The following is a 55,319-nucleotide window of genomic DNA, read 5'->3' as shown; positions in this document are numbered from 1 at the left end:
TTTTCCTGGCCGTACAGGGCCGGGTCGATGTTGCTGCCAGCACCGGTCAGGTACACGCCGTCGGCCATGTCCAGATAGGTCTCGAGGTCTTCGATGCCACAGCAGGTGGGCACGAGGACCGGGACGCAATCGGCGAAGTCGACCAGCGGGGTGATGTATTTGTGGGTCATGACCTGATAGTCATGGCCTTTGCGCTCTTGGCTGCCCATGGTCATCAGGACGACGGGTTTGCGCAGGGAGGGTTGCTTGTTGCCAATGTTGCTGTTGGACATATGTCACCTTATGACAGGGCTCTGCCTGTCGTTGTTGTGCAGGTGCACGGCCCGTGGCCTTGATGTGCTACCTGAAGTCCCGAGCACTGCCGGCTCATCACTGGACGATTCCGGTCGGGGCTTGTAGATAGCTTGCCAGAGCCGTTCGATATGTCAAACGAGCAAAAAGCGGTTAAGGCGCCGAAATACGGGGTCTGAACCCTTGCGAGCCTGAGCCGGCAAGGGTTTGGCAGGGGGTAAGGTCAATTATATTTAACGACGCAGTTGGATCATTGCAGCGCTGCAATGATCGACGGCTCAGTGCAGTATCTGCGCCAGGAACGCCTTGGCCCGTGCAGTGCGCGGCTGGTTGAAGAACACCTGGGGCGGGCTGTCTTCGATGATCTGCCCGCCTTCGAGGAACAGCACCCGCTCTGCCACCTGCCGGGCAAAGCCCATTTCATGGGTGACGCAGAGCATGGTCATGCCAGTGCCGGCCAATTGCACCAGCACGTCCAGCACCTCGGCGACCATCTCCGGGTCGAGCGCCGAGGTCGGCTCGTCGAACAGCATGATGCGCGGCTTCATGCACAGCGCTCGGGCGATTGCCACGCGCTGTTGCTGGCCGCCGGACAACTGGCTGGGGTACTTGTGCGCCTGGCTCTCGATACCCACCTTGCTCAGGTACATGCGCGCCCGTTCCTCGGCGTCCTTGCGCGACAGGCCGCGCACGCTGGTGGGGGCGAGCAGGCAGTTGTCGAGCACGCTCATGTGCGGGAACAGGTTGAAGTGCTGGAACACCATGCCGATCTCGCTGCGCACCTGGGCCGCCTGGCGGGTGTTGGCGGCCAAGTCGGTGCCGGCAACCTGGATGCTGCCCTGCTGGGCGATTTCCAGGCGATTGATGCAGCGGATCAGCGTCGATTTGCCTGAGCCGGACGGGCCACACAGGACAATGCGTTCGCCTTCGCGCACCTGCAGGTCAATATCACGCAGCACATGGAAGGCGCCATAGTGCTTGTTCAGGCCCTCGATGCGGATCAGCTCCGGGCGTGGGTCAGGTTCGGGGGCAAGGCTGGCAACGCTCATGGGGGCGGTCATTTTGTTGTTCTCCCGCTGGGTGTCAGTCGAAACGAGCCGCGCTGTAAGGCGCAGGGTCGGTGAAGGGGCGCTCGCCGGTGAGCAGTTCGGCCACCAGGCGGCCGCTGACCGGGCCGAGGGTGAGGCCGTGGTGGGCGTGGCCGAAGTTGAACCACAGGCCTTTGTGCCGAGGCGCCGGGCCAATCACCGGGCGCATGTCGGGCAGGCACGGCCGGCGGCCGAGCCAGGGTTTGTCATCGAGACGCTCACCCAGGGCCGGGAACAGCTTGCGGGCCAGGGCTTCGCAGCGCTTGAGCTGGATTTCGTTGCCCGGCGCGTCACTGGCGGCGAACTCGATGCCGGTGGTCAGGCGCACGCCACGGGCCATGGGCGCCAGGACATAGCCGCCCTGAGTGTCGCAGACTGAGTGCTGCAGCTGCGCGCCGTCACGGGTGCCGTAATGCATGTGGTAGCCACGCTTGATGCCCAGCGGAATGCGGTAGCCCAAGCGCTCGAACAGGTCGCCCGACTGCGGCCCCAGGCAGGCCACCACCTCGTCGGCGGTAATCGGCCCCCGTTGGCTGTCGACCTGCCATTGGCCGTCGACCTGGCGCAGGCTGCGCGCATCACCATGCAGGAACTGCCCACCACGCTGCACGAACAGCGCCGCGTAGCCACGGGTGAGGGCGCCGGGGTTGTTGACGGTCTTCGGGTCGAGCCAGTGGATGCCACCGACCACGGTGCTGTCGAGCTGGTGTTCGCGCGCCTGTAACTGGTTGCGTTCGAGGATTTCGTACTGCAGGCCGTAACGGGCCAGGCCCTTGAGTTCGGCCTTGGCTTGCTCGAACAGCGCCGGTTCGCGATAGACCTCGATCCAGCCTTTGGCCTGGATCAGCCCTTCCAGGCCGGCGGCGTGGATCAGCGCATCGTGTTCCTCGACACTGCGCTGCACCAGCGGCAGCATGTCGGCCGCCGCACCGGCCAGGCGACCGGGCGCCGACTGTTGCCAGTAGCGCAGCAGCCAGGGCGCCGCCTTGGGCAGGTGCAGCAGGCTGTAGCGCACATCGGGCTGGCGATTCAGGCCGTAGCGCAGCAAGGCGCCGAATTGCCGGGGGAAGGCATAGGGGATCACGCTGGAGCGCTCGATCAGCCCGGCGTTGCCATGGCTGGTGCCGCTGCCGGGGTCGTCGCGGTCAATCAGGATCACCTGGCGACCGCGGGCCTGCAGGTGCAGTGCGGTGCTGACGCCGACGATGCCGGCGCCGAGAACAAGGGTCTGGCAATGCATGGATGTATCCTTCGGTCAGTTCAGGTGGCGGCCCAGGCGAGCTTCCAGGTGTTTGAGCAAGCGCCGGACCAGCTCGACGATCACCAGGTAGAGCACTGCGGCCCAGAGGTAGATCTGGAAATCGAAACTGCGCGAGAACGCCAGTTTGGTCACGCCCATCAGATCGTAGATGGTCACCAGCGAGGCGATGGCGCTGGCCTTGATCATCAGGATCAGCTCGTTGCCCAGCGGCCCGATGGCCACCAGCAACGATTGCGGCAGGATGACCTTGAAGAAGGTGGTCGAGCGTTTCAGGTTCAGCGCCCGTGCCGCTTCGTACTGGCCCGGAGCCACGGCCATCAGGCTGCCGCGGAAGATCTCGGCTTGGTAGGCGGCGGTGTTCAGGGTGAATGCCAGCAGCGTGCAGAACCAGGCTTCACGGAAGAACCACCAGAGCCCGACGTCCTGCCAGAAGCCTTTGAGCGAGCCTAGGCCGTAATACAGCAGGAACAGCTGTGCCAGCAGCGGCGAGCCGCGGAAGAAGTAGATGTAGCCGGCCGCCATGCGCTGCAGCAGTCGTTGGCGCGACATGCGCGCCAGGGCCAGCAGCAGGCCGAGCACGGCGCCCAGGCTGAAGGAGATAGCCACCAGCTTGGCGGTTACCAGCAGGCCCTCGACGAAGCGCGGGCCGTAGCGTTCCAGCAGGTCCGGGTCCAGCACCAGGCCCAGTAGTTGTTCGGCACTCATGCGCGTGCTCCTTGCAGGTGGCGGTTGCTGCGCCGCTCGATATAGGCGAACACCCGTCCCGAGGCGGCCGAGAACAGCAGGTAACCCAGGCAGGCGACGCCATAGAAGAACATCGGCTCCTTGGTCACGCTGACTGCCAGGTTGGTCTGGCGCATCAGATCGACCAACGAGATGGTCGACACCAGTGAGGTGTCCTTGAGCAGCGACAGCCAGTTGTTCGACAGGCCCGGCAGGGCGATGCGGGTCAGTTGCGGCAGCACCACTTTGAAGAACCCGGTGCGCTTGCTCAGGCCCAGCGCCGAGCAGGCCTCCAGTTGCCCTTTGGGCAGGGTCTTGAACGCCGCCAGCCAGATCTCGCTGGAGAACGCTGCGAATACCAGGCTGAAGGCGATCATCGCGGCCAGGAAGGTGTTGATCAGGAATTCGCCTTCATAACCCATGGCCGCCAGCAGCTTTTGCGCGGCAATCTGGCAGCCGTAATAGATGATCAGCAAGGTCAGCAGCTCGGGCAGGCCGCGGAATACCGTGGAAAAGGTGGTGGCCCAGGCGCGTGGCAGGCGCTTGCGCGAACGCGCCGCCAGGGCCACAGCCAGGCCCAGCGGCAGGCCGATGGGCAGGCAGGCGAGGGCCAGGGAAACGGTGACCAGGGCGCCGGCCAGCAGCGCCTGGCCCCAGCCACCACTGGCGAAGGACAGCAAGGACAATTGATCGAGCATGACGAACCCCTTGGATGGGTCATGCGCTCCCCTACGGAAAGCGCATGCCCCCTACAGATCAGTTGTAGATATCGAAGGCAAAGTACTTGCTGGCGATCTTCTGGTAGGTGCCGTTGGCGACGATCTCGGCCAGTGCGGTGTTCAGCCGCTGGCGCAGGGCATCGTCGTCCTTGCGCACGGCAATCGCGGCGTCGGCCTTGGTGTTGGCAACATCGCCAAGGATCTTGCAGCAGTCGGCGCCGTTCTTGTTCATCCACTCGTGCAGCGGGAACTTGTCGGCGATCACCCCGTCCAGGCGGCCAGCGGCGAGGTCGGCGTTGGCCTCGTCCATGGTCGGGTACAGCTTCACATCGGCGCCGGCCTTGGCGTACACGTCTTCGGCATAGATGGCCTGGGTCGAGGACGACTGGGCACCGACCGTGTAGCCGTCAAACTTGGTCTGGGCGTCGCCGATCTTGCTGTCCTTGGCCACGGCGACGGTCAGCGGGGTGCGGTAGTAGTGGTCGGTGAAGGCGATTTTCTTGCGCCGTTCCTCGGTGTCGATCATCGACGCCACCACGGCATCGTACTTGCGCGCCATCAAGGCCGGGATGATGCCTTCCCAGTCCTGGGCGACCAGGGTGCATTTGACCTTCATCTGTTCGCACAGGGCGTGGGTGATGTCGATGTCGAAGCCGTGCAGCTGGTTATCGGCATCGACATAGTTGAAGGGCGGGTAGGCGCCTTCGGTGGCGAAGCGCAGGGTCTCGGCGCTGGCGTTACCCGCCAGCAGCAGGGCACACGCACCCAGCATAGCCATGGTCTTGTTCATCTCGCACCTCTTGCACTCTTGCTATTGTTGTTTGCCCGCCGGCCACGAGGTGTAGCCGACGAACTCGTTATGTAGAGCGGCAGTCGCTTCCAAGCGTTTTTCAACATCAGGCCCGAGCTTCTTGCAGACCTCGTTGACCATCAGGTGTACCCACGACAGCATGGTCGCGGTGGACTCCCAGAACAGGTTGAATTCGGTGGGGATGCGGAACACTTCGTCGGCATGGGCATCGGCCCAGTCGCAGAAGGTGTCGGTCACCAGGGTGACCGGGATGCCGGCGGCGCGTGCCTTCTGGCACAGCTGCTGGGCATGGCGTGAATAGCGGCGGGCCTCGAACACCACCAGCGCGGTGTCCTCGCTGCGGCCGAGCAGCACGTCGCCGAAGTGCCCGGCGCTGCCATCGACCAGCAGCACGCCGTCGCGCAGGTATTGCAGCAAGTGGCTCATGCACATGGCGATGCCGCGCTCGGTCTGGAAGCCGGCGATGCACACCCGTGGCTTTACCGCCAGGCGCTGTGCCACGGTGTGCCAGGCATCGCTCTGGCGGTATTCGTGAACACGCACCAGGGCCGCGATTTCCCGCTCCAGGCTACCGGCGTTATCGCTGACGTCCTGGTTCTGGCGATATTCTTGCAGGCGATCACCCATCAGCCATGGCCCGTCGCCGAGGTCACTCTGCAAGTCTTGCTTGAGCGCCTTGAGATGGGCATAACCGAGGGAGCGGCAGAAACGGCCGACGCTGGATTCGCTGACACCCAGCTTCTCGGCAATGCTGGCCGAGGTCTGGAACGGCAGTTCGTGCAGGTTGGCGAGCATGTAGCTGGCGATCTTGCGGCCTGAGGCAGCGGCCCCTTGCAGGCTGTTTTCCAGGCGTTGCTTGATCGGTTGGCTCATGCTGCTGCTCCAGGTAAGGCGTGGAATAGAAAATGGCTGTTTTCTGTCATGTCGTCAACATTTGACAGATAGCTGTCACTTATCGGAAAGTTTTTGTCGTTGCATACGCTGTTGCCATTCCAATTCCAAAAAAGGAGCTACAGATGTCCGCACCTTCCACCAGCCCGCTCGTGCGCGTGCCCTTCACTGCACTGCAGGGGCTGTTGCAAGCGATCTTCCAGCGTCACGGCTGCAGCGAAGCGGTGGCCACCGTGCTGGCCCACAACTGCACCAGTGCCCAGCGCGATGGCGCTCACAGCCATGGCGTGTTTCGTATTCCCGGTTACGTTTCGACCCTGGCCAGTGGCTGGGTCGACGGTCGTGCCACACCACAAGTGACCGATCTGGCGCCAGGCTATGTGCGCGTGGATGCTGCCGGTGGCTTCGCCCAGCCTGCATTGGCAGCGGCCCGGGAGTTGCTGGTGGAAAAGGCCCGCAGCGCTGGCATCGCCGTGCTGGCGATCCACAATTCGCACCATTTCGCCGCGCTGTGGCCCGATGTCGAACCCTTTGCCGATGAGGGGCTGGTGGCACTGAGCGTGGTCAACAGCATGACCTGCGTGGTGCCGCACGGTGCACGCAAACCGCTGTTCGGCACCAACCCGATTGCCTTTGCTGCGCCGTGTGCCGGGCATGACCCGATCGTCTTCGACATGGCCACCAGTGCCATGGCCCATGGCGACGTACAGATCGCCGCGCGTGCCGGCCAGGCACTGCCCGAGGGAATGGGCGTGGATGCCCAGGGCCTGCCGACCACCGACCCCAAGGCCATTCTCGAAGGCGGCGCACTGTTGCCGTTTGGCGGGCACAAGGGGTCGGCGCTGTCGATGATGGTCGAATTGCTGGCGGCGGCGCTGACTGGCGGGCATTTTTCCTGGGAATTCGACTGGTCGCGGCACCCGGGCGCGAAAACACCCTGGACCGGGCAGCTGATCATCGTCATCGATCCGAGCAAGGCCGAGGGTGGCCGGTTTGCCCAGCGCAGCCGCGAACTGGTCGAGCACATGCAGGCTGCAGGGTTGTCGCGCATGCCGGGCGAGCGCCGCTACCGCGAGCGGGAAGTGGCCGAGCGCGAAGGGGTGGCACTGACCGAACAGGAGCTGCAGGGCCTGAAGGCGCTACTCGGCTGAGCCGTTGTGCAAAGTTGCATAGACAACCTTGCACTTATGTGATGTTCCTTGGGCCCGACTCCGGGTATCCTCAGGGCAGTCTTTCCGAACTGTCCTGATCCAAGGAGCTGCACGCTGTGTTCAAACATGTCGATGCCTATGCCGGCGACCCGATCCTCTCGTTGATGGAAACCTTCAAGGCCGACCCGCGCGCCGACAAGGTCAACCTGAGTATCGGCCTGTATTACGATGAGGCCGGTGTGGTGCCGCAGCTGGCAGCGGTGGATGCGGTGGAAAAGCGCATTGCCGGCCAAGCCCATGAAGCCTCGCTGTACCTGCCGATGGAAGGCCTGGCCAGCTACCGCCAGGCGATCCAGGCGCTGCTGTTCGGTGCCGACCACCCGGCCGTGACCGGCAAGCGCGTGGCCACCGTGCAGACCGTTGGCGGCTCCGGCGCGTTGAAAGTCGGTGCCGACTTCCTCAAGCGCTATTTCCCGCAGTCGGAAGTCTGGGTCAGTAACCCGACCTGGGACAACCACCGCGCCATCTTCGAAGGTGCCGGGTTCAAGGTGCACACCTACCCATACTTCGACCAGGCCAGCCGTGGCGTCGACTTCGACGGCATGCTGCAGACCCTGCAGGGCCTGCCGGCCAACAGCATCGTGCTGCTGCACCCGTGCTGCCACAACCCGACCGGTGCCGACCTCGAGCCGGCGCAGTGGCAACAGGTGGTGGAAGTGGTCAAGGCGCGCCAGCTGATCCCGTTCCTCGACATCGCCTACCAGGGCTTCGGCGAAGGCCTGGTCGAAGACGCCTACGCCATCCGCGAAATGGCCCGTGCCGGTGTACCGTGCCTGGTCAGCAACTCGTTCTCCAAGATCTTCTCGCTGTACGGCGAGCGGGTAGGGGGCCTGTCGGTGGTCTGCGACGACGAAGCCACCACCCAGAGCGTGCTCGGCCAGCTCAAGGCCACCGTGCGCCGCAACTACTCCAGCCCACCCAACTTCGGTGCCCAGCTGGTGGCTGGCGTGCTCAACGATGAAGTACTCAACGCCCAGTGGGCCGCAGAAGTGGAAGTGATGCGCAAGCGTATCCTCGACATGCGCCAGGCGCTGGTCGATGCCTTGGCGGTGCTGCTGCCAGGCCAGGACTTCCAGTTCTTCCTGCGCCAGCGCGGCATGTTCAGCTACACCGGCTTCAGCGTCGAGCAGGTGCGTCGCCTGCGTGACGAGTTCGGTGTGTACCTGATCGACAGCGGCCGGGTGTGCATGTCCGGCCTGCGCCCGGCCAACCTGCAACGGGTTGCCGAAGCGTTCGCTGCCGTACAGAAGTAACTGCGCAACGGGCTGTTACCGCTCGCTGCTCGCGACAAAAGGCCGCTCTTACAGGCTAGTGAGAGCGGCCTTTTGCATTGAACGCGGCGTGAAGTAGCACCCTCGGCACAACCTGCTTGTAAAGACAAGTGCAACCGTCCCTCGGACGGGGCTTCGCAAGTGCAACCTTTCCGTGCACAATCGCGCCCCTCTTCCCCGGTTGAGTTGGGCGAATCGTCTAGTTCGCCATTCTCAGCCTGTTGCAGTCTTGCGAGTGGAGCTTCACCCGGAATGAATGAGCAGGCCCCAAGCGTTGAACAACGCTTTGTAGAATCGACCCCCGCCACCCTCGGCGCCTGGTCGCGTAACGACACCACCTGGATGCTGGGCCTGTTCGGCACAGCCATCGGCGCGGGGACCTTGTTCCTGCCAATCAACGCCGGCCTCGGCGGCTTCTGGCCGCTGCTGATTCTGGCCGCGCTGGCCTTCCCGATGACCTATTTCTCCCACCGTGGCCTGACCCGCTTCGTGCTGTCCGGGCGTAACGGGGGCGACATCACCGAAGTGGTCGAAGAGCATTTCGGCATCAAGGCCGGTGCGTTGATCACTGTGCTGTACTTCTTCGCGATCTTCCCGATCCTGCTCATCTATAGCGTGGCACTGACCAACACCGTCAGCAGCTTCATGGAGCACCAGCTGCACATGGCGCCGCCACCGCGGGTCATCCTGTCATTCGTGCTGATCCTCGGCCTGCTGGCCATCGTGCGCTGCGGCGAGCAGGCCACTGTCAAGGTCATGAGCCTGCTGGTGTATCCGTTCATCGTGGCCCTGGGGCTGCTCGGCCTGTACCTGATCCCGCACTGGACCGGTGGCATCCTCGACAGCGCCGCCCAGGTGCCGTCGGGCTCGGCCTTCCTGCATACGCTGTGGCTGGCCATTCCGGTGATGGTGTTCTCGTTCAACCATTCGCCGATCATCTCGGCCTTCGCCGTTGACCAGAAGCGTAGCTATGGCGAGCACGCCGACGAGCGCAGCGGCCAGATCCTGCGCCGTGCCCACCTGCTGATGGTGGTGATGGTGCTGTTCTTCGTGTTCAGCTGCGTGCTCACCCTGAGCAGCGCCCAACTGGCCGAAGCCAAGGCGCAGAACCTGTCGATCCTGTCGTACCTGGCCAACCACTTCAGCAACCCGACCATTGCCTTTGCCGCGCCGCTGATCGCCTTTGTCGCGATTGCCAAGTCGTTCCTGGGTCACTACATCGGTGCCAGTGAGGGCCTCAAGGGCATCATCGCCAAGACCGGCGCTCGCCCGGGTGCCAAGACCCTGGACCGTGTGGTCGCCGCGCTGATGCTGGTGGTCTGCTGGATCGTCGCCACCCTCAATCCGAGCATCCTCGGCATGATCGAATCGCTGGGCGGCCCGATCCTCGCCGTGCTGCTGTTCCTGATGCCGATGTACGCCATCCGTCGCGTGCCGTCGATGCGTAAGTCCAGCGGTGTGCTGTCGAACGTGTTTGTGGTGGTGATCGGCGTGGTTGCACTGACCTCGGTAGTGTACGGCCTGATCGGCTGATTCGCTGCCTGCAATAAGAAAAGTCCGGAGCGTTTGTCGCCATCCGGGCTTTTTTTTGTCCACAGGAATTGTCTGGAAATAGAACAATTTCAATGTGCCCATAGGCACCCGGCCGCCTTCATGATTAACTCAGTGTCCTTTTCAAACCCCGCATAAGGATTTCGTCATGGCTCAAGTGACCCTCAAAGGCAACCCGGTTCAGGTCAAAGGCAACCTGCCACAGGCCGGCGCCCAGGCTCCGGCTTTCTCCCTGGTGGGTGAAGGCCTGGCCGACAAGTCGCTGAAGGACTACGCCGGCAAGCGCAAGGTGCTGAACATTTTCCCGAGCGTCGACACCCCGACCTGCGCCACTTCCGTGCGCAAGTTCAACGCCCAGGCCAACGACGTGGCCAATACCGTGGTGCTGTGCATTTCGGCCGACCTGCCGTTCGCCCAGGCGCGCTTCTGCGGTGCCGAAGGCCTGGAGAACGTGAAGAACCTGTCGACCCTGCGTGGCCGCGAGTTCCTCGAGAACTACGGCGTTGCCATCGCCGACGGCCCGCTGGCCGGCCTGGCTGCCCGTGCCGTGGTGGTGCTGGACGAGAACGACAAGGTGCTGCACAGCGAGCTGGTTGGCGAAATCGCCGACGAGCCGAACTACGACGCAGCCCTGGCTGTGCTGAAGTAAGGATTGCCTGGGGGAGGGTAAAGGAACTCTTCTGCCTGGCCCCTCTCCAAGCAACACCCTGTAACGGCCCGGAACGCTTTCCGGGCCGTTTTCATTTAAAGTTCAACCTTTTGGCAACGTCAGGCAAAGGTAAACCTCTGGTAAAGAGCCTTTGCTATAACGATGCCAGTGCTTATCGTTCATCCTCGCAAGCCACCATTTCCGAACAAGGTTCGTTCAACCCATGCAAGTGTCCAATTCCCGATCCCCTCGTCGCTGGCTCGTCGGCCTGCTGATCCTGCTGCTGGTGGCCTTGCTGGCCTGGTGGCTGTGGCCTGCGGCAACGCCTGACCACAAAGCGGCCGGAGGCGGACGCGGCGGCAAAGGCATGGGGATGGGCATGGGCAGGCCGGGCTTCGGCGGCTCCACCGACCCGGTGCCGGTGCGCGTCGAACCGGTGCGGGTGGGCGACTTCCCGCTCTACTACAAGGCCCTGGGCACGGTCACGGCGACCAACACGGTGAATGTGCGCAGCCGAGTGGCCGGCGAGCTGGTCAAGATCCATTTCAAGGAGGGCCAGCAGGTCAAGGCCGGCGACCTGCTCGCTGAAATCGACCCGCGCCCCTACCGCATCGCCCTGCAGCAGGCCGAAGGCACCCTGGCACAGAACCAGGCACAGCTGAAGAACGCCCAAGTCGACCTGGCGCGTTACAAAGGCCTCTACGCCCAGGACAGCATCGCCAAGCAGACCCTCGACACCGCCGAAGCCCAGGTCGCGCAGTTCCTGGGGCTGGTCAAGACCAACCAGGCTCAGGTCAACGATGCCCGCCTGAACCTCGATTTCACCCAGATCCGCGCCCCCATCAACGGCCGCGTGGGCCTGCGCCAGCTCGACCTGGGCAACCTGGTGGCGGCCAACGACACCACCGCCCTGGTGGTGATCACTCAGACCGAGCCGATCAGTGTCGCCTTCACCCTGCCCGAAACCGAGCTGAACACCGTGCTCGACCGTTACCGCAGGGGCGCCAGCCTGCCGGTCGAGGCCTGGGATCGCACCGACAGCAAACTGCAGGCGACCGGCGTGCTGGGCAGCATCGACAACCAGATCGACACCACCACCGGTACCCTGAAGTTCAAGGGCCGCTTCGAGAACAAGGACCTGGCCCTGTTCCCCAACCAGTTCGTCAACGTGCGCCTGCTGGCCGACACCCTCAAGCAGGTGGTGTTGGCGCCGGCAGCGGCCGTGCAGTTCGGCAACGACGGCACCTTCGCCTATGTGGTCAATGACCAGAGTACGGTCAATATCCGCAAGCTCAAGGTCGGCGCCAGCGATGGCCAGAACAGCGTCATCCTTGATGGCCTCAAGGCCGGCGAACGCCTTGTGCTGGAAGGCACCGACCGCCTGCGTGAAGGCACCAAGGTCGAAGTGGTCGAAGATAGCTCGCAAGTGCCGACCACCCCGGGCCAGCACCTGCAGGGCCAGGACGCCAAGGGTTCGGCGCAGGCCGATGAAGCACCTTCCGGCAAAGCGGCAGGCAAGGCGGGCGCATGAACCTGTCACGCCTGTTCATCCTTCGTCCGGTCGCCACCACGCTGACCATGCTGGCCATCGTCCTGGCTGGCCTGATCGCCTACAAGCTGCTGCCGGTGTCGGCCTTGCCCCAGGTCGACTACCCGACCATCCGGGTCATGACCCTTTACCCGGGCGCCAGCCCGCAGGTCATGACCAGTGCAGTCACCGCCCCGCTGGAACGCCAGTTCGGCCAGATGCCGGGCCTTGAGCAGATGGCGTCGACCAGTTCCGGTGGTGCCTCGGTGCTGACCCTGCGCTTCAGCCTGGACATGAACATGGATGTCGCCGAGCAACAGGTGCAGGCCGCGATCAACGCCGCCAGCAACCTGCTACCCACTGACCTGCCGGCGCCGCCGGTGTACAACAAGGTCAACCCGGCCGACACCCCGGTGCTGACCCTGGCCATCACCAGCAAGACCATGCCGCTGCCCAAACTCAACGACCTGGTCGATACCCGGGTGGCGCAGAAGCTCGCCCAGATCAGTGGCGTGGGCATGGTCAGCATCGCTGGCGGCCAGCGCCAGGCGGTGCGGATCAAGGTCAACGTCGATGCGCTGGCGGCCAACGGCCTCAACCTCGACGACGTGCGCACCCTGATCGGCGCGTCCAACGTCAACCAGCCCAAGGGCAACTTCGACGGCCCGACTCGGGTGTCGATGCTCGACGCCAACGACCAGCTGCGCTCGCCCGAGGAATACGCTAACCTCATCCTTGCCTACAACAATGGCGCGCCGCTGCGCCTGAAGGATGTCGCCGAAATCGTCGACGGCGCCGAGAACGAACGCCTGGCCGCATGGGCCAACCAGAACCAGGCCGTGCTGCTGAACATCCAGCGCCAGCCGGGTGCCAACGTCATCGAGGTGGTCGACCGCATCAAGGAACTGCTGCCATCGATCACCGACAATCTGCCGGCCGGCCTCGATGTCTCGGTGCTCACCGACCGCACCCAGACCATCCGCGCTGCGGTCAAGGACGTGCAGCATGAGCTGCTGATCGCCATCGTGCTGGTGGTGATGGTCACCTTTGTGTTCCTGCGCCGCTTCAGCGCCACGATCATTCCCTCGATCGCCGTACCGCTGTCGCTGATTGGCACCTTTGGCGTGATGTACCTGGCCGGCTTCTCGGTCAACAACCTGACGCTGATGGCCCTGACCATCGCCACCGGTTTCGTGGTCGACGATGCCATCGTCATGCTCGAAAACATCTCGCGCCACATCGAGGAAGGCGAAACGCCGCTGCAGGCAGCGCTGAAGGGCGCCAGGCAGATCGGCTTCACCCTGATCTCGCTGACATTCTCGCTGATCGCCGTGCTGATCCCGCTGCTGTTCATGGCCGACGTGGTCGGCCGCCTGTTCCGCGAATTCGCCATCACCCTGGCGGTGGCCATCCTGATTTCGTTGGTGGTGTCGCTGACCCTGACCCCGATGATGTGCGCGCGCCTGCTCAAGCGCGAGCCCAAGGAGGAAGAGCAGGGCCGCTTCTACCGCGCCAGCGGTGCCTGGATCGACTGGATGATCGAACACTACGGCCGCGGCCTGCAGTGGGTGCTCAAGCACCAGCCGCTGACCCTGCTGGTGGCGGTGGCGACCCTGGCGCTGACCGTGCTGCTGTACATGGTTGTGCCCAAGGGCTTCTTCCCCCAGCAGGATACCGGGGTGATCCAGGGCATTTCCGAAGCGCCGCAGTCGACTTCGTTCGCCGCCATGAGCGAGCGCCAGCAGGCCCTGAGCAAGGTAATCCTGCAGGACCCGGCGGTGCAGAGCCTGTCGTCCTACATCGGTGTCGACGGCGACAACGCCACGCTCAACAGCGGCCGCCTGCTGATCAACCTCAAACCCCACGGCGAGCGTGACGTCACCGCCGGTGAAGTGATCAGCCGGCTGCAGCCGCAACTCGACAAGCTGGTCGGTATCCGCCTGTTCATGCAGCCGGTGCAAGACTTGAGCATCGAGGACCGGGTCAGCCGTACCCAGTACCAGTTCAGCCTGTCGTCGCCCGACGCCGAGCTGCTGGCGCAGTGGAGCGGCAAACTGGTGCAGGCCCTGCAGGAACGCCCGGAGCTGCAGGACGTGGCCAGTGACCTGCAGGACAAGGGCCTGCAGGTGTACCTGGTGATCGACCGTGACATGGCCAGCCGCCTGGGCATCACCGTATCGCAGATCACCAACGCGCTGTACGACGCCTTCGGCCAGCGGCAGATTTCCACCATCTACACCCAGGCCAGCCAGTACCGCGTGGTGTTGCAGGCGCAGGACGCGGCGGTCATCGGCCCGCAGGCGCTGGAGTCGATCCACGTCAAGGCCACCGATGGCGGCCAGGTGCGGCTGTCGGCGCTGGCGCGTATCGAGCAGCGCCAGGCGCAGCTGGCCATTTCGCATATCGGCCAGTTCCCGGCGGTGACGCTGTCGTTCAACCTGGCCCATGGCGCGTCGCTGGGCGAAGCGGTCAAGGCGATCGAACAGGTGCAGCAGGACATCGGCATGCCGCTCGGCGTGCAGACCCGCTTCCAGGGTGCCGCAGAAGCCTTCCAGGCCTCGCTGTCGAGCACCTTGCTGCTGATTCTGGCGGCCGTGGTGACCATGTACATAGTGCTGGGCGTGCTCTATGAGAGCTACATCCACCCGGTGACCATCCTTTCGACCTTGCCATCGGCGGCAGTCGGCGCCTTGCTGGCGTTGATCCTCAGCGGCAATGACCTGGGCATGATCGCCATCATCGGCATCATCCTGCTGATCGGCATCGTCAAGAAAAACGCGATCATGATGATCGACTTTGCCCTGGAGGCCGAGCGCAACCAGGGCATGAGCCCGCGCGATGCAATCTACCAGGCGGCGCTGCTGCGCTTCCGGCCAATCCTGATGACCACCCTGGCCGCGCTGTTTGGCGCCGTACCGCTGATGCTGGCCACCGGTTCCGGTGCCGAGCTGCGGCAGCCGCTGGGCCTGGTGATGGTCGGTGGCCTGCTGGTCAGCCAGGTGCTGACGCTGTTCACCACACCCGTCATCTACCTGTACTTTGACCGCCTGGCCCGCCGCTGGCGCCCGGCCGCTGACGCGCAGCAGGCCGAGGCATGAACCTGTCCGGACCGTTCATCCGCCGGCCAGTGGCGACCATGCTGCTGAGCCTGGCGATCATGCTGCTCGGCGGTGTCAGCTTCGGCCTGCTGCCGGTGGCGCCGTTGCCGCAAATGGACTTCCCGGTGATCGTGGTGTCGGCCAACCTGTCCGGGGCCAGCCCCGAGGTCATGGCCGCCACCGTGGCCACGCCGCTGGAGCGCAAGCTCGGCAGCATCGCCGGCGTCACCACCCTGACCAGCAGCTCGAACCAGGGCTCGACCCGGGTGATCATCGGCTTCGAGATGGGCCGCGACATCGACGGTGCCGCCCGTGAGGTGCAGGCGGCGATCAATGCCACGCGCAACCTGCTGCCCAGCGGCATGCGCAGCATGCCCACCTACAAGAAGATCAACCCGTCGCAGGCGCCGATCATGGTGCTCTCGCTGACCTCCAGTGTGTTGCAGAAGGGCCAGCTGTACGACCTGGCCGACACCATCCTGTCGCAGAGCCTGGCCCAGGTCAGCGGGGTAGGGGAAGTGCAGATCGGCGGCAGCTCGCTGCCGGCGGTGCGCATTGCCGTGGAACCGCAGTTGCTCAACCAGTACAGCCTGTCTCTGGACGAGGTGCGCACGGCGGTGTCGAACGCCAACCAGCGCCGGCCCATGGGCTTTGTCGAGGATGCCGAGCGCAACTGGCAGGTGCGTGCCAACGATCAGCTGGAAACCGCCAAGGACTACGAGCCGATCGTGATCCGCCAGTCGAACGGCACGATCTTGCGCCTGTCTGACGTGGCCACCGTCACCGATGGCGTCGAGAACCGCTACAACAGCGGCTTCTTCAACGACCAGAGCGCCGTGCTACTGGTGGTCAACCGCCAGACCGGCGCCAACATCATCGAAACCGTCGACCAGATCAAGGCACAGCTGCCGGCCCTGCAGTCATTGCTGCCGGCCAGCGTCCAGCTGAACGTGGCCATGGACCGCTCACCGGTGATCAAGGCCACTCTCAAGGAGGCCGAGCACACCCTGCTGATCGCCGTGGTACTGGTGATCCTGGTGGTCTACGTGTTCCTCGGCAGCCTGCGCGCTTCGCTGATTCCCAGCCTCGCGGTACCGGTGTCGCTGGTGGGCACCTTCGCGGTGATGTATCTGTGCGGTTTCTCGTTGAACAACCTGTCGCTGATGGCGCTGATCCTGGCCACCGGCCTGGTGGTGGACGATGCCATCGTGGTGCTGGAGAACATCTCCCGGCACATCGAGGATGGCCAGCCGCCGATGCGCGCGGCGTTCCTCGGCGCCAAGGAAGTCGGCTTCACCTTGCTCTCGATGAACGTCTCGCTGGTGGCCGTGTTCGTCTCGATCCTGTTCATGGGCGGCATCGTGCGCAACCTGTTCCAGGAGTTCTCGATCACCCTGGCGGCGGCGATCATCGTCTCGCTGGTGGTGTCGCTGACCCTCACGCCGATGCTCTGTGCCCGTTGGCTCAAGCCTCACCGCGCCGAACCGACACGCCTGCAACGCTGGAGCGACAAGGCTCACCAGCGCATGGTCGATGTCTACGACCGCAGCCTCGGCTGGGCCCTGCGCCACAAGCGGCTGACCCTGATCAGCCTGCTGGCGACCATCGGCCTGAACATCGCCCTGTACGTGGTGGTGCCCAAGACCCTGATGCCGCAACAGGACACCGGTCAGCTGATGGGCTTTATCCGCGGCGACGACGGCCTGTCGTTCAGCGTGATGCAGCCGAAGATGGAGATCTACCGCCGTGCCTTGCTCGCCGACCCGGCGGTGGAAAGCGTGGCCGGCTTCATCGGTGGCAACAGCGGCACCAACAACGCCATGGTGCTGGTGCGGCTGAAGCCGATCAACGAGCGCAAGCTCGATGCGCAGAAGGTCATCGAACGCCTGCGCAAGGAAATGCCCAAGGTACCGGGTGGGCGGCTGTTCCTGATGGCCGACCAGGATCTGCAGCTGGGCGGCGGTGGCCGTGACCAGACCTCTTCGCAGTATCTGTATACCTTGCAGAGCGGCGACCTGGCGGCCCTGCGCCAGTGGTTCCCCAAGGTGGTCGCGGCCCTGCGCGCATTGCCCGAACTGACTGCCATCGACGCCCGCGACGGCTCCGGTACGCAGCAGGTGACCCTGGTGGTCGACCGTGACCAGGCCAAGCGCCTGGGCATCGACATGGACATGGTCACTGCGGTGCTGAACAACGCCTACAGCCAGCGGCAGATCTCGACCATCTACGACAGCCTGAACCAGTACCAGGTGGTCCTGGAGATCAATCCGAAATACGCCTGGGACCCGAGCACCCTGGAACAGGTGCAGGTGATCACCAGCGACGGTGCGCGGGTGCCGCTGTCGACCATTGCCCACTATGAGAACAGCCTGGCCAATGACCGGGTCAGCCACGAAGGCCAGTTCGCCTCCGAAGACATCGCCTTCGACGTTGCCGAAGGCTACAGCCCCGACCAGGCCATGGCCGCGGTGGAGCGGGAAGTGGCAAAGCTTGGCCTGCCCGAGGAGGTCATCGCCAAGCTCGGCGGCACGGCCAGCGCCTTCGCCAAGACCCAGGAAGGGCAGCCGTTCATGATCCTCGGTGCGCTGGTGCTGGTGTATCTGGTGCTGGGCATTCTCTACGAAAGCTACATCCACCCGCTGACCATTCTGTCGACCTTGCCCTCGGCCGGTGTCGGTGCCTTGCTCGCGCTGTACGCCACGGGCGGCGAGTTCAGCCTGATCTCGCTGCTGGGCCTGTTCCTGCTGATCGGCGTGGTGAAGAAGAACGCCATCCTGATGATCGACTTGGCGCTGCAACTTGAGCGCCACCAGGGCCTGAGCCCGGAAGAGTCGATCCGCCGCGCCTGCCTGCTGCGCTTGCGGCCGATCCTGATGACCACCCTGGCGGCCATCCTCGGCGCCTTGCCGCTGCTGATCAGCCGCGCCGAAGGTGCGGAAATGCGCCAGCCGCTGGGCCTGACCATCATCGGCGGCCTGGTCGTCAGCCAGCTGCTGACCCTTTACACGACGCCGGTGGTGTACCTGTACCTGGACCGCCTGCGTCACCGATTCAACCATTGGCGCGGTATCCGCACCGACGCCGCCCTGGACACACCGCTATGAACTTCGCCCAGACCCGACTTCACCGTGCCTTGCAGCTGCTGACCCGTGGGCGGGGCTCACGCCTGGCCGGTGCCGGGCTGTGCGTGGCCATGCTCAGTGCCTGTACCCTGAGCCCGGACTACCACCGCCCGGAACTGAGCACGCCGGCACAATACAAGCAGGCCGAAGGCTGGACCCAGGCCAACCCGTCCGATGCCATCGCCCGTGGCGCCTGGTGGGAGATCTACGGTGATGCCGGGCTGAACGCGCTGGTCGAGGAGCTCAACCGCAGCAACCAGACCGTCGCGCAATCGGAAGCCCAGTACCGCCAGGCCCAGGCCTTGGTGCGCAGCAGCCGGGCGTCGCTGTTCCCCAGCCTGGACCTGACAGCAACCAAGAACCGCTCGGCACAAGGCACCGGCAGCTCCAGTTCGAGCCTGTCCAACAACAGCAGCGGTATCCGCAACACCTACAACGCGCAGCTCGGTGTCAGCTGGGAAATCGACCTGTGGGGCAAGCTGCGCGAAACCATGAATGCCAACGAAGCCAGTGCCGAAGCCAGCTTCGCCGACCTGGCCGCGATCCGCCTCAGTCAGCAGTCGGAGCTTGTGCAGAACTACCTCCAGCTGCGGGTGATCGACGAGCAGAAGCGCTTGCTCGAAGCGACTGTCGCGACCTACGAGCGGTCACTGCGGATGAACGAGAACCAGTACCGTGCCGGCGTCGCCGGCCCGGACGCAGTGGCCCAGGCGCGTACCCAGCTGAAGTCCACACAGGCTGACCTGATCGACCTGATCTGGCAGCGCGCGCAGTTCGAGAACGCCATCGCCGTACTGCTGGGCAAGGCCCCGGCGGAGTTCTCCCTGGCCGACAGCAAAAGCATTCCGGCACTGCCGCAGATTCCGGTGGCGCTGCCGTCGCAACTGCTCGAACGCCGCCCGGACATCGCCTCTGCCGAGCGCAACGTGATGGCCGCCAACGCCAATATCGGCGTGGCCCGCGCCGCCTACTTCCCGGACTTGAGCCTGAGCATGAGCGGCGGCTATTCCAGCAGCAGCTTCAGCAACTGGATCGAGCTGCCCAACCGCTACTGGTCGGTGGGGCCGCAATTGGCGATGACCTTGTTCGACGCCGGCAAGCGTAGCGCCGAGGTTGATCGCACCAGGGCGGTGTATGACCAGACCGTGGCGCAATACCGTCAGACCGTGCTCGACGGCTTCAAGGAGGTGGAGAACTTCCTGGTGCAGTTGAAGGTGTACGCCGATGAAGCCGTGGTACGCCAGGAAGCGCTGGAAGCGGCACGCGAATCGTTGCGCCTGACCGAGAACCAGTACCGGGCGGGCCTGATCGGTTACCTCGATGTGGTCAACGTGCAGACCACCGCGTTGAGTAACGAACGTAGTGTGTTGACCCTGCTGCAAGGGCGGTTGGTGGCCAGCGTGCAGCTGATTGCCGCGCTGGGTGGCGGCTGGGATGGCGAACAAGCATTTGCCCAACAGGACTAAGCCACATTCATTCTAGGAGCGGCCTTGCCGGGGCGCTCCTACAAAATGCGGGTCAATCGACAAATGGCAATGTGCCTTCATTCAGTAATGAAAGCGCTCTAACTCAAGCATTCCGAAATCTCTTGTCATTCGTTGGATCCATTCCCATTCGCACAAACTCCGTGCGTTTCGCCAAAGCTTGAGTACAATCGCCAGTTTTTCCGGGCCCCCTGTCCCGAGCTGGATTTTCCGATGCTGACCGGTAGTTATTCCTCCGCGCTGGTGCTGATTTCACTTTGCGTAGCCATCCTTGCTTCTTACACCGCCCTTGACCTGACTGGCCGCATCGCCACGGCCAAGGGCCGTGCCATGTATTTGTGGATGGGCGGGGGGGCGCTTGCCATGGGCATCGGCGTGTGGTCGATGCACTTCATAGGCATGCTCGCTTTCAGCTTACCTATCTCCCTGGGCTACGACATCGGCCTGACCGCGCTCTCGCTGGTGATCGCAGTATTGTCTTCCGGCTTCGCCCTGTGGCTGGTAAGCCAGCCAAGCCTGCCCCGGCTGCAGCTGGCCTTTGGCGCCCTGATCATGGGCACTGGTATCGCCTGTATGCATTACACCGGCATGGCAGCACTGCGCATGCTGCCCGGGATCGATTATGACCCGACCTTGTTCGGTGCCTCGCTGGCCATAGCGGTAGGCGCTTCGGCGGCCGCATTGTGGATCGCCTTCCGCCTGCGTCAGCACACCCCCTACGTGCGCCAGATCCGCGGCCTGGCGGCCATGGTGATGGGTGTTGCCATCGTCGGCATGCACTACACCGGCATGGCCGCGGCGAATTTCCCCGAGGGCAGCTACTGTGGCGCGCTGGTGAGCGGCCTGCAGGGCGATGGCCTGGTCTATCTGGTGTTGATCACCACCTTGGCAGTGCTGGCCGTGGCGTTGCTCACGTCGGTGCTGGATGCGCGCCTGGAAGCACGCACGGCAGCACTGGCCCACTCGTTGACCCTGGCCAACCAGGAACTGACCCAGCTGGCTTTGCACGACACCTTGACTGGGCTGCCCAACCGCACGCTGTTGTCCGACCGCATCGAGCAGGCGATTGGCAAGGTGGCGGAGCAGGGTGGCTGCTTTGCGCTGATGTTCATTGACCTGGATGGTTTCAAGCCGGTAAACGACGCCTTTGGCCATCATGTTGGCGACCTGCTGCTCAAGGCCGTGGCGGCTCGCCTGCGCGGCCACCTGCACAGCCAGGACACCTTGGCGCGCATCGGCGGTGACGAGTTCGTGCTGCTGGTGGAACTGCAGGAGCCGGAAGATGCCATGGATGTCGCGGTCAAGCAGGTCAACCTGGTGTCGCGTGCCTTCCGCGTCGCCGAGCATGACCTGCAACTCACAGCCAGCCTGGGCATCGTGATGTACCCCGGCAACGGCCAGGACCAGCTCGAACTGCTGCGCAACGCCGACGCGGCCATGTACCACGCCAAGAGCGCCGGCAAGAACGGTTACAGCTTCTTCGACGTGTCGATGAACAGCAACGCCCGGCAACAGTTGCAACTGCTGCAGGACCTGCGGGCGGCCCTCGAACAGGGTCAGTTCCGCCTGCACTACCAGCCCAAGTTCGACGCCCAGGCTTGCAGGCCGATCGGTGCCGAAGCCTTGCTGCGCTGGGAGCACCCACAGCACGGGCTGATGCTGCCTGACCGTTTCATTGGCCTGGCGGAAAAGACCGGCCTGATCATCCCGATTGGCGAATGGGTGCTGGATGAAGCCTGCGGGCAGATGCGCCAGTGGCTCGAGCAAGGGCACAGCGATTGGCGCATGGCAGTCAACCTGTCGGCCATCCAGTTCTGCCATGCCGGCCTGGTCGACAGTGTTGCCCGCGCCCTGCAGGAGAACGGCCTGCCGGCCAACTGCCTGACCCTGGAGATCACCGAAACTACCGCCATGCACGACGCCGATGCCAGCCTGACCGTGCTGCAGCGGCTTTCCGACATGGGTGTGGACCTGTCTATCGACGACTTCGGCACCGGTTATTCGAGCCTGATGTACCTCAAGCGCCTGCCCGCCAACGAGCTGAAGATCGACCGTGGGTTCGTACGTGACCTGGAACAGGACAGCGATGATGCCGCGATCGTCTCGGCAATCGTCGCCTTGGGCCAGGCACTGGGCCTGCGCATCGTTGCCGAAGGGGTGGAAACCAACCGCCAGCAGGACTTCCTGACCCGCCTGGGCTGTGATTCGCTGCAAGGCTATCTGCTCGGCCAGCCGGTGCCGGCCGAGCAGTTCATGGGCAGGTTGCAGGCGTTGCGCGAAGAAACCGAAGCGGTTGTCTAGCCCGCATCCAGCAGAGTGAAGGGTGGGGCAAAGGCTTCCATCTCGGCCTCCACGGCCTCGATGATGCGTTCGACATCTGCTGCGGCCATGATCGCCGTGCAGGGGATGCCGGCAATGGCCAGCAGGGTCTCGCCCGTGGCCCGGTCGAACAGCCGTGCAACCATGCTGCGCGGTGCATCCATGCTGGCTTCGAAGCCCAGCGGATGGAAGTGCCAGCGCATCACCTGGCAGGCGTTGGGGAACGTCATCTTGTTCAAGCCAGCCTCCTTGTCCTTGCCTGGACGCGGTGATCGACCGCCGTTCGCTCGGCGGCCGGGAACCTAACCATAGCACCTGCCACAACCGCATGTTCGGCCCACGACAAGACAAATGTATGAATGCATGACAGCGTTCACACACCTGCCGTGCACGCCGTCTGGCGGCAAATGGCCGAGCAAACGTTTTCCCTGCACGATGCCCGCATGGTTGCCGATTTGCTCTGCTATTTTTATCCACATTCGGCGCACAGCGTTTTCGGACGAGCGGTGCGAGCTGGGCAGACAGGGAGACAGTCATGCGCTATTCCACGCTCACCCAACGCATCGCCGGCGAAGCCGTTGCGGCGTGGGATATTCATTACCAGGCTCAGGCACTGCGCCGCGAGGGGCGCGAAATCTTCCTGTTGTCGATGGGTGATCCGGACTTCGACACGCCAGCGCCGGTGGTCGATGCGGCGATCGCCAGCCTGCAGCGTGGCGAAACCCATTACAGCGACGTGCACGGCAGCTTGGCGCTGCGTCAGGCGATTGCCCGGCGCACAGGTACGCAGGTTTCGGCTGATCAGGTGATGGTCCTCGCCGGTGCCCAGTGCGCGCTGTACGCGGTTTGCCAATGCCTGTTCGAACGCGGCGACGAGGTGATCGTCGCCGAGCCCATGTATGTGACCTATCAGGGCGTGCTTGGCGCCTGCGAGGCACAGCCCGTGCAGGTACCTGTCAGCCCGGAGCACGGCTTTCGCCTTGACCCGATGGCAGTGGCCCGGGCGATCACCCCGCGTACCCGTGGCCTGCTGCTCAACACCCCGCATAACCCGACCGGAGCCGCCATTTCGCCGCAGGATATGGCGCTGCTGGCTCAACTGTGCCGCGAACATGACCTGTGGCTGGTGTGCGATCAGGTGTATAGCGGTTTGCTGTTCGACGGCGAACCGGCAGACCCACTTAGCCTGCCGGGCATGGCCGAGCGCTGCGTGCTGATCGACAGCGTGTCCAAGTCCCACGCCATGAGCGGATGGCGGGTGGGCTGGGTGGTGGGCCCGCAACCGTTGATTGCGCACCTGGCTACCTTGGCCATGGCGATGCTGTTCGGCCTGCCGGAGTTTGTCATGGCCGCTGTCTGCGTGGCGCTGGAGCAGGACCTGCCGGCCGTGCACGCGATGCGCGAGGCCTATCGGCAGCGTCGCGACCAAGTTTGTGCAGCCCTGGCGGATTGCCCAGGAGTGCTCGCCCATCGACCGGCGGGCGGCATGTTCGTCATGCTCGATATCCGTGCCACCGGGCTCAGCGCCCAGGCCTTCGCCCAGCGCCTGCTGTTGGAGGAGGGCGTATCGCTTTTGCCCGGTGATGCCTTCGGCCCTAGTGCATCGGGGCATGTGCGCATGGGACTGGTGGTCGATGCCGAGCGCCTTGAACATGCCTGCAAGCGCATCGCCGCCTGCGCCAGGCGGGTACTAGCCGAGCAGGCCTGCCGCAATATTGATGGTGAAGCCCAGAATCGCCGTGTTGAACACAAAACCTACCAGTGAATGCGCCAGCACCACCCGGCGCATGCCACGCCCGCCGACGCCGACGTCGGAGGTCTGCACGGCAACGCTGATGGTGAACGAGAAGTAGTGGAAGTCCCAGTAATCCGGGTTGCACTCACCGTCGGGGAAGCGCAGCGCCGGTGCATTGCGCTCGCCGGTGTAGAACAGGCGGGCGTAGTGCAGGCTGAAGATGCAGCCGATCAGCAGCCACGAGCCGGCCACTGTCAGCCCGGTGTACAGGTAGTGCAGGGCCAGCGCACTGCCTTGCAAACCGCGGCTGGAGACCAGTTGCAGGGTCACGGCGGCCAGACTTGCGATGGCGGCGATGCAGACGGTGAACAGGACCAGGCCGGCGTTCTCGTCCTCGATACGGGCGACTTTGCGTACCTTGTCGGGGGTGGCCCTACAGGTCAGCCACAGCACCAACAGCAGATACAGCCAGACGCCCAGGTTCCAGCCGGCGAGGATGCGCTGGACCGTATCGTCGGCAGGGATCAGCCAGGCGCCGAGGAGGCCGACCAGTGCGGCGATGCTAAGGCGCGGGTGAGTACGGGTCAGGCGATGGAAAACCATAGGAGCTCGCTGGCGTTGGCTTGGTCTGAACTCTAGACCACAGATCGCTCCGGACGCCTTGCGTTCGATCAATCGGCGCGGTTTACGGTACCATTGCGCGCCGTTGCTTCGATTCGCTTCAGGATTCACGTTTTGTCCGACCTCTCGCAAAATCCACTGCTGCAATACCTGGCCCGGCTGGCACCTTCCAGCCAGCAGACCATGCGTTACATTCTCCAGGATGCCGCCGACCGGCTCGGCTTCGTCGACTGCAACCTCGTCGACGTGCCGTGGCACCGGCTCGAACCTGGCCATGTGATTGCGCTGGTGGCGGCATTGCGCGCCGATGGCTACGCGCCGAACAGCTCCTCGCTGTATGTCAACGCGGTGCGCGGAGTGATGAACGAGGCGTGGCGCCAAGGCCTGATCGACCATGAGCAGCTGTTGCGTATCCGCGAGGTCAAACCGGCGTCCGGCAGCCGGCTGCCGCCCGGGCGCAACCTGCGGCGCAGCCTGATCCGCGAACTGATGGACGTGTGCGAGGCCGACCCTCGGCCACAGGGCGTGCGCGATGCGGCCATTATCGCCTTGCTCTACGGTACCGGGATGCGCAAGTCGGAGTCGGTGGACATCGACCTCAGCCAGGTCGACTTCGAGGCGCGCAGCCTGCAGGTCACGGGCAAGGGCAACCGTCAGCTGATCAAGTACGCCCCGGCCTGGGCGTTCGAGAAGCTGCAGGTCTGGCTGGACTTGCGGCGGGAGGCGTTGCCTGAAGGGGCGTCCGACGACCCGTTCCTGTTCAACCGCATCCGCCGGGGCAACCACATCACCCGTGCCCGCATCACCAAGCATGCGATCTACTACATCGCCCGCCAGCGCGGTGCCCAGGTGGGGGTGAAGATCATGCCCCACGATTTTCGCCGGGCGTTCATCACCCGGGTGATCGAAGAGCATGACCTGTCGATCGCGCAGAAGCTGGCACATCATGCCAACATCCAGACCACCGCCGGTTATGATCGGCGCGATGACAACGAGCGGCGGCGTGCGGTGGATCGGTTCGACTACTGATTCGTCTTAAGCCTTGTAGCGCCTATGAGATCGAGCGCCGCCCGCGCGGCGCATCGCGAGCTGTGCTCGCTCCTACGTTTGTTTTTGGCCAGTAACGCCTGTGACAGGCGCGCGCGGCCGCCTTGTCTGTACGACGCGATATCGCGCCAGGCGCCAAGGCGTTCACGCGCAAATCCCCCAGGAATAACTGGCCCGAAACAAACGTAGGAGCGAGCGCAGCTCGCGATGCGCCGCGCGGGCGGCGCTCGATCTCCATAGGCGCTGCAAAACCCCCGACGATCAATGAATACTCGAAGCCAGGTCGAAGATCGGCATGTACATCAGGATCACGATGACCCCGATCAGCAGCCCGATGAAGGTCATCAGCAGCGGCTCGAACAGTTTCACGAACCACTCCACCCAGCGGCCGATTTCTTGATCATGGAAATCCGCGCAGCGTTCCAGCATTTCCCCCAGGTTCCCCGATTGTTCCCCCGCCCGCAGCAGCCGCAGCGACACGGGCGTGACCAACTGCCCGGCTTCCAGCGCATCCGATAACGGCAGCCCTTCACCGACACGCCGGCTGGCCTGTTCAAGGCCTTGCGCCGAAGCGCTGCCGAGCAGCCCGTGGGCCATGCCCATGGCGGTGAGAATCGGGATGCCGCCCTGCAGCAGGATACCCAGCGAGCGGTAGAAACGCGCCAGTTCATACATCACCAGGCGCTGATGCAGGGCCGGCAATCGCCGCAGTTGCCGTGATGCACAGCGCCGTACCAACGGGTTGCGGCGCATTACCACCAGCGTACCGATGCCGCCCGCAACGGCCAGTCCCAGCGGCAGTTGCTGGGCATGCAGGAACAGGCCGATGTCCATCAGTACCCGGGACATCCAGGGCAGCTCGCTGCCCATGCCCTCGAACACCAGGCTGAAGCGCGGCACCACATAGCCGAGCAGGAACAGCACCACGCCGCCGCCTACCAGCAACAGCAGCAACGGGTAGACCGAAGCACCCACCAGTTTCTGTCGGACCAGATCCAGGCGCTGGCGATAACCGATGTAGCGGGCCAGGGCATCGCCCAGCGCGCCGGTGCGCTCGCTGGACTGCACCAGCGCTACGTACAGCGGCGGGAAGACCCGTGGCTGCTGCGCCAAAGACTGGGACAGCGAGTGGCCTTCATAGAGCTGGCGCACCAGTTCGGTCAGGACTTTGCGTGAGGCGCCGATGGGGGATTTTTCCGCCAGGCTTTCCAGGGCATCGATCAGCGGCAGGCCGGCGTGCAGCAGGGTGGTCAGTTCCTGGCTGAACAGCACCAGGTCGAATGTCGCCGCGCGGCGCCAGACCAGGCCGCCCAGGGCTTTGCCCTTACCGCGCACGCTGACCACCCGCAGCCCCTGGTTCTCGGCCTGGCGACGCGCGTGCTCGGCATCCTCGGCGTCGATCTGCAGCTGTACGATACCCTGTCTGCCGAGGGCCTTGAGGCTATAGCGCATGTGAGTTCTCCTCATTGCCAGCTGGTGATTTCGGCGTTCTCGCCATCGCCGCCGGGCTGGCCGTCCTTGCCCATCGACAGCAGGTCGTACTCACCGCCGTTTTCACCCGGCTGACGGTAGATGTAAGCGCGGCCCCATGGGTCCTGCGGCACGGCCTTCTGCAGGTAGGGCCCCGACCAGTGAGACTCGCCGCTGGGGGCGGCGACCAGCGCCTGCAGGCCCTGTTCGCTGGTGGGGTAATGGCCCACCTCCAGACGGTACAGGTCCAGGGCCTTGCCCAGGCCTTCGATCTGCGCCTTCGCCACCTTGGCTTCCGAGCGACCGAGCTGGCTGAAGTACTTGGGCGCGACGATACCGGCCAACAAACCGAGCACCACCAGGACCACCAGGAGTTCAAGCAGGGTGAAGCCACGTTGGGGGTTGGATCTGCGCTGCATGGTGAAGCCCTCCGCTGCATGGGGACACGCTTTTTCAAGCCACATGCAACAGCCGTGCACGTCTGCCCCGGGGCCTTGCACCATGCGCCATGGCAAGCGGCACAGTGCTTGCGTCGTAGCAGAAAAGCCCGGGTTTTCCGGGGCATTTCCCCCATATCGGGGGGGCACGGCGGGGAGGCGACCGACATGCGCGTGGTGATCCTGGTAGTGACCTGGCTGGTGGCGGCAAGCGCCCAGGCCGACATGTACATTTCCATCGATGCCAAGGGTGGTTATGTACTGAGCAACGTCCACCGGCCAGGACGCCATTACGAACGGGTGATCAGCGAGCCACTTGCCCAGGCTGGCCCGGCCGGTGCCCAGTTGATCACCGGGCGGCCCTATGCCGAACTGGTGGCGGCGGCGGCCCGCGACTACGATGTGCCGCTGGCGCTGCTGCATGCGCTGATCAAGGCCGAATCAGGCTACAACCCGAAGGCTCGCTCGGCGGCAGGGGCGGTGGGGCTGATGCAACTGATGCCGGACACGGCCAAGGAGATGGGCGTGGAAGACATCCTTGACCCCGAAGACAACGTGCAGGGCGGGGCGCGCTACCTGAAACGCATGCTGACCCTGTTCGACAATGATATCACCCGGGCCGTGGCGGCCTACAACGCGGGCCCCGATGCCGTGCGGCGGCGCGGCGCGGTACCGCCGTTCGCCGAAACCCGTCGCTACGTGCCAAACGTGTTGCGCGAATACCGCAAGCTGCAGGGGTTGGCCGATGACTCGCCCCTCTGAACGGGCCTTGCGTCGCGAAAGTGGCGCAACTCGTCCCCAATCAATGCCATGGTTACCCAACTCTGGGCTATAACCTTTCAACAGGTGCCCTGCAGTGGAGTCCGTCATGGACATCGCCCCCCGTTCCGAAGCACCCGAGGCGCCTGCGGGCAGCGACGCCGCTACCCCGCGCAGGCCGTTCAACCTGCTGCGCTGGTACGCCTGGGTGAGCCTGGCGATCATCCTCTCGGTTGCCGCAGGGCTGGGGCTGATTTCCAGTCGCTTCATCATCGATGAGAGCATCGAGCGCGACGCCTTGCTCACCGCGCAGTTCATCACCTCGATCGCCGACGCCGAAGTACGCCATGTGTCGATCCCCAATGTGCGCACCATGGGCGAACTGCTCGACCCGCGCACCGACCGTGTGGCCATGCCTGACGTCGACCCGCAAGCGCGGCGCACGGCCCGTGGTGAGTTTCTTGACCACATCGCCCACCTGCCGGACATACTGCTGGCCAACATCTATGCCCCGGACCGCACGGTGATCTGGTCGACCAACCCGGCCCTGACGGGCAAGTTGATCAATGCCGATGATGACCTGGAACGGGCCTTCGAACACAAGATGCGGGTGTCGGCAAGCTATCACGATTTCGAACAGGCACGCACCGAACAGAAGTTCGTGACCCCGCCGGAGCAACTGTTCATCGAAAACTACATCCCTTTGTTCGATGCTGACGGCGATAGCGTCACGGCAATGGTGGAAATCTACAAGGAGCCCCACGACCTGATCGTGCGCATCGAGCACGGGCTGATTCTGATCTGGCTGGCCATCACCGTGGGGGCTGCGCTGGTCTACATCGGCCTGTACGGCATCATGCGCCGCGCCGCGCGGGTGATGGCGGTGCAACAGAAACGGCTGATCAACAGCGAGACTTATGTGGCCCTCGGCGAAGTGTCTTCTGCGGTCGCCCACAGCCTGCGCAACCCGCTGGCCAGCATCCGCTCCAGCGCCGAACTGGCCCAGGCCTTCGATGACGGCCCGGCACAACGTAACATCAATGAGATCATCAGCCAGGTCGACCGCATGTCGCAGTGGATTCGCCAGTTGCTGCAATCCTTGCGGCCGCTGAATGACGAAGCGGTACCGGTCGACCTGCCAAAGGTCCTGCAGGAGAGCTTGCAGAGTTTCGCCGTGCCGCTTGCCCGCAGCGGGGTAACCCTGGACCTGCGACCGTTATCGTCGGTGCAGGTGCTCAGCCATCCGGCGCTGCTCGGGCAGATCTTCAACAGCCTGATCGTTAATGCCTTGGAGGCGATGGAGCAGGGCGGGCAGTTGCGTATCGAGGTGGTCAAGCGTGACCGGCGCAGCCTGACCTTACGCCTGGCCGATACCGGCAAAGGCATGAACGAAAAGCAGCAGCGCTTGGCGTTCAGGCCATTTTTCAGCACCAAGCCAGGTGGGCTGGGTGTGGGGCTGGTACTGGTCAAACGCATCATGGAACGCTTTGGCGGTTCAGTCCGGCTGAGCAGCAGCCAAGGCCATGGCACGCGGGTCTCGCTGTGTTTCCGGCTGGTGCGGTCATGACCACTAAAAACACATTACGATATAAGTAGCTGATATATATGAAATTGTTAATTTTTGGGTAAAGAGTACCCAAATGTGGGGAATCAACCTCGAACTGAAACCATGAATAATCTGTAACTAATTGATTTATTTGGATATGACGATTGGTTAACGGGCGTGGCGGAGTTCTTGCAGGTACTCGCAGCAGGTAACGCGCGACAAAGGCGGCAGAAGCTGCCCTGGTGGATTGACATCATTTTGCTACTGTCGGTAGCAATAAGGTGATCACATTCTGAACGGACTCCCTGCAAGGGAACGACGCGATGCAGATGCTGGATGAAGATGTGCCCGTGAAGCCCGCCGCACTGCCCAGCAGCAGCCTTGCCGTGCCGCTTCGCGAGTTCAACCTGCTGCGCTGGTTCTCGGTGATCAGCCTGCTGATCATCACCGCAGTGGCTGGCGGCTTGGGTTACGTGTCGACCCGCTTCGTGGTCCGCGACAGCGTCCAGCGCGATGCCATGCTCACCGCCCAGTTCATCCAGTCCCTGGCCCTTGCCGAAGTGCGTCATTCGCAATTGCCGCCCGGCACCACCATGGGTGAACTGCTCAACCCGCGCCTGGATCAACAGCACCTGCAGGTCAGCCCGGCCCTGGCCGAGTCGACCCGGGTCGAGTTTCTCGATCATGTCGAGCACTTGCCCGATATCTTGCTGGCCAACGCCTATGCCCGTGACCGTACCATCGTCTGGTCCACCAACCCCGAGCTGATCGGCAAGCGCATCGAAGCCGACGGGGACCTGGACCGCGCCTTCCGCTCGCGCAAGGCGGTATCGGCCAGCTACCACAAGGCCGAGGACGATCGGGAAGAGCAGAAATTCCAGCGCGAGCCCAAGTATCTGTTCATCGAGAACTACATCCCCTTGTTCGACAGCCAGGGCGAGCAGGTCATGGCCATGATCGAGATCTACAAGGAGCCGCAGGACCTGGTGCGGCGCATCCAGCGTGGTTACGTGCTGATCTGGGCCTCGACCCTGGTGGGGGGCGCGCTGATCTACTTCGGCCTGTTCTGGATCGTGCGCCGCGCCGCGTACATGCTGCAGCAGCAACAGGACCGGCTGGTGGCCAGCGAAACCTATGTGGCATTGGGCGAGATGTCTTCGGCCGTGGCCCATAGCTTGCGCAACCCGCTGGCCAACATCCGCTCCAGCGCCGAGCTGGCCGAGGAAATCGCCAGCCCGCTGGCGCAGAAGAACATCAATGACATCATCACCCAGGTCGACCGCATGTCGCGTTGGGTGCGTGAGCTGCTGGTGTCGCTGCGCCCGGCCAGCGATACCGCCGAGGCGGTGGACCTGGTGGCGGCCATCGAAGATACCCACCAGGCCTTTGCCCAGCAGATCGAGCGCAACGGCGTACGCTTCAGCTTCGAGGGGCCGCAGGCACAGTGGGTGGCCAGCCAGCCCCTGCAATTGACGCAGATTCTCAACAGCCTGTTTTCCAATGCCCTGGAAGCCATGCCCAAGGGTGGCGTCCTGCATGCGCAGGTGAGCGTGCAGGATGGCCAGCGCGCGCAGCTACTGCTCAGCGACACCGGCAAGGGCATGAGCCAACAGCAGGAAAGAATGGTGTTCAAGCCATTCTTCACGACCAAGCAGGGCGGCCTCGGTGTGGGCCTGGCCCTGGTCAAGCGGATCATGGAACGGTTTGGCGGCTCGGTCAGTCTGAGCAGCCGTGAAGAGGAAGGAACCCGCGTCAGCCTCACTTTCAATATCGCAGCGGGAGGGGACCATGGAGCACAGCATCCTGGTAGTTGAGGATGACGAAATCCTCGGCGACAACATTCGCACCTACCTCAGCCTCAAGGGCTTCGAGGTGACGCTCTGCCACAGTGCCGAGCTGGCGCTGGAACAGATAAAACGGGTCCAGCCCGATGCGGTACTGACCGACAACTCGCTGCCGGGCATGAGCGGGCACGACCTGCTGCGTACCCTGGTGAAGCAGGCGCCGGACTTGAAAGTGATCATGATGACCGGTTACGGCAATGTCGAAGACGCCGTGCAGGCCATGAAGGAGGGCGCGTTCCACTACCTGACCAAACCGGTGGTGCTGGCCGAGCTCAAGCTGACCCTGGAAAAGGCCCTTGCGGCCGAGCGCATGGAGCGCACCCTGTCGTTTTACCAGGAGCGCGAGGCGCAGAAGTCCGGGTTGCAGGCGCTGATCGGCGAATCGCCGGCGATGCTCACCCTCAAGCACACGTTGCATCAGGTGCTCGACGCCGAGCGGCGCATGGCCAGTGACGACCTGCCACCGGTGTTGGTCGAAGGCGAGACCGGCACCGGCAAGGAGCTGGTTGCCCGCGCACTGCATTTCGACGGCTCGCGCAGCAAGGGGCCGTTCATCGAATTCAACTGTGCCTCGATCCCCGCCAATCTGCTGGAGGCCGAGCTGTTCGGTCATGAGAAGGGTGCGTTTACCGACGCCAAGGAGCGTCGTGTGGGCTTGGTGGAGGCGGCCGACGGCGGCACGTTGTTCCTCGACGAGATCGGCGAGATGGACCTGGTATTGCAGGCCAAGCTGCTCAAGTTGCTGGAAGACCGCAGCATCCGCCGCATCGGTGCGGTCAAGGAGCGCAAGGTCGACCTGCGGGTGATCAGCGCCACCAACTGCAACCTCGAGCAGATGGTGCAGCAGGGCAAGTTCCGCCGCGACCTGTTCTTCCGCCTGCGCATCATCGCCCTGAAAGTGCCGCGGCTGTATGCCCGGGGCCAGGATGTGCTGTTGCTGGCCCGGCATTTCCTGGCGCACCACGGGCGCCGCTATGGCAAGCCGAACCTGCGTTTCAGCGCCGAGGCCGAGGCCTTGATGTTGAGCTACAGCTGGCCGGGCAATGTGCGCGAATTGCGTAACATGCTGGAGCAAACCGTTCTGCTCGCGCCCAATGAAGTGGTGCAGGCGCACCAACTGAACCTGTGCACGACCCTGATCGACGAGCCGCTGGTGCCACAGCCGACGGCGACCGTGTATGAGTTGCCTCGGCATGAGCCGGAGCCTGGCACCAGCCTACCGGACATGGAGCGCGACCTGGTGTGCAAGACCCTGGATCGTACCGACTGGAATGTCACCAAGTCGGCGCGGATGCTGGGCCTGTCTCGGGACATGCTGCGTTATCGTATCGAGAAGCTGGGGCTTACCCGGCCCGACAAGCGCCAGTGGTAAGGCCGGGGGCGCATGGCGCCCCTGGGGTTCTATTGTTGGCGACCTCCTGAATTGTTCCCGCCTTCTCGGCCAGTGCCTTCCGAGCCGCTGCCATCCATCCCCGGCAGGTCGCGGTTGTCATCCTGCTTGGCCGGTGGGCTTTCTGGGTCATTGCCCTGAATGCGCGGATCGGTATCCCGGGGCATGGGCTTCTCGATGGGGTTCAAGGTGCTGTCGACACCCGGCTGCGGCGCCGGGTTGTGCGGGTCATCGGGGTAGGTGGGCCCGGTGCCGACCGCCAGGGCCAGCGGCGAGGTGAGCAGGGCAAGCAGCAGCAAGGTTGAACGGGGCATGGCAGGCTCCTTTGCGTAGGGTAGGGCTCATACCTGTGTTGGGCCCTACCCGCGATGCTCAGGTGCCATCACCCCGATCAGCGGTCACACTACCGTCGACAGCGCCATGATGAAGATGATGCCTACGATCGACAGGATCGTCTCCATCATGCTCCAGGTCTTGAAGGTTTCGGCCACGGTCATGTTGAAGTACTGCTTCACCAGCCAGAAGCCGGCGTCGTTGACGTGGGACAGGATCAGCGAGCCGGCGCCGGTGGCCAGCACCAGCAGTTCGCGGTTGACCCCTGGCACCAGGTCGATCACCGGGGCGACGATGCCGGCACCGGTAATGGTCGCCACGGTCGCCGAACCTGTGGCGATGCGGATCACCGCCGCCACCAGCCAGGCCAGCATGATGGGCGAAATTTCCGCCTGCACGGCCATCTGCCCGATCACGTTGCCCACGCCGGTATCCACCAGCATCTGCTTGAAGCCGCCACCGGCACCGACGATCAGCACGATGGCCGCAGTCGGCGCCAGGCTCTGGTCGAGCATCTTCATGATCTGCTGGCGGCTGAAGCCACGGGCCGAACCGAAGGTATAGAAGGCCAGCAACAGGGCAGCGAGCAGGGCGGTGATCGGGTGGCCGATCAGGTCCATCCACTGGCGGATGATGTGCTCGGCCGGCAGTACCACATCGGCGAACGTCTTGAGCAGCATCAACGCCACGGGCAGCAGCACGGTGACCAGGGTGATGGTGAAGCTTGGCAGGTTGCTCTGGTCCGATTCCTTGGCAATCTGGTCCATCAGCTCCTGCGACGGGTTGCCGGGGATATAGCGGGAAATGAAGTTACCGAACAGCGGGCCGGCGATGATCGCCGTGGGCAGTGCGACCAGCAGGCCATAGAAGATGGTCTTGCCGATGTCGGCGTGAAAGATGCCGATCGCCAGCAGCGGCCCCGGGTGTGGCGGGACCAGGCCATGTACCACTGAAAGGCCGGCCAGCAGCGGGATGCCGATCTTGACCAGCGACACGCCCGAGCGCCGGGCGACGATGAACACCAGCGGAATCAGCAGCACGAAGCCGATCTCGAAGAACAGCGGAATGCCGACCAGGAAGGCGGCGAACATCATCGCCCAGTGCACGTTCTTCTTGCCGAAGGCGCGGATCAGGGTTTGCGCGATCTGGTCGGCGCCGCCGGAGTCGGCCATCAGCTTGCCGAGCATCGTGCCCAGGGCAAGGACGATACCGACGAAGCCGAGTACGCCACCGAAACCGTCCTGGAACGATTTCATCACCTTGGCCACCGGCATGCCGGAGGTCAGGCCGAGGAAACCGGCGGCCAGGGTCAGGGCGACGAAGGGGTGGACCTTGAAATGGGTGATCAGCAGGATCAGCCCGACGATGGTGACCAGCGCGTCGAGCAGCAGGTAGGTATCTGTAGCCAGTCCGAACATGGTTTTGATGCCTCGGTCTTATCGTTGTTTTGGGCGTAGCATTTATTGAACTTTCGCCGCCTTCAGGCGTCGAGACAGCGCTATCTTTGGTGGGCCGGAAAACCGCCGGTTCAGGCAGTCCGCGCCAGGTTCCGCTCACCGCAGGGCTTTAGCCAGGTGTCGACCGTTTCGGCGAGCACCGCAATCGGTTGAGTGGCGTCCAGCGGCAGGGTCAGGGGTTCGCCCCGGGGGGACTCAAGGGCCGCGAACTGGCTGTCGATCAGGCTGGCCGGCATGAAATGGCCGGGGCGGGCGAGCACGCGTTTTTCCGCTTCTGCGGGGGTGAGTTCGAGGAACACGAATACCAGCTCCGGCATCGCTTCGCGCAGGGTATCGCGGTAGCGGCGCTTGAGCGCGGAGCAGGTGAGGATCGGCCGTTCGCCGGCTTTCACCGTCGCTTGCAGCTCCTGGCCCAGGCGCACCAGCCAACCGGCGCGGTCATCGTCGTCCAGCGGGATGCCGGCACTCATCTTGCGGATGTTTTCGGCAGGGTGGAATGCGTCGCCTTCGATCAGGCGACCGCCGCTTCGCTTGGCAATGGCATCACCGACGCAGCTTTTGCCGCAGCCGGCCACACCCATCACCACGATGGCGGACAGGGGAGAATTCATCAGTACCTCCTGCGGGGTGAGATAGCGCTGTCTCGTCGCTGACGAAACGCCACCTCCCCGGTGTTATTGATCTTGTCCTTACGCAGTATGGACGCTTGGCAGCGTGCTGCAGTGGCCACTACCAAAGATTACATTGCCTGCGTCCTGAGACAGCGCTACCTTAGTGGCCGTTCCCCATTCCTGCAAGTAGTAAAATTACAACATCCATGTCCCGTACAGGCTCTCGCACCACAGGTCGTCCCACGCTGGCTGAAGTCGCCAGGCTTTCCGGGGTTTCCCCGATCACCGCTTCGCGAGCGTTGCGCGGGGTCAGCACGGTTGCGCCGGAGCTGGTGGAAAAGGTCATGGCCGCTGCCGCGTCTCTGGGCTACGTCGCCAATCCTGCGGCTCGGGCGTTGGCGTCGGCGCGCAGCCAATCGGTGGTGGTGCTGATTCCGTCGCTGTCCAACCAGCTGTTCATCGACACCCTGGAGGCCATCCACGAGGTGATGCGCCCGCGTGGGCTGGAAGTGCTGATTGGCAACTATCACTACGACCTCGACGAAGAAGAGAACCTGATCCGCAATTACCTGGCCTACCAGCCTTGTGGCATGCTGCTCACCGGCTTCGACCGCAGTGACGCGGCGCGGCAGATGCTGGTCGCCAGCGGCGTACCGTGCGTACACATGATGGAGCTGGGCGGTGAGGCTGGCGCGTTGTCGGTGGGCTTTTCCCAGCAGCAGGCCGGGCGGGCCGCGGCAACGCACCTGATCGAGCGTGGCAGGCGGCGCCTGGCATTCATTGCGGCGCAGCTCGACCCACGGGTGATGCAGCGCGCCGAAGGCTTCCGCCAGGCCCTTGCCGACGCCGGCATGCAGGCCACCGAACTGGAGATCCTGGCGCCACAACCGTCGTCCATTGCCCTGGGCAGCGAACTGTTCAGCCAGCTTCTGGAGCAGGCGCCTGATGTGGATGGCATCTTCTTCTGTAACGACGACCTTGCCCAGGGCGCGGTGTTGCAGGCGTTGCGTCAAGGCATCGAGGTGCCGAGCCAGGTGGCCATGGTCGGCTTCAACGACCTGCCCGCTTCGGCGCACATGGTGCCGCGCCTGACCTCCATTCGCACCCCACGGGCGGCCGTTGGTCGGGGCGCAGCCCAGGCGCTGCTGGCGCTGCTCGATGGCAAGCGGGTAGCGACCGAGCAGCAGGATCTAGGCTTTGAACTGATGGTGCGCGAAAGCTCATGAGGTTTTTAAGGAACCGTCGCTAACTGGTTAATCACTAAGTGATATCAATTGGCTTGCACGGTAACAAAGCCGATCTATGCTCAGAAAAACCTGGGCATCAAGGATCCTGGCGCCATGTTCGACTTCCACCGCAAGTCTGATTTGATCGAGATTCAGCGCACCCGCAAGGCCCTGGCCGAGAGCCAGGCCAAGCTCGCCGCGATCAGCCGCTGCATGGCCATGATCGAGTTCGCCCCGGACGGTACCATTCTTGATGCCAATGCCCAGTTCTGCCAGGCCATGGGCTACGACGTCGAGGAGTTGCGCGGCAAGCACCACCGCCTGTTCTGTGACCCTGGTTACGCCAAGACCGCCGAATACCAGCAATTGTGGCATGAACTGGGCCAGGGCAAGGCCATCAGCGGCACCTTCGAACGCGTCGACAAGGCAGGCCGTGAGGTCTGGCTGGAAGCCAGCTACATGCCGGTGCTCGACGAGCAACAGCAGGTCACCAGCGTGATCAAGGTGGCGTCCGATATCAGCGAGCGGGTGAAGGACGAACACGAGAGCGAAAGCCTGCTCAAGGCCATTGGCCGGTCCATGGCCGTGGTCGAGTTCACGCCGCAGGGGCGGGTGATCAAGGCCAACCAGAACTTCCTCGCGACCATGGGTTATCGCCTGGAAGAAGTGGTGGGGCGTCACCATGGGCTGTTCTGCCAGCCCCATGAACGCGAATCCAGCGCATACCGCGAGTTCTGGGCTTCACTCAATCGCGGCGAGTATCACTCGCACCGCTTCGAGCGGATCAACAAGCTAGGCCAGACGGTGTACCTGGAGGCCTCGTACAACCCGATCTTCGACAGCAAAGGGCGCTTGTACAAGGTGGTCAAGTTCGCCAGCGATATCACCGCGCAGGTCAGCACCCAGCAGAGCGCAGCCGATGCGGCCCATGCCAGTTCGGTGCAGACCGATGCCTGCGCGCGCAAGGGGACCGAGGTTGTGCAGCAGACGGTGGCGGTCATCGAGCAGATTTCCCAGGAACTCAATGACGCCGCGCGCAGCATCGATGCGGTGAGCAAACAGTCGGATGTGATCGGGCAGATTGTGCTGACCATCCGTGGCATCGCCGACCAGACCAACCTGTTGGCGTTGAACGCGGCCATCGAGGCGGCCCGGGCCGGTGAGCATGGTCGCGGCTTTGCCGTGGTGGCCGACGAGGTACGCAGCCTGGCGGCGCGCACCAGCAAGGCGACGCTGGAAATCGTCGACGTGGTGCGCCAGAACCACGACCTGTCGCTGACCGCCGTGGCCAGCATGCAGTCGAGCCTGTCCCGCACAGGGCGTGGCGTTGCCCTGGCCAACGAGGCGGGAACGGTAATCATGGAAATCCAGCAGGGATCCCGTCACGTGGTCGACGCCATCAGCCAGATCAACTCGACGCTGCAATTGCACTGAGGGCGTCGCCCAGTTCCCGCAGCAAGGCCTGCAGGCTCGTTTCCAGCTGCAGGTGCAGCGCGCTCGTCGGCAGCCCCTGGGCATGGGCCTGTTCGATGGCTTCGCAATCCTTGACCACCCCGCGCACCCGCAGCATCTTGGCGCCCCCTTTGATACGGTGAGCGAGGGTGCGCAGCGCCTCGCGGTCGCTGGCGGCATCCAGGGCTTGCAGGGCAGCCAGGTCCTCGCGGGCACTTTGCGTCAGTTGTTCGAGCAGGCGCCTGGTCAGTTGCTGGTCATTCTGGGTCAGGTGGTGCAGTTCGTTCAGGTCGAAACCACTGCCTCTTGACTCAGGTGCATGGGCGGCGGCGCGTGCCTGTGGCAGGTGTGCCTTCAGTGTCTGCAGCCCGATGGGCTTGAACAGGCAATCGTCCATGCCGCTCTCCAGGCAGCGTTGAAGCTCTTCGGCCTGGGCATTGGCGGTCACGCCCAGAATGTTGCAGGCGGGCAGCCCGCGTTCTTGCTCGAGCTGCCGAACCCTGCGGGCCAACGCATGGCCGTCCATCACCGGCATGCTGCAGTCAGTGATGACCAGGTCGAATGGGTGGGCTTGCCACAAGGCCAGCGCCGATTCGCCATTCTCGGCCAGCGTCACCTGGTGACCAAGGCTGTGCAGCTGTTTTTCCAGCAGCAGCAGGTTGGCAGGGTAGTCATCGACCACCAGAACATTCAGCGGCCCGCTTTCGGCTTCTTCGGCGAGTGCAGGGTGTTCCACGGGTGCGGGTGGCGCACTCAGTGGCAGCGGCAACTGCACGAGCACCCGGGTGCCGACGTCTTCCACGCTTTGCAAATCCAGCCTGCCCCCCATGAGTTCGGTCAGAGTCCGGCTGATCACCAGGCCCAGGCCAGCGCCTTGGCTCGCCCGTGGGCCTGAAGCCTGGGTAAAGGTGTTGAACAGGCGGGCCTGATCCGGGGCGGCAATGCCGATACCCGTGTCGGTCACGCTCACCTCGACCAGCGCGATGTCGCCTGCGCTCGACGGTTTGAAGGTGAGGCGGGCCTGTACGTCGCCACGATCGGTGAACTTGATGGCATTGCTCAACAGGTTGGAGAGGATCTGCTTGACCCGTAACGGGTCAGCGAGGACCCAGAGTGGGCCCGCCGGCAGCTCGCCTTGCAGATGCAAGCCCTTTATCCGCGCGTTACCTTCGAATACGCGCAGGGTGTTGCGCAGCAGTTCGACCAGGTCGGTGGCAACCGGCTGCAGGGTCATGTGCCCGGATTCGATGCGGGAAATATCAAGGATGTCGCCGATCAGCCCGAGCAGGCCAATGGCGGAATCATGGGCGGTCTGCAGGGTCTGGGTGTCGCAGTGGCCGGCGTGGTTGTCTTCCAGCGCCAGTTCCAGCAGGCCTATCACGGCGTTCATGGGGGTACGGATCTCGTGGCTCATGGTCGCCAGGAACGCGCTTTTGGTCTTGCTGGCCTGTTCTGCTTCATCCTTGGCCTGGCGCAGTTGCTCCAGCAGACCGCGGCTGAAGGCCAGTTGCGCCTGCAGCGCGTGCTGCGCTTCGGTGCGCTGGTGGATCAGCTTGCGCAAGTAGCTGTTCCAGAACACCACGCCCGCCAGCAGAAGGGCTGACAGCACCAACACTTGCAGCGCCAGGGTGCGGTAGTTGCGCCAGGGGCTGTCACTGACCAAGGTGCTGGTGCGCCTGCGGTTTATCAGCTGTTCCAGCTCTTCTGGAGGAATGCTCATCAGCGCCTTGTCGAGGATGGCCTGCAATTGCGGCAGGTCGGGGGCGACCGCAAAGGAGGCGACGGCCGGCTCGTCCCCCACGACACCGGCGATACGCAGGCGCCCCTTGAAGACCTGGTTGATGTAGTACGAGGCATTGATATAGCTGCTATAGGCGGCGTCCGCGTCGCCGTTGGCCACCGCTTCCATCAGGCCAAGGGGGTTGTTCACCATGACCAGTTTGGCCTGCGGGAAGCGCTGCAGTACTTCGTCGCGAAGGTGGGAGCCCTGCAGCAGGGCAATGCGTTGTCCGTCCAGGTTCCTGGCGTGCAGCGGCGAGGGCGCCTGGTCGCGGGTCACCAGCACCCTGGGGCTGACCAGATACGGGCGCGTGTAGCGCAACTGGGCCGCGCGTTCCGTGCCATAGCCCAGTGCTCCGATCATCTGAGCCTCGCCGCGTGCGACCTTATCAACCATCTGCTGCACGGTACCCTGCTCGATGAACCTGAACTGCAAGCCAGTGCGCAGGGTGATCTGCTTGAGCAGGTCGATGGTAATACCGCTGACATGCTGCTCGGCGTCATTGAATGTGAGCGGGGCCAGGGCCGTGTCGACCAGCACGCTGACCGTCGGATGCCGGGCTATCCAGTCGTTTTCTTCCTGTGTCAGTACTGACAGGTGGCGGTCCAGCAACAGGCTGGTATTGCCACTGCTCCAGCGGCGCAGGATGTTCAGGCGCTCGCTTTCGGTGATCCTGGCCATGGCACTATCGACCAGGCGGCGCAGCCGCGGGTTGTCATGGGCGAACGCGAAGGCAAAGGAGCCGGGCGCCACCTGGCAGAAATGGTCGATCTTCACCATGCCTTGGTAACTCTTGCCGATCAGGTAATCGGTACTGATGGCATCGCCCAGATAGGCGTCGGCCTCGCCCAGTTCGACTGCCGCAAGGCCCGCCAGGGTCGAGCGGTAGAGGCTTAGTTGGGCATTGGGGTAGAGGGCGCGGACGGCCTCGCCCGGCAGATAGTGGTCGACCATCGCCAGGCGCAAGCCGGCCAGGTCCTTGCCATGTAACAGGGGGGAGGCTTCGCGCGTCACGATCACCGGCAGGTCCTCGGCATAGGGCAGGCTGAGGCTGAGTTGGGCATCGGCAGCTTCAAAGGCATTGGAGCTGCCCAGCAGGTCGATGGTGCCAGCACGCAACGCGGCGATTGCTTCATGACGGCTGGCGAATCGCCTGACTTCGACCGGTACGCCCAGCTGCTCGGCGATCAGCCCGGCATAATCGGCGCTCAGGCCTTCGTAATCAGCCAGGCTGACGTTGATTTCAAAGGGCGGGTAATCCGGCCGTGAACTCCCCAGCAGCAACACGCCGCGCCGCTGCAGCCATTGGCGGTCGACGTCATCCAGTTGCAGTGGTTGCGTGGCGCTGGTGGCGCGTGCCAGCAAATGCCTGGGTTCAGCATCGGCAAGCGCCATGAACGGGTAACAGAGCAGGGCGATCAGCAGGGCAAGGCCGGCCAGGACAGGTTTCATGCTACCCACACGCATCAACTGATGCGGTTGCGTTTGGCCAGATCCACCATTTCCACCAGTGACTCGGTCTTGAGCTTTTCCATGATACGGCCTCGGTAGGTGCTGATGGTCTTGGCACTGAGGTTCATGCAGGTGCCGATGTTCTTGTTGTTTTCACCACGGCTCAGGCGCCGCAGCACTTCCATTTCACGGTTGGACAGGCTATCCAGGCGCTCTGGCTCGCTCTCCAGGGTATTGCTGTTCACCGCCATCTGAGGGAAGGTGGAGTAACCCTTGGTCAAGGCCTTGAGGGCGAACACCACGGCCTCCAGGTCCTCGCCTTTGGTGACGAATGCACCGATGCCGGCATCCAGGCAGCGGCGCACATAAAGGTCGGTGGCTTGCCCGGTCAGCACCATGATCCTGGGGGCCGGCTCCTGTTGTTGCAGGCGCTTGATGACTTCCATGCCATCCAGGCCGGGGAGCCCGATGTCAAGCAGCACCACATCCGGGCGCAATTCGCGCACCTTCTGCGCCACCTCACTGCCATTGTCGACTTCGCCGACGATACGAAAGCGCTCACGCTCGAGCAATATGCGCAAGGAAAAACGGACGATGGCATGATCATCAACGATCAGCACGGTTGTCATATCACTAACTCCTATCGGAATGTGGTCGGCTTCCTGAAGCAATCAGGAATACGTCTGCAAGCTTTTTCTGCTGTGCGGCACGATACGACCATTCCGGACCCATGGTAATGGCGAGTATAGGTGTGTTGAACAAGCGAGCCGATATTGTAGAAATTTCCTACACGGCAGCCGTTACAAGCACCGTCAGAAGCGGCGGCGCCTGTATTGGCGGAGGGTCAGGCGCAAGTCGGGTGAGGCTTGAGGACCCGTTGGGTCGAGGCGGGGTTGTTGCTCAACGCCTGCCCCACCCGCGTCGGGCGGGGTAGCAACTGGCCGCCGCAATTCGGACAACGCCCCTGCAAGCGGTGGTCAGCGCAGTGGCGGCAGAAGGTGCATTCGAACGAGCAAATCAGGGCGTCGGGGCTATCGCCCGGCAGATCGGCATCGCAGCATTCACAGTTAGGGCGCAGCTCCAGCATGGGTATCCCTCCGGTCTGGTGGAGTGCGCAGTCTGCTCCGCCCCTTGTCAGCTTGGCAATGCTAGTCGCCGGGGCGGTACAGGTGGGCGTGGCCGGCGCGGTACAGCGCCGACTCGGTGAACGGCGCATCGCCGAGCACGTGGCCGACGAGGATCAGGGCGGTGCGCCGGAAACCCCTGCTCGCTACCTGTTCGACGATATCGGCCAGAGTGCCGCGCACCCAGTCCTGGTCTGGCCAGGTGGCACGATGAACCACCGCGATCGGGCAGTCGGGGCCATAGTGGGGCAGCAGTTCTTCGATGATACGTGGCAGGTGCTTGACCCCCAGGTGAATGGCCAAGGTACTGCCGTGTCGGGCCAGGTCGCCGAGCTGCTCGCCAGCGGGCATCGGTGAGCTGTCGCCGTAGCGGGTGAGGATGACCGTCTGCGCTACTTGCGGCAGGGTCAGTTCGCAGCCGAGCAGTGCCGCGCTGGCGGCGGTGGCAGTGACGCCGGGGATGATCTGGTAATCGATGCCCAGTTCGCGCAGATGGCGGATCTGCTCGCCGATGGCCCCATACAGGCTGGGGTCGCCACTGTGCACCCGGGCCACGTCTTGGCCATTGGCGTGTGCGGTGCGGATGGCGTCGATGATTTGTCCGAGGTGCAGTTCGGCACTGTTGATGACCGTCTCGGCTTGATGCCCTTCGAGCACCGCCGCGGGTACCAGCGAGCCGGCATAGATGATCACCGGGCACTGACGGATCAGGCGTTGGCCCTTGACCGTGATCAGTTCCGGGTCGCCGGGGCCGGCGCCGATGAAGTAGACCGTCATGGCGGATCCTTGAATAGATGAAAGAAGCGATTATCCGGCACAGGCCAGTGCCAGGGTAGCGCGGCCGCGCACCTGGCGGGCCACCCTGAGTGCGGCGCCGGCGTGACTGAGGTTGGCCAGGGCCAGTGCCGTGCTCTCGGCGACGCCCCAGCAGCCGCTGTGGGCGTAGGCGATTGCGGAGCGATGGCTGAGCTGGGGTTCATACGGCTGCAGTTGCTCGGCAGTGAAAACCTCCAACGGCAGGGCGTAGCGTGCGGCGAGTTGCTGCAAACCTGGCTCGTCGGCCTTGCCAGCGATGCTGGCAAAACCGCGAAGTGCTGTGGCGCTCAGGCCGTGACGCTGCAGCACTTCATGCAGCAAGGCGTCGAGGGCGTCCGCCGAGCAACCCCGACGGCAGCCGAAGCCGGCGTACAGCGCCGGCAATGGCTGATCGATGGCCATCAGGCGTGGCTAGAGCGGCGATACAACCAGGCGCTGAGCAGGCCCAGGGCCACCCAGAAGGCCGCGTTGGTCAGCCAGGAAGCGATCTTGAACTGAGCCTCCAGGGCTTCGGGGGCCAGGCTTTCGTGGACTTCCGGCTGCGGAGCGCCGATTACGTGCGGTACCACCAGCAAGACGGCGCCCAGTGCCTTGAGCAAACCATGGCGTGCGAACACCAGCAGGGCCAGGCCCAGTGCGGTCGCGGCTGCGGTGCCGACCCACCAGCTCTGGCGCTGACCGAGGTCGGCGGCAGCTGTGCCTGGCAGTTCCGGTGGCAGGCCCAGGGTTGGAGCCAGGCAGAACACGGCAAAACCGGCCAGTCCCCACAGCGCCCCAGTGCTGGTACGGCCTGGCTCATGCAGGCTGTACAGGGCGGCGAGGATCAGGGCAAAACCGACGGCAACCACCAGATTGCCGCCGGTGGTCGACAGGATGCGCTGCCAGCCATCTGCTGGCGACCAGGCTTCCTCGCTGTGGCTGTGGCCAGCGCTGGCCTTTTCGCCGTGGCTGTGTTGCTCGGCTGCGGGGGCCGCCGTTTCATAGGTTTCCGCCTCGAGGATCAGCGGTGCGACCCAAAAGCTCTGCAGCAGGGTCAGCAACAGAGCGGCGAGCAAGCCGCTGAAACCGGCAGTGCGGGCGATACGCTTGATCATGGCAGCCTCAGTGGCAAGGGAAGGCGGCGCTGTGGCGGGTGTCGTGCGCGGCGTTGTGCACGGCTTCGATGTGCGAGAACCCGGCAAAGTACACCAGGCACAGGCCGAGCAGGCTGGCACTGACGGCGATGACCACGCGCTGGCTGAGGGTGACGGGGGTAGTAATGCTGTGTTTGGCGCTGGTGATGGGCATGTCGCGATCCTCTGCTTTGCTTTTTGCTTTTGCTTTCTAGAAGGCAATGGGGACACGCGCGGCAGCCCCGGGCACGGGGCGCCCGAGGGAATGCGACAGCGCCCGCCCACCGCGGGGTGTTCATGAACGCCAGGCCGGTCTCCGGGCTTGCGAGGAGGAGCAGGGCTCCTTGAAAAGCATCACCTTCCCATGCCGGACTGCGTGGCACAGTGGTCTGGACGCTTCGCTCGCTTACCGTTGCGGGGGCAGCACCGGATTTGCCCGGCCCTGGCAAGGGCCTGCGACGCACCGATTTCCCGTTTCACCCCCAATGGGGGCACCTGACGCAAGGCGTAAGGAGAGCACGCGGTGAAGGTGGCGTCAAATGCAATGGCATTGAACCGGGGGGCAGGGGGCATCATGAAACAAGATCAGCGGCTGACGCCCGGCCCGAACCTCTGTTTTTTGCACAGTCCAACGTAAGCAAGGCCTCGCTTCGCCTGGCTGGAGGTACGCACATGAAACGCAAGACTGCATGGGTTGTCGTGTTGTCCGGGTTGTTGTTGCTCAGTGGCTGCTGGCCTTACTGGCACGACGGGGATCACCACCACCACCGGCATTACTACGATGAAGATCGCGGCGGGCACCAGGACTATCGTCGTTACTGATGCAAGGCGGCATTGGTTATCCACACTGGCAGGTGGCTGGATGTTCATGCCGCCAGGTGGCGGTGGTGGGCATGGTGGGGGACATGGCGGCCCACGCTGACTGTACTGAAGCAGACGGCTGTTCGCTCACCGGCCAAGGGCTGGGCGGATAGCCCGGCTGCCGTCATGATTCTTCGAGCAACCGCCCAGGGTTGAAGAAGAACGATGCAATCATGACGGCGCTGATCACACCCAAGGCGTCCGCGACCAGCAACAGGAATTCGCTGCCAGCCCCCGGCAGCGCCTGCTGGCTGATGGCGAAGCTCGTCCCATGGGGGAAAGCTGCGATGCCCAGCAGGGCCAGCGCCAACGCGGCTGACAGCAGCTTGCTGTAGGTCCTGCCGAACGCCAGCGTGTAGGCCCAGAACACAAAGATGCTGAACACGGCAAGGCCTGTTGAAATCACGAACTGGGCGAGTATTTCCAGCCACCACACCATGGACCTCTCCTGAACGGTGCATTTGGTCGATACGCATCAGAATCATGGCTGATTGAAATCGTTCCGCTCGGCTAAAGAAATAATGCGAAAGTCGCAAAGTTGCCAGTCATGGGCCATTGCCCATATAGCAAACAAGAATATTGTGCTGTGCACTTTGCGCAGTACCATGGGCACACGAGAACTAAAAAAGGGCGTTCGGCTTGGCCACTCTTTCGTCAGTTATCGATGGGGCAGCAGGAGCGTGTCGCGTGAAGCGTTCAAGATCGGTCGCAGGCGCAATACTGTTAACCACTTTCGCCACGCTGTTGATGGGCGGGTGCGCACAGAATCGGGATGTACGGGATGGCCATGATTATACGTCCGGTACTACCGACAGAAGCACACCCGTTTATCTAGGGTGTGTCAAAGGCGAACTTCAAGGTAATGTGAAAACCTATGAGGTCGATGGCGACAACTCGGTGAAACTGTACGTCGAAAGTACCGACCCTACCCAGGCCGCTGGTTTGGTAGAACTGCGCGGAACGGGGACCGAGCGTCAGTTCACGGCCTACCAGCGCGACGCCTGGTACGACCATGGCAGGCTGCTCGATGCTGCATTGATGTGTAAAAAAGCCTGATCCATTGATCTGCAAGTGCAAAAAGCCCGCGCACATGAGAGCGGGCTTTTTGCGATGGGTGCTGATCCATCAGCGGGGTTCATTCTAGGGGATAGGGCCGTCTTGCCCATTCGACGGAAGTCTTGCGCGGTTGCAATCAAGCCTGCGCACGACCTTGGTGGATTACTCCTGTGGCTCGATCCCGGCTAGAATGGCCCATGTTCCAGTCAGGTTAATCGCAAATGCCAACCGTTCGTATCCTCTTCTGCGCTGCACTCGCTGCAAGTCTTGTTGCGTGCGCCAACCCGGGCAAGCCCACTGCCAGTAAGCTCACTGCAAAATCCCCGGATGTGTACGCCGCCTGCGTACTGCCAAAGTGGCAGGCACTGTCCCCCCAGACCACGCAAAAGTCCATCAGCCATGGTTATCGGCTGACTGCACCGAGTGCCGTCACTTCAGACGAGGTGCTGGAAGTGGTCGAGTATCACGATGGCAGCCGGGCAACTTTCTACAAAGGCAGCTTTCTGTCGAGTGACAAGCTGCGCATGGCCGCCAGAGAGTGCCTTGAGTGACCGGCTGCCGGGTGCCTCAGTAGCCTGAACCTCCCATACCGCCCATGCTGGGTAATGCCTGCCGGGCCTTCTGCTGGGCATTGCTCCATTCGGCGCAGGTCATGAAGCTGGTCTTGTCGACCTTCCCGGCCTGATCGAAGCTGACCATGTAAGGTTGTTGCTTCTGCCCCGGTTTGCTCAGCATGTAGTCGAAGCACGTTCCAGGCACTACCGTGCGCTCGGACTGGGCGCCCGGTTTGCCACCTATTTGCAGTACTTGCTCTTTGCTCATGCCGGTATCGACTTTGGTTACCAACGGCTGGTCATGGTAAGTGGATGCGTTACTTGAACAGCCAGTGAGCACTGACAACGTCAGTATCAGCGCACAAGTTGATTTGTTCATGGCAGTGCTCCTGTCAGAGAACGCCGTTGCGGAACAGCATCAATCCAGTCGGCTATTCATCATACGCTTGTATTGCTTGACCCGACGCAGCGTGCACCACTGTTCCAGCAGCAGGGCGCGCAGCGGGGAGGCCTTGGCCTGGGGTTTGCTGCCGGCGGCGAGCCGGCGCATCTGCAACTTCACCAGCGCCATGTAGGCAAGGGCGGCGAATGCCTTGCGCTTCCAGCGGATCGGCGGCAGTTCGGCCAATGCGTTGGTCTCGCCGTTTTGCCAGCGCCGGGGCAGGGTGGGGTCGACCGCCAGAGCGGTGGCAATGCCTGCCATCGCCACGCCATTGGCGAGCACCTGTTCGACCACCGCCAGGCGACGGATGCCACCGGTGACCATCACAGGCATGCGGGCAATCGCGGCAATGTCGCGGGCGAAATCGAGGAAATAGGCCTCCCGCGCCAAGGTTCGGCCATCCCGGGCATCGCCTTGCATGGCCGGTGCTTCGTAGCTGCCCCCGGACAGCTCCACCAGGTCCACCGGCAGTTCGTTCAGCCATAGCACGACCTGGCGCGCATCTGCCGGTTCGAAACCGCCGCGCTGGAAGTCAGCCGAGTTGAGCTTGACCGCCACGCTGAAGCCGGGAGCCACCACCTCGCGCACCGCCTTCACCACTTCCAGCAACAGCCGTGCACGGTTTTCCAGGCTGCCACCCCAGCGGTCCTGGCGCCGGTTGGTCAGCGGCGAGAGGAACTGGCTGAGCAGGTAGCCGTGGGCGGCGTGTATCTGCACACCGCTGAAGCCGGCTTGTTCGGCCAGTGCCGAAGTGCGGGCGAAGCGCTGGATCAACGCGGCGATTTCGCTTTCGTCCAGGGCCTTGGGCTGCGGGAACAGTTTCGACAACCCGCCCATGTTCAGTGCCACCGCCGAGGGTGCCACGGTTGGCTGGCCAAGGTTGGCCTGCATTTGCCGCCCGGGGTGGTTGATCTGCATCCAGAACTGCGCGCCTTGGGCGCGGCCTGCTACGGCCCATTGGCGAAAACGTTGCAACGGCTGGCTGTCATCGAGCATCACGCCCCCTGGCCCGGTCATGGCGCTGGGGTCGATCATGACGTTACCTGTCAGCAGCAAGCCGGCGCCGCCTTCGGCCCAGGCCTGATACAGGCGCAGCAACTGATCGGAAGGGGTCTGGTCCTGATTGGCGAGGTTTTCTTCCATGGCCGCCTTGGCAATGCGATTGGGGATGACGCTGCCATTGGGCAGGCACAGGGGCTGGAACGGGGTCATGCGATATTCTCCAAGGTAGCGCCGGGCGTCGGGCGGGTTGGGTTTTGGAGAAGGCTAAGGTTAAAGTAAACCTTAAGGTCAACAGAGAATTTCACCCAGCATGAGAATTGGCGAACTGGCCCGACGCACGGGCCTCAGCGCATCGCGTATCCGTTTCTATCAAGCCAGCGGGCTGATCGAGGCCAGGCGCCTGGGTAACGGTTATCGGGATTTCCCAGAGCAGGTGGTGAGGTCACTTGAGATCATCACCTGCGGGCAGCAGGCGGGCTTCAGCCTTGAGGAAATGCGCAAACTGACCAGCGCAGCTGGCGACGGCGCGGCGCGGCACGATCGGCTGCTGGCAAGCCTCAAGCGCAAGGTGGCCGAGATCGAAGCGATGCAGCTGCGCCTGGCACAGAACCGCGCGCAATTGCTGGCAGTGATCGCTGGCATGGAGAGCAAGCCACAGGGCTTGGATTGCGACGAAAATGCCCAGCGCCTGATCAATGGCTGGCAGGAAGGTGAGGCCGACAAGCCGCATCAATGATGATCGTGTTTTCCGTGAGGGCCGGATTTGCGGCCCTCACCGATGGCGGTCAAGGTAGCTGACTACCTGGCCTACTTTGCCATGTTCATGTTTCGGCACTGTACCTCGGCATCCGTCTTGTTCGGGTAACTGGGTTTGAGCCGCTCCTTTTCCTGAGTGTCGTAGATATCGAAACCACCGCATACGGCCGCCGCGTAGTAGCGGGTGCCGATGCGGAACGACTGCTTTTCGATGGGCACAGCCGGAACGATAACAAATCTTGTTTGCATGTTTCGTGCCTCCCCAGGCAGAGAGTTAAGTATTAGTCGGGCCTTTGTTAACCATCAAGACGGCTCATGAAGAAAAGATTGCAGGCTCAGCCCTGGCCTCTGTCATCAAATGAAAACCCGCTGTCGCCCGATGCGAAGCACTCCGCACCCCGAGCGCTTACATTCCAATGACCCAGAACTGACGCCCTGCGTCCAGATCGATGATTGGAGTGACAAGCATGTCAAAAGCCGTACGTTTCCATCAGACCGGTGGCCCCGAAGTGCTGCGCTACGAGGATGTCGAGGTCGGCGATCCCGGCCCGGGGCAGGTGCGCCTGCGTCACGTGGCGGTTGGCCTGAACTACGCCGACACCTATTTCCGCAATGGCACCTACCCAATCCCGCTGCCCAATGGCATCGGTGTGGAAGCCTCCGGCGTGGTGCAGGCGCTAGGTGAAGGCGTAACTCAGGTGGCGGTGGGTGACCGGGTCACTTACACCGGCTTTCTCAACACCCTCGGCGCGTATTGCACCGAGCGGCTGATCCCCGCCGCAGCGCTGATCAAGCTGCCGGAAACCATCGCCTTCGAAACCGCCGCTGCCATGACCATGCGCGGCCTGACGGCGGCCTACCTGATGCGCCGGCTTTACGCCTTCAAACCGGGCGACACCGTGCTGCTGCATGCGGCGGCGGGTGGCGTCGGCCTGATCGTCGCGCAGTGGGCGCGGCTGCTGGGGCTGAACGTGATTGGCACGGTGTCCACCGAGGCCAAGGCCGAAGTCGCCCGCAGCCATGGTTGCAACCAGATCATCAACTACAGCGTCGAGGATGTGGCCAGCCGTGTGCGTGAGCTCACCGATGGCGTCGGCGTCAACGTGGTGTTCGACAGCGTGGGCAAGAACACTTTCATGGGTTCGCTCGATTCGCTCAAACGCCGTGGCCTGATGGTCTGCGTCGGCACCGCCTCTGGCACCATCCCGCCGTTCGACCCACAGTTGCTGGCGATCAAGGGTTCGCTGCAGCTGACTCGCCCGGCACTGGCCGACTTCATTGCCGACCCTGCGGAAAAGGCCGACCTGGCCGGCGAGCTGTTCGACCACGTCAGCAGTGGCCGCATCCGCATCGAAATCAACCAGCACTATGCCCTGCAGGACGCCGTCCAGGCCCATCGCGACCTGGAAGCGCGCAAGACCACCGGCTCGTCGATCTTCGTCATCTGAAGAGGGCAACCACATGCACATCGAACAACTGAGCTGTGCAATCGGCGCCGAGATCAGCGGCGTCAACCTGGCTGACGCGATCCACGATGACGATCTGTTCGAGAAACTGCGCGCGCAGTTGCTCAAGCACCGTGTGCTGTTCCTGCGCGACCAGCATTTCAGCCGTGCCGAACACGTGGCCTTTGCCCGGCGCTTTGGTGACCTCGAAGACCACCCGGTGGCCGGCAGCGATCCGCAGCACCCTGGCCTGGTGCAGATCTACAAGCGTCCCGACCAGCCCAACGACCGTTACGAAAACGCCTGGCACACCGACGCCACCTGGCGCGAGGTACCGCCCATGGGCTGCGTGTTGCGCTGCGTCGAGTGCCCGCCGGTAGGCGGCGACACGATGTGGGCGAACATGGTGATGGCCTATGAAAACCTGCCACGTGACGTGAAGGCGAAGATCGAAGGCTTGCGTGCACGCCACAGCATCGAAGCCAGCTTCGGCGCGGCCATGCCGATCGACAAGCGCCTGGCGCTCAAGGCGCAGTTCCCGGATGCCGAACATCCGGTGGTGCGCACTCACCCGGAAACCGGCGAACAGGTGCTGTTCGTCAATGCCTTCACGACCCACTTCAGCAACTACCACACGCCCCAGCGCGTGCGGGTCGGCCAGGACGCCAACCCCGGCGCCGGCGACCTGCTGCGCTACCTGGTCAGCCAGGCCTACCTGCCCGAGTACCAGGTACGCTGGCGCTGGAAGCCCAACAGCGTGGCCATCTGGGACAACCGTAGCACCCAGCATTACGCGGTCATGGACTACCCGCCATGCCATCGCAAGATGGAACGTGCGGGGATCAAGGGCAGCCGCACCTTCTGAGTCATCCGCAGTCAGCTGTGCCCGTGCCGCGTCACGTTCGTCAACCTAAGCAAGCGAGTGTTTGCCTCATGTCTGATTACCTTGCACCACTGCGCGACATGGATTTCCTGTTCAACGAAGTGTTTGATATCCCGGCCTGGTGGGCGCAGACCCCGGCCTTGGTCGAGCAAGTCGACGCCGACACTGCCCGGGCCGTGCTGGAGCAGGCCGGCAAGCTGATTGCCGAGGTGGTGGCGCCGCTAAACCGCAGCGGTGACGAACAGGGTTGCCGCTGGGAAAACGGCCGTGTGATCACCCCCGACGGTTTCGCCGATGCCTACCGGGCGTTCGCCGAAGATGGCTGGGTGGGTGTGGCTGGCGCGCCGGAATATGGCGGCATGGGCATGCCGAAAGTGATCGGCGCCCAGCTTGAAGAGATGCTCAACGCCGCCAACCTGTCGTTCGGCCTGTACCCGATGCTCACTGCAGGCGCCTGCCTGTCCTTGCTCAACCACGCCAGCGAGCCGCTCAAGGCCCGTTACCTGCCACCGATGTATGAAGGCCGCTGGACGGGTTCGATGTGCCTGACCGAGTCGCACTGTGGCACCGACCTGGGCCTGCTGCGCACCCGTGCAGAACCTGCGGCCGATGGCAGCTACCGGGTCAGCGGCACCAAGATTTTCATCACCGGTGGTGGGCAGGACCTGACCGAGAACATCATCCACCTGGTGCTGGCCCGTCTGCCCGATGCACCCGCAGGTGCAAAGGGCATTTCCCTGTTCCTGGTGCCGAAAGTGCTGGTCGACGACAAGGGCGCGTTGGGCGAAGCCAATGCGGTCAGCTGCGGCTCCATCGAGCACAAGATGGGCATCAAGGCCTCGGCCACCTGCGTGATGAACTTCGACGGCGCCATCGGCTACCTGGTCGGCGAGCCGAACAAAGGCCTGAACGCCATGTTCACCATGATGAACTACGAGCGCCTGGGGGTGGGTATCCAGGGCCTGGCCCTGGGCGAGCGCTCCTACCAGAATGCCATTGCCTATGCCCGCGACCGCCAGCAGGGTCGTGCCCCGACCGGCGCCGAGGTGCCTGGGCAAGCTGCCGACCCGATCGTCGTGCACCCGGATGTACGACGTATGCTGCTGACCATGAAGGCCCTGAACGAGGGCGGGCGGGCATTCTCCACCTACGTGGCGTTGCAGCTGGACCTGGCGAAGTACAGCGAGGATGCCGGCGCACGCCGCCTGGCCGAGGCCAAGGTGGCCTTGCTGACTCCGGTGGCCAAGGCCTTCCTCACCGACATGGGCCTGGAAACCACGGTGCATGGCCAGCAGGTGTTCGGCGGCCACGGCTACATCCGTGAATGGGGCCAGGAACAGCTGATTCGCGATTGCCGCATCACCCAGATCTACGAAGGTGCCAACGGCATCCAGGCCCTCGATCTGGTAGGGCGCAAACTGCTGGGCGATGATGGCCAGGCGTATCGCCTGCTGTCGACGGAGATCCGCACGTTCGCCGAGACGCTGACAGCCGAGTTCGGTACGCCGCTGCTGGCGGCGGTGAGCGAACTCGACGCACTGACCGCCTGGGTCCTCGACCGTGGCCAGGGCAACCCCCAGGAGATTGGCGCGGCGTCGGTGGAATACCTGCATGCGTTCGGTTACACGCTCTACGCCTACCTGTGGGCTCGCATGGCCGAAGTCGCACTGAACACGGCGCAACCTGAGCCGTTCCACCAGAGCAAGCTGGCCACCGCGCGGTTCTACTTCGCGCGCCTGCTGCCGCGCACCCACTCGCTGAGTGCCAGCGTCAAGGCGGGTAGCCACAGCCTGTATCTGCTCGATGCCGACCTGCTGTGACAGATGCTGCTCGCGGAATAACCTGCGCAAGAAAGCGGATGCAGCGAGGGGGCGAGCGACGTTAAAGTGCGCTGAAACTGGTTTGCCGTAGGGAACTCAGATGTCCAGCGCCTTTACTTTGATGCCGTCTCCGGTCGGCACCCTGACCCTGGTGGCACGCGGCGAGCGACTCGCCGCCGTGCTGTGGGAGGAGGAGCGTGAGAACCGCGTGCGGCTTGGCGAGTTGCACCGCGATGATCGCCACCCGACGCTGTGCGAAACGGCCCGCCAGCTGGGCGAGTACTTCGCTGGCACGCGCCAACACTTCGAACTGGCACTGGACTTTGCCGGTACTGAGTTTCAGCGCCAGGTGTGGGCGGCCTTGCTGACCATTCCATTTGGTGAGACCCGCAGCTACAGCGACATCGCCCTGCAGATCGGCAACCCAAGTGCCGTGCGGGCAGTGGGGGCAGCCAACGGGCGCAACCCGATCTCGATCATTGCCCCGTGTCACCGGGTTATCGGCGCGTCCGGGAGCTTGACCGGGTTTGCCGGGGGCTTGCCAGCCAAACAGTTTCTGCTGGCATTGGAAGGGCGGCAGAGCCTGGCCCTCGACCTGTGAGAAACCTGTAGCGGCCTGTTCGTGGGAGAGGCTCCTCAGCTGACCCAGCTCACCAGCAGGCAGACGACCAGCGCCAGCACAGACCCTGCCATCAGTGTGTACTGACGCCGTGCACGCTGTGCATGCGGCCTTACCTCGCGCAGGTACTCCCCCGGCGTCGGTGCATCGGGCCGGTGCCGCAAACTCTCGGCAATTTCAGCCAGCTGGCCCTGGATCAGCAGGCTGACCACGTAGTAGGTGACGGCAAAACTGAATAGCGTCGACAGCAGAAACTTCATGCCTCAGGCATATCCAGCGGCAGGCCGAGCGCGATGTTGCTGGCGGTATCCAGCAGGATAAGGCCTTCGGCCTTGTCATCCAGCGCTGCCAGCAGGTTGCCCTGGCTGTCCCAGGCTGCGGAGCCGCCGGCACCGATGAACTTGTCGGCCGGCCCGACGCAGTTGGCCAGCAGCACCGGAATGCCCAGGGTGCGCGCCACCTCCGGGTAATGCTCGTTGCCTTCACGTATGCCTTTGGCGGTCTTGGCCACGCTGACCAGATACAGCTCGGCACCCAGCCCATGGGCCTGGGCGGCATGTTCGATGAACATCGATTCATAGCAGATGGCCGGGGCGATCTGCAGCGTCCCCGATTCGAACACCAGGGGTTGGTCACCACGCGTGAAGAACGGCAGCTCATCGTCATGCAGGCGCTGCTTGGCATATGCCAGGCGCGGCAGGCCTGGGCGCAGGATGGGCATGCCGATGCGAATGCCCTCGGCGGTCGGCAATGGCAGCCCCACGGCCACGCTGATTGCCAGCTGGTCACAAAGCACCTGCAAGGGCTCGAGGCGGGCAGAGGTCACCGGCAGGGCCACCTGGCGCGCCACGGTCGGTTCGTAACCGGTCAACGACAGTTCCGGGAACACCACCAGCTCGGCGCCCAATGCCGCGGCTTGCTCGATGCAGCGCAGATGGCGGGCGAGGTTGCCCGCCAGGTCGCCTTTACGCGACGCCGATTGTATGGCACAGAGTTTCATGGTGTGTTCCTTCCCTGGTACAGGTCGAATGGCCGAGCATACCCCCGACACACTGGCGAAGCCAGTCGTCGAGCATGGCCTTTTCCGCGTACAGGCGGTCACTGCTAGTCGAAACGCACCTCGACCTGCGCAGGCGGGGTGCCTTGTGCCATGCTGTTGAATGACAGCGCCATGAGCACGGCACACACGAGAGCGTTACGCATGATGCGCCTCCGCGGCGGGCTGCGTGTCGCTCCAATTTACGCCGGCCGCCGCGCGCCAGCAGAGGAACATTGTAATGAGCCGGTTTCGGCGGGTAGCCGCCAACAGCAAGGGGCGCGACCTCGCCGTGGGCGATATCCACGGGCATTTTCGGCGGCTTGAGCAGTGCCTGGACGCAGCTGGTTTCGACCCAGTAGTGGACCGGCTGTTCAGCGTCGGCGACCTGGTCGACCGCGGGCCGCACAGTGAAGAGTGCCTGTGGTGGCTGGAGCAGCCCTGGTTCCATGCCGTGCAGGGCAATCACGAGTCGCTGGCGATCACTTGCCTGAAAGGCGGGCGCCTGGACCTGGAAATGTACCGTGCCGCAGGAGGTGGCTGGTTCATCGACATGCCCAGTGACAGGCAGGCAGTCTTTGTCGAACGGTTTCTGCAACTGCCGATTGCCATGGAG

53 protein-coding genes, 2 pseudogenes and 1 riboswitch (2 of these 56 running past the window's edge) are annotated in these 55,319 nt (G+C 63.6%); of the genes and pseudogenes, 27 read left to right on the top strand and 28 right to left on the bottom strand.

All coding sequences use genetic code 11. The features are described from left to right. From ACOKS3_RS15740 to ACOKS3_RS15710, 7 genes are all read right to left on the bottom strand, one after another. Positions 1 to 272, bottom strand: partial view of a gamma-glutamyl-gamma-aminobutyrate hydrolase family protein gene (locus ACOKS3_RS15740; protein ID WP_103447516.1) — the 5' end (the start) only. 538 nt of this gene lie to the left of the window's left edge; the window shows 272 of its 810 coding nt (coding positions 1-272); the start codon lies at positions 270 to 272; the stop codon falls past the left edge of the window. Between the two features lie 297 nt (positions 273 to 569). Next, entirely contained in the window at positions 570 to 1,352 is a 783-nt protein-coding gene (locus tag ACOKS3_RS15735) for an amino acid ABC transporter ATP-binding protein (protein WP_060512926.1), read from the bottom strand. A gap of 22 nt (positions 1,353 to 1,374) precedes the next feature. Further along, a complete protein-coding gene (locus tag ACOKS3_RS15730) occupies positions 1,375 to 2,619 on the bottom strand; it encodes an NAD(P)/FAD-dependent oxidoreductase (RefSeq protein WP_103447515.1) in 1,245 nt (414 codons plus the stop codon). 15 nt (positions 2,620 to 2,634) lie between these two features. Further along, positions 2,635 to 3,345: an ABC transporter permease gene (locus ACOKS3_RS15725; RefSeq protein ID WP_422763673.1), complete on the bottom strand. Its 711-nt coding sequence runs from the start codon at positions 3,343 to 3,345 to the stop codon at positions 2,635 to 2,637. Then, positions 3,342 to 4,061, bottom strand: a complete 720-nt coding sequence (locus ACOKS3_RS15720; protein WP_060485113.1) for an ABC transporter permease — start codon at positions 4,059 to 4,061, stop codon at positions 3,342 to 3,344. Before ACOKS3_RS15720 ends, ACOKS3_RS15725 begins: the two co-directional genes overlap by 4 nt. A gap of 58 nt (positions 4,062 to 4,119) precedes the next feature. Beyond that, on the bottom strand, positions 4,120 to 4,872 hold the full coding sequence (locus ACOKS3_RS15715) for a transporter substrate-binding domain-containing protein (RefSeq protein WP_103447513.1): 753 nt from the start codon (positions 4,870 to 4,872) through the stop codon (positions 4,120 to 4,122). A 21-nt stretch (positions 4,873 to 4,893) separates the two neighbouring features. Then, positions 4,894 to 5,766 (bottom strand): MurR/RpiR family transcriptional regulator, encoded by an 873-nt coding sequence (locus ACOKS3_RS15710; protein WP_103447512.1) that lies wholly within the window; start codon positions 5,764 to 5,766, stop codon positions 4,894 to 4,896. A gap of 143 nt (positions 5,767 to 5,909) precedes the next feature. Here ACOKS3_RS15710 and ACOKS3_RS15705 point away from each other — a divergent pair, with 143 nt between their 5' ends. The 9 genes from ACOKS3_RS15705 to ACOKS3_RS15665 all read left to right on the top strand — a co-directional run bounded on the left by ACOKS3_RS15705 (position 5,910) and on the right by ACOKS3_RS15665 (position 21,999). After that, positions 5,910 to 6,935: an Ldh family oxidoreductase gene (locus ACOKS3_RS15705; RefSeq protein ID WP_422763674.1), complete on the top strand. Its 1,026-nt coding sequence runs from the start codon at positions 5,910 to 5,912 to the stop codon at positions 6,933 to 6,935. Positions 6,936 to 7,051: 116 nt separating this feature from the next. Beyond that, on the top strand, positions 7,052 to 8,248 hold the full coding sequence (locus ACOKS3_RS15700) for an amino acid aminotransferase (RefSeq protein ID WP_422763675.1): 1,197 nt from the start codon (positions 7,052 to 7,054) through the stop codon (positions 8,246 to 8,248). A gap of 270 nt (positions 8,249 to 8,518) precedes the next feature. Further along, complete coding sequence (locus tag ACOKS3_RS15695) at positions 8,519 to 9,799, top strand: serine/threonine transporter (RefSeq protein ID WP_422763676.1); 1,281 nt, start codon at positions 8,519 to 8,521, stop codon at positions 9,797 to 9,799. A 166-nt stretch (positions 9,800 to 9,965) separates the two neighbouring features. After that, entirely contained in the window at positions 9,966 to 10,466 is a 501-nt protein-coding gene (gene tpx / locus ACOKS3_RS15690) for a thiol peroxidase (RefSeq protein WP_079228358.1), read from the top strand. Between the two features lie 223 nt (positions 10,467 to 10,689). Further along, positions 10,690 to 11,997, top strand: coding sequence for an MdtA/MuxA family multidrug efflux RND transporter periplasmic adaptor subunit (locus ACOKS3_RS15685; RefSeq protein ID WP_422763677.1), 1,308 nt, complete (start codon positions 10,690 to 10,692; stop codon positions 11,995 to 11,997). Further along, complete coding sequence (locus ACOKS3_RS15680) at positions 11,994 to 15,092, top strand: MdtB/MuxB family multidrug efflux RND transporter permease subunit (RefSeq protein WP_103447507.1); 3,099 nt, start codon at positions 11,994 to 11,996, stop codon at positions 15,090 to 15,092. Before ACOKS3_RS15685 ends, ACOKS3_RS15680 begins: the two co-directional genes overlap by 4 nt. Then, positions 15,089 to 18,196 carry an efflux RND transporter permease subunit gene (locus tag ACOKS3_RS15675; RefSeq protein WP_103447506.1) on the top strand — a complete coding sequence of 1,036 codons (3,108 nt, stop codon included), beginning with the start codon at positions 15,089 to 15,091 and terminating at the stop codon, positions 18,194 to 18,196. The genes ACOKS3_RS15680 and ACOKS3_RS15675 overlap by 4 nt, the downstream gene beginning before the upstream one ends. Continuing rightward, positions 18,193 to 19,680 carry an efflux transporter outer membrane subunit gene (locus ACOKS3_RS15670; protein WP_103447505.1) on the top strand — a complete coding sequence of 496 codons (1,488 nt, stop codon included), beginning with the start codon at positions 18,193 to 18,195 and terminating at the stop codon, positions 19,678 to 19,680. The genes ACOKS3_RS15675 and ACOKS3_RS15670 overlap by 4 nt, the downstream gene beginning before the upstream one ends. A 231-nt stretch (positions 19,681 to 19,911) precedes the next feature. After that, on the top strand, positions 19,912 to 21,999 hold the full coding sequence (locus ACOKS3_RS15665) for a putative bifunctional diguanylate cyclase/phosphodiesterase (protein WP_422763678.1): 2,088 nt from the start codon (positions 19,912 to 19,914) through the stop codon (positions 21,997 to 21,999). On the opposite strand, the gene ACOKS3_RS15660 is transcribed toward ACOKS3_RS15665, so the two are convergent. After that, complete coding sequence (locus ACOKS3_RS15660) at positions 21,996 to 22,256, bottom strand: DUF1652 domain-containing protein (protein ID WP_085678880.1); 261 nt, start codon at positions 22,254 to 22,256, stop codon at positions 21,996 to 21,998. The genes ACOKS3_RS15665 and ACOKS3_RS15660 overlap by 4 nt on opposite strands. A 296-nt stretch (positions 22,257 to 22,552) precedes the next feature. On the opposite strand from ACOKS3_RS15660, the gene ACOKS3_RS15655 reads away from it, so the two are divergent. Next, positions 22,553 to 23,782 carry a pyridoxal phosphate-dependent aminotransferase gene (locus tag ACOKS3_RS15655; protein WP_422763679.1) on the top strand — a complete coding sequence of 410 codons (1,230 nt, stop codon included), beginning with the start codon at positions 22,553 to 22,555 and terminating at the stop codon, positions 23,780 to 23,782. On the opposite strand, the gene ACOKS3_RS15650 is transcribed toward ACOKS3_RS15655, so the two are convergent. Further along, positions 23,708 to 24,355, bottom strand: coding sequence for a DUF1345 domain-containing protein (locus ACOKS3_RS15650; protein WP_422763680.1), 648 nt, complete (start codon positions 24,353 to 24,355; stop codon positions 23,708 to 23,710). The genes ACOKS3_RS15655 and ACOKS3_RS15650 overlap by 75 nt on opposite strands. 132 nt (positions 24,356 to 24,487) lie before the next feature. Here ACOKS3_RS15650 and ACOKS3_RS15645 point away from each other — a divergent pair, with 132 nt between their 5' ends. Further along, a complete protein-coding gene (locus ACOKS3_RS15645) occupies positions 24,488 to 25,402 on the top strand; it encodes a site-specific integrase (RefSeq protein WP_103447501.1) in 915 nt (304 codons plus the stop codon). Positions 25,403 to 25,681: 279 nt separating this feature from the next. Here ACOKS3_RS15645 and ACOKS3_RS15640 read toward each other — a convergent pair whose 3' ends face one another. Next, a complete protein-coding gene (locus ACOKS3_RS15640; RefSeq protein WP_103447500.1) occupies positions 25,682 to 26,872 on the bottom strand; it encodes a type II secretion system F family protein in 1,191 nt (396 codons plus the stop codon). A gap of 11 nt (positions 26,873 to 26,883) precedes the next feature. Then, entirely contained in the window at positions 26,884 to 27,309 is a 426-nt protein-coding gene (gene gspG, locus ACOKS3_RS15635; RefSeq protein WP_103447499.1) for a type II secretion system major pseudopilin GspG, read from the bottom strand. Between the two features lie 186 nt (positions 27,310 to 27,495). Here gspG and ACOKS3_RS15630 point away from each other — a divergent pair, with 186 nt between their 5' ends. The 4 genes from ACOKS3_RS15630 (at position 27,496) to ACOKS3_RS15615 (ending at position 32,848) form a co-directional block, all read left to right on the top strand. Beyond that, positions 27,496 to 28,089: a lytic transglycosylase domain-containing protein gene (locus ACOKS3_RS15630; protein WP_422763681.1), complete on the top strand. Its 594-nt coding sequence runs from the start codon at positions 27,496 to 27,498 to the stop codon at positions 28,087 to 28,089. 106 nt (positions 28,090 to 28,195) lie between these two features. Then, positions 28,196 to 29,653: a sensor histidine kinase gene (locus ACOKS3_RS15625; protein ID WP_103447497.1), complete on the top strand. Its 1,458-nt coding sequence runs from the start codon at positions 28,196 to 28,198 to the stop codon at positions 29,651 to 29,653. Between the two features lie 302 nt (positions 29,654 to 29,955). Then, positions 29,956 to 31,446, top strand: coding sequence for a sensor histidine kinase (locus ACOKS3_RS15620; protein ID WP_422763682.1), 1,491 nt, complete (start codon positions 29,956 to 29,958; stop codon positions 31,444 to 31,446). Beyond that, a complete protein-coding gene (locus ACOKS3_RS15615; RefSeq protein ID WP_103447495.1) occupies positions 31,421 to 32,848 on the top strand; it encodes a sigma-54-dependent transcriptional regulator in 1,428 nt (475 codons plus the stop codon). Before ACOKS3_RS15620 ends, ACOKS3_RS15615 begins: the two co-directional genes overlap by 26 nt. 29 nt (positions 32,849 to 32,877) lie before the next feature. Here the strand turns inward: ACOKS3_RS15615 and ACOKS3_RS15610 are convergent, their stop codons facing one another. From ACOKS3_RS15610 to ACOKS3_RS15600, 3 genes are all read right to left on the bottom strand, one after another. Beyond that, complete coding sequence (locus tag ACOKS3_RS15610; protein ID WP_422763683.1) at positions 32,878 to 33,180, bottom strand: hypothetical protein; 303 nt, start codon at positions 33,178 to 33,180, stop codon at positions 32,878 to 32,880. 84 nt (positions 33,181 to 33,264) lie between these two features. Next, entirely contained in the window at positions 33,265 to 34,617 is a 1,353-nt protein-coding gene (locus tag ACOKS3_RS15605) for a GntP family permease (protein ID WP_103447493.1), read from the bottom strand. A gap of 110 nt (positions 34,618 to 34,727) precedes the next feature. Beyond that, the gene (locus tag ACOKS3_RS15600; RefSeq protein ID WP_103447492.1) at positions 34,728 to 35,267 is read right to left on the bottom strand and encodes a gluconokinase; all 540 of its coding nucleotides are present in this window, start codon (positions 35,265 to 35,267) and stop codon (positions 34,728 to 34,730) included. Between the two features lie 206 nt (positions 35,268 to 35,473). Between ACOKS3_RS15600 and gntR the strand changes: the two genes are divergently transcribed. The 3 genes and pseudogenes from gntR (at position 35,474) to ACOKS3_RS15585 (ending at position 37,927) form a co-directional block, all read left to right on the top strand. After that, positions 35,474 to 36,493 (top strand): HTH-type transcriptional regulator GntR, encoded by a 1,020-nt coding sequence (gene gntR / locus ACOKS3_RS15595; protein ID WP_422763684.1) that lies wholly within the window; start codon positions 35,474 to 35,476, stop codon positions 36,491 to 36,493. A 114-nt stretch (positions 36,494 to 36,607) separates the two neighbouring features. Further along, positions 36,608 to 37,390 (top strand): annotated as a pseudogene (locus ACOKS3_RS15590) (PAS domain-containing protein); the annotation flags it as partial. A 42-nt stretch (positions 37,391 to 37,432) separates the two neighbouring features. After that, positions 37,433 to 37,927, top strand: a complete 495-nt coding sequence (locus ACOKS3_RS15585) for a methyl-accepting chemotaxis protein (protein WP_371263259.1) — start codon at positions 37,433 to 37,435, stop codon at positions 37,925 to 37,927. On the opposite strand, the gene ACOKS3_RS15580 is transcribed toward ACOKS3_RS15585, so the two are convergent. The 7 genes from ACOKS3_RS15580 to ACOKS3_RS15550 all read right to left on the bottom strand — a co-directional run bounded on the left by ACOKS3_RS15580 (position 37,902) and on the right by ACOKS3_RS15550 (position 44,404). Further along, the gene (locus ACOKS3_RS15580) at positions 37,902 to 41,177 is read right to left on the bottom strand and encodes a transporter substrate-binding domain-containing protein (RefSeq protein ID WP_422763685.1); all 3,276 of its coding nucleotides are present in this window, start codon (positions 41,175 to 41,177) and stop codon (positions 37,902 to 37,904) included. The genes ACOKS3_RS15585 and ACOKS3_RS15580 overlap by 26 nt on opposite strands. Positions 41,178 to 41,191: 14 nt before the next feature. Then, positions 41,192 to 41,806 (bottom strand): response regulator, encoded by a 615-nt coding sequence (locus ACOKS3_RS15575; RefSeq protein WP_422763686.1) that lies wholly within the window; start codon positions 41,804 to 41,806, stop codon positions 41,192 to 41,194. 215 nt (positions 41,807 to 42,021) lie between these two features. After that, positions 42,022 to 42,264 carry a DUF1272 domain-containing protein gene (locus tag ACOKS3_RS15570; RefSeq protein WP_103447488.1) on the bottom strand — a complete coding sequence of 81 codons (243 nt, stop codon included), beginning with the start codon at positions 42,262 to 42,264 and terminating at the stop codon, positions 42,022 to 42,024. A gap of 61 nt (positions 42,265 to 42,325) precedes the next feature. Then, entirely contained in the window at positions 42,326 to 43,078 is a 753-nt protein-coding gene (gene cobM / locus ACOKS3_RS15565; RefSeq protein WP_422763687.1) for a precorrin-4 C(11)-methyltransferase, read from the bottom strand. Positions 43,079 to 43,108: 30 nt separating this feature from the next. After that, on the bottom strand, positions 43,109 to 43,501 hold the full coding sequence (locus tag ACOKS3_RS15560) for a cobalamin biosynthesis protein (RefSeq protein WP_422763704.1): 393 nt from the start codon (positions 43,499 to 43,501) through the stop codon (positions 43,109 to 43,111). A gap of 17 nt (positions 43,502 to 43,518) precedes the next feature. After that, complete coding sequence (locus ACOKS3_RS15555) at positions 43,519 to 44,211, bottom strand: CbtA family protein (protein ID WP_422763688.1); 693 nt, start codon at positions 44,209 to 44,211, stop codon at positions 43,519 to 43,521. Between the two features lie 7 nt (positions 44,212 to 44,218). Then, positions 44,219 to 44,404 (bottom strand): CbtB domain-containing protein, encoded by a 186-nt coding sequence (locus ACOKS3_RS15550; protein ID WP_103447485.1) that lies wholly within the window; start codon positions 44,402 to 44,404, stop codon positions 44,219 to 44,221. Positions 44,405 to 44,519: 115 nt separating this feature from the next. Next, a riboswitch (cobalamin riboswitch) is annotated at positions 44,520 to 44,743 on the bottom strand. A 158-nt stretch (positions 44,744 to 44,901) separates the two neighbouring features. Here ACOKS3_RS15550 and ACOKS3_RS15545 point away from each other — a divergent pair. Further along, positions 44,902 to 45,051, top strand: coding sequence for a hypothetical protein (locus tag ACOKS3_RS15545; protein WP_422763705.1), 150 nt, complete (start codon positions 44,902 to 44,904; stop codon positions 45,049 to 45,051). A 163-nt stretch (positions 45,052 to 45,214) separates the two neighbouring features. Here the strand turns inward: ACOKS3_RS15545 and ACOKS3_RS15540 are convergent, their stop codons facing one another. Next, the gene (locus tag ACOKS3_RS15540) at positions 45,215 to 45,529 is read right to left on the bottom strand and encodes a hypothetical protein (protein ID WP_103447484.1); all 315 of its coding nucleotides are present in this window, start codon (positions 45,527 to 45,529) and stop codon (positions 45,215 to 45,217) included. Positions 45,530 to 45,777: 248 nt separating this feature from the next. Here ACOKS3_RS15540 and ACOKS3_RS15535 point away from each other — a divergent pair, with 248 nt between their 5' ends. Together ACOKS3_RS15535 and ACOKS3_RS15530 are read left to right on the top strand one after the other, a co-directional pair. Next, a complete protein-coding gene (locus tag ACOKS3_RS15535; RefSeq protein WP_103447483.1) occupies positions 45,778 to 46,146 on the top strand; it encodes a hypothetical protein in 369 nt (122 codons plus the stop codon). 221 nt (positions 46,147 to 46,367) lie between these two features. Continuing rightward, on the top strand, positions 46,368 to 46,697 hold the full coding sequence (locus ACOKS3_RS15530) for a hypothetical protein (protein ID WP_103447482.1): 330 nt from the start codon (positions 46,368 to 46,370) through the stop codon (positions 46,695 to 46,697). Between the two features lie 16 nt (positions 46,698 to 46,713). On the opposite strand, the gene osmE is transcribed toward ACOKS3_RS15530, so the two are convergent. Further along, positions 46,714 to 47,079: an osmotically-inducible lipoprotein OsmE gene (gene osmE / locus ACOKS3_RS15525; RefSeq protein ID WP_103447481.1), complete on the bottom strand. Its 366-nt coding sequence runs from the start codon at positions 47,077 to 47,079 to the stop codon at positions 46,714 to 46,716. A gap of 39 nt (positions 47,080 to 47,118) precedes the next feature. Beyond that, positions 47,119 to 48,354, bottom strand: coding sequence for an NADH:flavin oxidoreductase/NADH oxidase family protein (locus ACOKS3_RS15520; RefSeq protein WP_422763689.1), 1,236 nt, complete (start codon positions 48,352 to 48,354; stop codon positions 47,119 to 47,121). Between the two features lie 100 nt (positions 48,355 to 48,454). Here ACOKS3_RS15520 and ACOKS3_RS15515 point away from each other — a divergent pair, with 100 nt between their 5' ends. After that, a complete protein-coding gene (locus tag ACOKS3_RS15515) occupies positions 48,455 to 48,880 on the top strand; it encodes a MerR family transcriptional regulator (RefSeq protein ID WP_422763690.1) in 426 nt (141 codons plus the stop codon). A gap of 71 nt (positions 48,881 to 48,951) precedes the next feature. On the opposite strand, the gene ACOKS3_RS15510 is transcribed toward ACOKS3_RS15515, so the two are convergent. Then, positions 48,952 to 49,149 (bottom strand): hypothetical protein, encoded by a 198-nt coding sequence (locus ACOKS3_RS15510; protein WP_103447478.1) that lies wholly within the window; start codon positions 49,147 to 49,149, stop codon positions 48,952 to 48,954. 218 nt (positions 49,150 to 49,367) lie between these two features. Between ACOKS3_RS15510 and ACOKS3_RS15505 the strand changes: the two genes are divergently transcribed. The 4 genes from ACOKS3_RS15505 to ACOKS3_RS15490 all read left to right on the top strand — a co-directional run bounded on the left by ACOKS3_RS15505 (position 49,368) and on the right by ACOKS3_RS15490 (position 53,649). Beyond that, entirely contained in the window at positions 49,368 to 50,348 is a 981-nt protein-coding gene (locus tag ACOKS3_RS15505) for a quinone oxidoreductase family protein (RefSeq protein ID WP_103447477.1), read from the top strand. A gap of 13 nt (positions 50,349 to 50,361) precedes the next feature. Continuing rightward, a complete protein-coding gene (locus ACOKS3_RS15500) occupies positions 50,362 to 51,210 on the top strand; it encodes a TauD/TfdA dioxygenase family protein (protein ID WP_422763691.1) in 849 nt (282 codons plus the stop codon). A gap of 68 nt (positions 51,211 to 51,278) precedes the next feature. Further along, positions 51,279 to 53,048 carry an acyl-CoA dehydrogenase C-terminal domain-containing protein gene (locus tag ACOKS3_RS15495; RefSeq protein ID WP_422763692.1) on the top strand — a complete coding sequence of 590 codons (1,770 nt, stop codon included), beginning with the start codon at positions 51,279 to 51,281 and terminating at the stop codon, positions 53,046 to 53,048. Between the two features lie 100 nt (positions 53,049 to 53,148). Next, positions 53,149 to 53,649: a methylated-DNA--[protein]-cysteine S-methyltransferase gene (locus ACOKS3_RS15490; RefSeq protein WP_422763693.1), complete on the top strand. Its 501-nt coding sequence runs from the start codon at positions 53,149 to 53,151 to the stop codon at positions 53,647 to 53,649. 35 nt (positions 53,650 to 53,684) lie between these two features. Here the strand turns inward: ACOKS3_RS15490 and ACOKS3_RS15485 are convergent, their stop codons facing one another. The 3 genes and pseudogenes from ACOKS3_RS15485 to ACOKS3_RS15475 all read right to left on the bottom strand — a co-directional run. Continuing rightward, positions 53,685 to 53,927 (bottom strand): hypothetical protein, encoded by a 243-nt coding sequence (locus ACOKS3_RS15485; protein WP_103447473.1) that lies wholly within the window; start codon positions 53,925 to 53,927, stop codon positions 53,685 to 53,687. Then, positions 53,924 to 54,667, bottom strand: coding sequence for a carbon-nitrogen hydrolase family protein (locus ACOKS3_RS15480; RefSeq protein WP_422763694.1), 744 nt, complete (start codon positions 54,665 to 54,667; stop codon positions 53,924 to 53,926). The genes ACOKS3_RS15485 and ACOKS3_RS15480 overlap by 4 nt, the downstream gene beginning before the upstream one ends. A 107-nt stretch (positions 54,668 to 54,774) precedes the next feature. Continuing rightward, positions 54,775 to 54,870, bottom strand: a pseudogene (locus ACOKS3_RS15475) (DUF3016 domain-containing protein); the annotation flags it as partial. Between the two features lie 74 nt (positions 54,871 to 54,944). Between ACOKS3_RS15475 and ACOKS3_RS15470 the strand changes: the two are divergent. Then, positions 54,945 to 55,319, top strand: the 5' portion of a protein-coding gene (locus tag ACOKS3_RS15470; protein WP_422763695.1) for a metallophosphoesterase. 351 nt of this gene lie beyond the right edge of the window; the window shows 375 of its 726 coding nt (coding positions 1-375); the start codon lies at positions 54,945 to 54,947; the stop codon falls past the right edge of the window.

Origin of the sequence: Pseudomonas sp. HS6-2 (assembly GCF_049325675.2) — a bacterium.
Classification (GTDB): Bacteria; Pseudomonadota; Gammaproteobacteria; order Pseudomonadales; family Pseudomonadaceae; genus Aquipseudomonas; species Aquipseudomonas putida_N.
Note: the sequence above shows the minus strand (reverse complement) of the source record. Positions and strands in the feature narration are given on the sequence as shown.

Excerpts from the sequence above, each read along its gene's own strand:
- ACOKS3_RS15675 (WP_103447506.1), top strand. The coding sequence starts at position 15,089 with ATGAACCTGTCCGGACCGTTCATCCGCCGGCCAGTGGCGACCATGCTG.
- tpx (WP_079228358.1), top strand. The coding sequence starts at position 9,966 with ATGGCTCAAGTGACCCTCAAAGGCAACCCGGTTCAGGTCAAAGGCAAC.
- ACOKS3_RS15485 (WP_103447473.1), bottom strand. The coding sequence starts at position 53,927 with ATGAAGTTTCTGCTGTCGACGCTATTCAGTTTTGCCGTCACCTACTAC.
- ACOKS3_RS15530 (WP_103447482.1), top strand. The coding sequence starts at position 46,368 with ATGCCAACCGTTCGTATCCTCTTCTGCGCTGCACTCGCTGCAAGTCTT.
- ACOKS3_RS15640 (WP_103447500.1), bottom strand. The coding sequence starts at position 26,872 with ATGCGCTATAGCCTCAAGGCCCTCGGCAGACAGGGTATCGTACAGCTG.
- ACOKS3_RS15725 (WP_422763673.1), bottom strand. The coding sequence starts at position 3,345 with ATGAGTGCCGAACAACTACTGGGCCTGGTGCTGGACCCGGACCTGCTG.
- ACOKS3_RS15515 (WP_422763690.1), top strand. The coding sequence starts at position 48,455 with ATGAGAATTGGCGAACTGGCCCGACGCACGGGCCTCAGCGCATCGCGT.
- ACOKS3_RS15670 (WP_103447505.1), top strand. The coding sequence starts at position 18,193 with ATGAACTTCGCCCAGACCCGACTTCACCGTGCCTTGCAGCTGCTGACC.
- ACOKS3_RS15615 (WP_103447495.1), top strand. The coding sequence starts at position 31,421 with ATGGAGCACAGCATCCTGGTAGTTGAGGATGACGAAATCCTCGGCGAC.
- osmE (WP_103447481.1), bottom strand. The coding sequence starts at position 47,079 with ATGAACAAATCAACTTGTGCGCTGATACTGACGTTGTCAGTGCTCACT.
- ACOKS3_RS15520 (WP_422763689.1), bottom strand. The coding sequence starts at position 48,354 with ATGACCCCGTTCCAGCCCCTGTGCCTGCCCAATGGCAGCGTCATCCCC.
- ACOKS3_RS15625 (WP_103447497.1), top strand. The coding sequence starts at position 28,196 with ATGGACATCGCCCCCCGTTCCGAAGCACCCGAGGCGCCTGCGGGCAGC.
- ACOKS3_RS15555 (WP_422763688.1), bottom strand. The coding sequence starts at position 44,211 with ATGATCAAGCGTATCGCCCGCACTGCCGGTTTCAGCGGCTTGCTCGCC.
- ACOKS3_RS15500 (WP_422763691.1), top strand. The coding sequence starts at position 50,362 with ATGCACATCGAACAACTGAGCTGTGCAATCGGCGCCGAGATCAGCGGC.
- ACOKS3_RS15720 (WP_060485113.1), bottom strand. The coding sequence starts at position 4,061 with ATGCTCGATCAATTGTCCTTGCTGTCCTTCGCCAGTGGTGGCTGGGGC.
- ACOKS3_RS15605 (WP_103447493.1), bottom strand. The coding sequence starts at position 34,617 with ATGTTCGGACTGGCTACAGATACCTACCTGCTGCTCGACGCGCTGGTC.
- gntR (WP_422763684.1), top strand. The coding sequence starts at position 35,474 with ATGTCCCGTACAGGCTCTCGCACCACAGGTCGTCCCACGCTGGCTGAA.
- ACOKS3_RS15540 (WP_103447484.1), bottom strand. The coding sequence starts at position 45,529 with ATGGTGTGGTGGCTGGAAATACTCGCCCAGTTCGTGATTTCAACAGGC.
- ACOKS3_RS15665 (WP_422763678.1), top strand. The coding sequence starts at position 19,912 with ATGCTGACCGGTAGTTATTCCTCCGCGCTGGTGCTGATTTCACTTTGC.
- ACOKS3_RS15685 (WP_422763677.1), top strand. The coding sequence starts at position 10,690 with ATGCAAGTGTCCAATTCCCGATCCCCTCGTCGCTGGCTCGTCGGCCTG.
- ACOKS3_RS15695 (WP_422763676.1), top strand. The coding sequence starts at position 8,519 with ATGAATGAGCAGGCCCCAAGCGTTGAACAACGCTTTGTAGAATCGACC.
- gspG (WP_103447499.1), bottom strand. The coding sequence starts at position 27,309 with ATGCAGCGCAGATCCAACCCCCAACGTGGCTTCACCCTGCTTGAACTC.
- ACOKS3_RS15730 (WP_103447515.1), bottom strand. The coding sequence starts at position 2,619 with ATGCATTGCCAGACCCTTGTTCTCGGCGCCGGCATCGTCGGCGTCAGC.
- ACOKS3_RS15630 (WP_422763681.1), top strand. The coding sequence starts at position 27,496 with ATGCGCGTGGTGATCCTGGTAGTGACCTGGCTGGTGGCGGCAAGCGCC.
- cobM (WP_422763687.1), bottom strand. The coding sequence starts at position 43,078 with ATGACGGTCTACTTCATCGGCGCCGGCCCCGGCGACCCGGAACTGATC.
- ACOKS3_RS15570 (WP_103447488.1), bottom strand. The coding sequence starts at position 42,264 with ATGCTGGAGCTGCGCCCTAACTGTGAATGCTGCGATGCCGATCTGCCG.
- ACOKS3_RS15655 (WP_422763679.1), top strand. The coding sequence starts at position 22,553 with ATGCGCTATTCCACGCTCACCCAACGCATCGCCGGCGAAGCCGTTGCG.
- ACOKS3_RS15710 (WP_103447512.1), bottom strand. The coding sequence starts at position 5,766 with ATGAGCCAACCGATCAAGCAACGCCTGGAAAACAGCCTGCAAGGGGCC.
- ACOKS3_RS15510 (WP_103447478.1), bottom strand. The coding sequence starts at position 49,149 with ATGCAAACAAGATTTGTTATCGTTCCGGCTGTGCCCATCGAAAAGCAG.
- ACOKS3_RS15715 (WP_103447513.1), bottom strand. The coding sequence starts at position 4,872 with ATGAACAAGACCATGGCTATGCTGGGTGCGTGTGCCCTGCTGCTGGCG.
- ACOKS3_RS15490 (WP_422763693.1), top strand. The coding sequence starts at position 53,149 with ATGTCCAGCGCCTTTACTTTGATGCCGTCTCCGGTCGGCACCCTGACC.
- ACOKS3_RS15610 (WP_422763683.1), bottom strand. The coding sequence starts at position 33,180 with ATGCCCCGTTCAACCTTGCTGCTGCTTGCCCTGCTCACCTCGCCGCTG.
- ACOKS3_RS15550 (WP_103447485.1), bottom strand. The coding sequence starts at position 44,404 with ATGCCCATCACCAGCGCCAAACACAGCATTACTACCCCCGTCACCCTC.
- ACOKS3_RS15545 (WP_422763705.1), top strand. The coding sequence starts at position 44,902 with ATGAAACGCAAGACTGCATGGGTTGTCGTGTTGTCCGGGTTGTTGTTG.
- ACOKS3_RS15620 (WP_422763682.1), top strand. The coding sequence starts at position 29,956 with ATGCAGATGCTGGATGAAGATGTGCCCGTGAAGCCCGCCGCACTGCCC.
- ACOKS3_RS15575 (WP_422763686.1), bottom strand. The coding sequence starts at position 41,806 with ATGACAACCGTGCTGATCGTTGATGATCATGCCATCGTCCGTTTTTCC.
- ACOKS3_RS15480 (WP_422763694.1), bottom strand. The coding sequence starts at position 54,667 with ATGAAACTCTGTGCCATACAATCGGCGTCGCGTAAAGGCGACCTGGCG.
- ACOKS3_RS15505 (WP_103447477.1), top strand. The coding sequence starts at position 49,368 with ATGTCAAAAGCCGTACGTTTCCATCAGACCGGTGGCCCCGAAGTGCTG.
- ACOKS3_RS15495 (WP_422763692.1), top strand. The coding sequence starts at position 51,279 with ATGTCTGATTACCTTGCACCACTGCGCGACATGGATTTCCTGTTCAAC.
- ACOKS3_RS15735 (WP_060512926.1), bottom strand. The coding sequence starts at position 1,352 with ATGACCGCCCCCATGAGCGTTGCCAGCCTTGCCCCCGAACCTGACCCA.
- ACOKS3_RS15600 (WP_103447492.1), bottom strand. The coding sequence starts at position 35,267 with ATGAATTCTCCCCTGTCCGCCATCGTGGTGATGGGTGTGGCCGGCTGC.
- ACOKS3_RS15580 (WP_422763685.1), bottom strand. The coding sequence starts at position 41,177 with ATGAAACCTGTCCTGGCCGGCCTTGCCCTGCTGATCGCCCTGCTCTGT.
- ACOKS3_RS15650 (WP_422763680.1), bottom strand. The coding sequence starts at position 24,355 with ATGGTTTTCCATCGCCTGACCCGTACTCACCCGCGCCTTAGCATCGCC.
- ACOKS3_RS15705 (WP_422763674.1), top strand. The coding sequence starts at position 5,910 with ATGTCCGCACCTTCCACCAGCCCGCTCGTGCGCGTGCCCTTCACTGCA.
- ACOKS3_RS15680 (WP_103447507.1), top strand. The coding sequence starts at position 11,994 with ATGAACCTGTCACGCCTGTTCATCCTTCGTCCGGTCGCCACCACGCTG.